Raw genomic sequence first — 56,836 nt, forward strand, 5'->3', positions numbered from 1 at the left:
GTTGTTCCACTGACGCCAGACGCCGGAAACGGTCCCGTTCGTGTTGCCGTCGCCGTCCGGAAGCGTCGCGGTACCGGTGACGACGGCGCCGTTGGCGTTCCAGTTGTAGCCCTTGACGCAGTGCGCGGCGGTGAGGATCTTCGTCGGCGCGATGACGGCGCCGCCACAGAAGAAGTCGACGTCATCGCCAGTCGCGTCCGGGGTGCCCTTGTCGTCGTAGTACCAGAGCTGGGCCATGAACGGCGCGGCCGAGATGGTGGTCGTCGAACCACCGATGATCTGTGCTTCCTTGGTGCCGCCGACGGCGCCGGCGGTCAGCGCCGACTTGCTCGTCGTGGCGCCCGGGGTGCCGTCGCCTGCGGCCGCGCCCGCGACACGCTCCTTCAGCTCGGCGGTGCTGGGCGCACTGCGGCTGAGGTCGGCGGTGGGCTGCGGCAGGGCGGTGGCGGCGCTCGCGGGCGACATCATCAGCGCGCCGGCTACCGCGGCGGCGAGGCCTGCGGCGACAACGGGAACGGCGATCCGCACACGACGTCTGTGACGGCCCTCATTGGACAGGGTTATACCCACTCAAGTCCCCCCTAGGGATTGTCAGTTCGGGCCCCGTCACGAAAACGGGCCCGAAGAGCGTGATCGTACACCTGTGCCCATACACCACAAAGGACCACCCCCGGAACAAGGGGTGGTCCTTTGGTGAACTGCTCGACGAACGTCAGTCGTTGCCGTTGCCCGGCGTCGTCTTCTGGATCTGGAGCAGGAACTCGGCGTTCGACTTCGTCTGCTTCATTTTGTCGAGAAGCAGCTCGATCGCCTGCTGCTGGTCGAGCGCGTGCAGCACGCGACGCAGCTTCCAGGTGACGGCGAGCTCGTCGCTGCCGAGCAGGATCTCTTCCTTACGGGTACCGGACGCGTCGACGTCCACCGCGGGGAAGATGCGCTTGTCGGCGAGCTTGCGGTCGAGCTTGAGCTCGGCGTTGCCGGTGCCCTTGAACTCCTCGAAGATGACCTCGTCCATGCGGGACCCGGTGTCCACCAGCGCGGTGGCGAGGATGGTCAGCGAACCGCCGTCCTCGATGTTGCGCGCGGCACCGAAGAAGCGCTTCGGCGGGTACAGCGCGGTCGAGTCGACACCACCGGACAGGATGCGGCCGGAGGCCGGGGCGGCGAGGTTGTACGCACGGCCCAGACGCGTGATCGAGTCGAGCAGGACGACGACGTCGTGACCCAGCTCCACCAGACGCTTGGCACGCTCGATGGCGAGCTCGGCGACCGTGGTGTGGTCCTCGGCCGGGCGGTCGAAGGTCGAGGAGATGACCTCGCCCTTCACCGACCGCTGCATGTCGGTGACCTCTTCCGGACGCTCGTCGACCAGGACGACCATCAGGTGGCACTCGGGGTTGTTGATGGTGATCGCGTTGGCGATCGCCTGCAGGATCATGGTCTTGCCGGTCTTCGGCGGGGCCACGATCAGACCGCGCTGGCCCTTACCGATCGGCGCGACGAGGTCGATGATGCGGGTCGTGAGGATGCCCGGGTCCGTCTCCAGACGGAGGCGGTCCTGCGGGTACAGCGGCGTCAGCTTGTTGAACTCCGGGCGGCCACGGCCTGATTCGGCGGCCATGCCGTTCGCGGAGTCCAGGCGCACCAGCGCGTTGAACTTCTCGCGCCGCTCGCCGTCCTTGGGCTGACGGACCGCACCGGTGACGTGGTCACCCTTGCGCAGGCCGTTCTTGCGGACCTGGGCGAGGGAGACGTACACGTCGTTGGGACCCGGCAGGTAGCCCGACGTCCGGATGAACGCGTAGTTGTCGAGGATGTCCAGGATGCCCGCGACGGGGATCAGGACGTCGTCGTCGGCGACCTGCGGCTGTTCCGGGCCGAACTCCTCGCGGCCACGACGGCCACGACGGTCCCGGTAACGGCCACGGCGGCCACGGCGGCCACCGTCGTCGTCGAAGTCGTCCTGCGGTCCGTTGTCCCGCGGGCCGGTGTCGCGCTGCTGCCTGTCCTGGCGGTCGGGGCGCTCCTGGCGGTCCTGACGGCCGCCGCTCTGCTGACCCTGCTGCTGGCCCTGCCCCTGGCTGCGCTGCTGGGCGCCGCCGCCCTGCTGCTCGTCGCTCTTGCCGCCCCGGCGGTCGCGGTCCCGGCCACGGTCACCGCGGTCGCCACGGTCCCGGCGGTCGCGGCGGCCCTGACGGCCGTCGCCGTCACCGGTGTCGGTCTGCGTCTGCGCGGCCTGCGTCTCGGCCTTCGGCTCGCTCTTGGCCTCGACGACAATCGTCTCGGGGCTGCCGGCCTCGGCGGTGGCGCGGCGCCTGCGGCGCTCGGCCGGGGCGTCCTCGCTGGCGGGCTGACCGGGGATCTCGATCTGCTGCTGGGCCACTGCCTTCTCGGCGGGCGCCTCGGCCTTGACCGCTACCGCGGCCGCCTTCTTCTCGGCGGCGGGCGCGGCGTCCTCACCCGTACGGGCCTTGGAGGTGGCGCGGCGCTTGGGCTTGGTCTCGGCTGCGTCCCCGGTGGAGGAGGCCGACGAGGACGCCGCCTTGGGGGCTCCGCCCCCGGCCTGCGCCTCCTTGATGACCTCGATCAACTGGCTCTTGCGCATACGCGCGGTGCCCTTGATTCCGAGGCCGGATGCGACCTGTTGCAGCTCGGCCAGCACCATGCCGTCGAGGCCGGTACCGCGGCGCCGCCGGGAGCCGGCACCGGCGGCAGGCGCGGAGGCGTCCGTGGAGGGCGCGGCAGCGGTCTCCTCGACACGTGCGCCCATCAGATCGGTGGTGTCGCTCACGAAGGGTCCTTCCCTGGAGCGGACGTCGGCCTGTCTGGCACGGCGACCGGTTGTGCTGTCCGGCTTCGGTCCTTCATGAGTGGACCGTGCCGGGGCGGTGGTCCGCCAAGCGGCGGAAGAGGTTTCTGGTGATGGCGTTTCCCAAAGCCATGACACTGATGTGGCTGTGTCAGGTGGCTTGGTCACACCGGTTCCGGAGCGTGCCCTGAATACCGCTCAGCGCCTGCACACGACGAATGGAACGCCGCATGAAACACAGATTGGTTTGGGAGGCTCCCGGAAGAATGTCTGTCCCTGACGGGGACACAAAGCACCTCGCCATGGTGGGGTCGGGTGCAGACTTGAGGTTAACACTACCGGATCCAACAAACATTCCCCCTCTCCCAATCCGGCAACCGTACGTAGTTGAATGTCTCAGTGTTGAATGTCGCAGCGTTGCCGCGACCTAGCTGTCCCCGGGCCCGGCCAGCGGCAGGACGCTCGCCCCCCGGGCGTCGAGGCCCAGCCTGTTGGCGGCCCAGCCCTCGCCCGCCAGCCGGGACACCTTGTCGGCCGTGGCCTCGTCGACCAGCGCCAGGACCGTGGGCCCGGCGCCGGAGATCACCGCGGGGATGCCGTCCGCCCGCAAGCGCTCCACCAGCGCCGCGCTCTCCGGCATGGCGGGGGCCCGGTAGTCCTGGTGCAGCCGGTCCTCGGTGGCCGGCAGCAACAGCTCGGGACGCCTGGTCAGAGCCTCGACGAGCAGGGCGGCGCGCCCCGCGTTGGTGGCCGCGTCGACGTGCGGAACGGTGCGCGGAAGCAGCCCGCGCGCGGTCTCCGTGAGCACCGCCTTCCCGGGGACGAAAACCACCGGAACGACGGAACGGGCGGGTTCCATCCTGATCGCCCGGGCGGCTCCGGCCTCCATCCAGGAGAGCGTGAACCCGCCGAGCAGACAGGCGGCGACGTTGTCGGGGTGCCCCTCGATCTCGGTGGCGAGTTCGAGCAGCGCCTCGTCGTCGAGACGGCTGTCGCCACCTATGGTGACGGCCCGCGCGGCGACGATGCCGGCGCAGATCGCGGCCGAGGAGGACCCGAGTCCGCGGCCGTGCGGAATGCGGTTGGCGCACACGATCTCGAGTCCGCGCGGCTGTCCGCCGAGCAGGTCGAAGGCGGTGCGCAGGGACCGTACAAGAAGGTGGTTCTCGTCGCGCGGGAGGGTTTCGCTGCCCTCTCCCGCGATGTCGATGTGCAGCCCGGAGTCGGCCACCCGGACGACCACGTCGTCGTACAACCCCAGCGACAGGCCCAGGGCGTCGAAGCCCGGACCGAGATTGGCGCTGGTGGCGGGGACGCGCACCCGGACGGCGGCGGCGCGGAACGCTGGACCGGCCATCGCTCGATGACTCTCCTTGAGCTGCGAGTTCGTCGAAGACACTCGATACGAAACGGAAGAACGAACTGAAGGACGAACTGAGGGTCGACACTGAGACGTACGTGGAGACCCTCAGGCCGCTGAGACGACGCGGCGCCGTGCCATACGCGGGGGCATATGCGGCGGGCGGGTTCACCCCAGCTTATCGAAGGAAGGTTCTGTGGCGACATAGGGCGCACAGGAGGCGCACGATGCGTGTCGTAAGCCCCCTGTGCACCCGTCGTAGGGAGTACGTAGGGAGTACCCGGGTTCGGGTGCTCAGTACGTGGTCTACGCGAGTCCGAGTCGCTCGGCGGCGGTCGCGGCGTCCACCGGGACGACGACCGGCTTCGGTGCGCCCTCGGTGGCCCAGCCCGGGTCCTTCAGACCGTTGCCGGTGACCGTGCAGACGATGGTCTGGCCCGGGTCGACCTTGCCCTGCTCGGCCAGCTTCAGCAGACCGGCGACGGACGCGGCGGACGCCGGCTCGACGAAAACGCCCTCCTGCGCGGCCAACAGCCGGTAGGCGCGCAGGATCTCACGGTCCGTCACCTCGTCGATGAGGCCGCCCGAGTCGTCGCGCGCGGCCAGCGCCTGCTTCCAGGAGGCCGGGTTGCCGATGCGGATCGCGGTGGCGAGCGTCGAGGGGTCCTTGACGATCTCGCCGCGCACGATCGGAGCACTGCCGGACGCCTGGAACCCCCACATGCGCGGGGTGCGCCGGGCGATGCCGTCGGCGGCGTACTCGGTGTAGCCCTTCCAGTACGCGGTGATGTTGCCCGCGTTACCGACCGGCAGAACGTGGATGTCGGGCGCGTCGCCGAGCATGTCGACGATCTCGAAGGCGGCCGTCTTCTGTCCCTCGATACGCACCGGGTTGACCGAATTCACCAGCGCCACAGGGTAGTTGTCGCTCAGGGAGCGGGCGAGGGTGAGGCAGTCGTCGAAGTTGCCCTCGACCTGGAGGATCTTGGCGCCGTGGACCAGCGCCTGCCCCATCTTGCCGAGCGCGATCTTGCCCTGCGGCACGAGAACGGCCGAAACCATCCCCGCGCGCACGGCGTACGCGGCGGCGGAGGCGGACGTATTGCCGGTGGAGGCACAGATAACAGCCTTGGCCCCCTCCTCCTTGGCCCGCGTGATGGCCATGGTCATACCGCGGTCCTTGAACGAACCGGTCGGATTGGCGCCTTCCACCTTGAGGTGGACCTCGCAGCCCGTGCGCTCGGAGAGCACCTGCGCGGGCACGAGGGGCGTGCCACCCTCACGGAGCGTCACGATCTGCGTGCTGGCGGAGACGGGCAGCCGGTCCCGGTACTCCTCGATGATTCCGCGCCATTGGTGGGTCATTGCTGGTTACTCTCCTTCAACCCGCATGATGCTGGCGACACCCCGCACGGTGTCGAGCTTGCGCAACGCCTCGACGGTTCCGCCCAGGGCGGCGTCGGACGCACGATGGGTGACGACGACAAGGGAGGCCTCGCCGTCCTTGCCCGTCTGCCGAACCGTATCGATGGAAACCCCGTGCTCGGCGAACACGGTGGCGACCTGGGCGAGAACGCCCGGTTTGTCGGCGACGTCGAGGCTGATGTGATACCGAGTGACGACATCACCCATGCCGGAGACGGGCAGTGCGGCATACGCCGACTCGCCCGGCCCGGTGGTTCCGCTGAGCCGGTTGCGGCACACTGCGACGAGGTCGCCGAGCACGGCGGACGCGGTCGGCGCACCGCCGGCACCGGGCCCGTAGAACATCAGCTGTCCGGAGGCGTCGGACTCGACGAACACCGCGTTGTACGCGCCGCGCACGGAGGCGAGCGGGTGCGTCAGCGGGATCATCGCCGGGTGCACGCGCGCGGTGACGGACCGGCCGTCGCCGGCGCGCTCGCAGATGGCGAGCAGCTTGATGGTGCAGCCCATGTTCCTGGCGGAGGCGAAGTCGGAGGCGGTGACCTCGGTCATGCCCTCGCGGTAGACGTCGTCGAGACGCACGCGCGTGTGGAACGCGATTCCGGCGAGGATGGCGGCCTTGGCGGCGGCGTCGAACCCCTCGACATCGGCGGTCGGGTCGGCTTCCGCATATCCCAGGGCGGTGGCCTCGTCGAGCGCCTCCTGATACCCGGCCCCCGTGGAATCCATCTTGTCGAGGATGAAGTTGGTGGTCCCGTTGACGATCCCGAGAACGCGATTCACCTTGTCGCCGGCGAGGGACTCGCGCAGCGGCCGGATGAGGGGGATGGCACCGGCGACGGCGGCCTCGTAGTAGAGGTCCACGTCGTGGCCCTCGGCGGCGGCGTGGAGGGCGGCGCCCTCCTGGGCGAGGAGGGCCTTGTTGGCGGAGACGACCGACGCACCGTGCTCGAAGGCGGCGGTGATGAGGGAGCGCGCGGGCTCGATGCCCCCGATGACCTCGACGACGACGTCGATGTCGCCCCGTTTGACGAGGGCGGTGGCGTCGGTGGTGACGAGGGCCGGGTCGATGCCTGCACGCACCTTGGAGGGCCGCCGCACGGCGACCCCGGCAAGCTCGACGGGAGCGCCGATGCGCGCGGCGAGATCGTCGGCGTGCGTCGTCATGATGCGCGCCACCTCTGAGCCGACAACCCCACAGCCCAGCAGCGCCACCTTCAGCGGACGCGTACGCATCATCCGACCTCGTTTCCTCATACCGTCTACGGTTTGATAAGTCTCACCCACCGGACCGAAGTTTCTAGCCATCGTCCGGATCGTGAGATGTTTATTTCGTTTTCCGGGCGGCGAAAGACAGGAGATCTTCCGCCGCCCGGCATGACCGGGTCACCCCACGTCAAGACGCAGAAGATCCTCCTCGGTCTCCCGCCGGACAATCACCCGTGCCTCACCGTCGCGCACGGCGACGACGGGCGGCCGAAGGGCGTGGTTGTAGTTGCTGGCCATGGACCGGCAGTACGCGCCGGTCGCCGGCACCGCGATCAGGTCACCCGGTGCCAGGTCGGCGGGCAGGAAGGCGTCCTTGACGACGATGTCCCCGCTCTCACAGTGCTTGCCGACCACCCTGACCAGCATGGGCGCCGCCTCGGAGGTCCGGGACACAAGAGCGACGCTGTACTCGGCGTCGTACAGCGCGGTCCGGATGTTGTCGGACATCCCACCGTCGACCGACACATAGGTACGCAGCCCGTCGAGGGGCTTGATGGTGCCGACCTCGTAGAGAGTGAAGGCGGTGGGCCCGACGATGGCGCGTCCCGGCTCGACGGAGATGCGGGGAGTACGGAGCTTGGCGCCCTCGCACTCCCGGCTGACGATCTCGTTGAGCGCCTTGGCGATCTCGTGCGGCTCGCGAGGATCGTCGGCGCTGGTGTAGGCGATACCGAGCCCGCCCCCGAGGTCGATCTCGGGCAGCTCGACCCCGTGCTCGTCACGAATGTCCTTGAGCAGCCCGACAACGCGGTGCGCGGCGACCTCGAACCCCGACATGTCGAAGATCTGCGACCCGATGTGCGAGTGAATACCGATCAGTTCGAGCCCGTCGAGCTGCAGAGCCCGCCGCACGGCCTCGGCGGCCTGCCCGCCCGCGAGCGGAATCCCGAACTTCTGGTCTTCGTGGGCGGTCGCGATGAATTCGTGCGTGTGTGCTTCCACGCCGACGGTGATACGGATCTGCACGCGCTGCCGCTTACCGAGGGACTGCGCGATATGGGCGACGCGGACGATCTCCTGGAAGGAGTCGAGCACGATCCGCCCGATACCGGCGCGGATGGCGGTCTCGATCTCCTCCGCGGACTTGTTGTTGCCGTGGTAGGCGATGCGGTCGGCGGGCATACCGGCGGAGAGGGCGGTGGCCAGCTCGCCACCCGAACACACGTCGAGGTTGAGCCCTTCGTCGTGCAGCCAGCGCACGACGGCCCGGGACAGAAACGCCTTACCGGCGTAGAAGACATCGGCGTCGGGCCCGAAGGCGGTACGCCAGGCGCGGGCGCGCTCACGGAAGTCGGCCTCGTCGATGAGGTAGGCGGGGGTGCCGAACTCCTCGGCGAGCCGGGTGACCTCGATCCCTCCGACACTGACGACTCCGTCGGGCGTACGGGTGACGGTCGACGCCCAGACCTTCCGGTCCAGGTGGTTGAGGTCGGCGGGCGGCGCGGAGGGGTGTCCCTCGGGCAGCACGTCGGCGTGACGGGGCCCGGCGGGGTGTGCGGAACGACTCATGGCTGTGCGGCTTCCTCGGTGGTGTCAGAGGTATTGAGGCATTCAGAGGTACTCGGGTGCGTCGATGCCGAGCAGGGACAGGCCGCCGGCCAGCACCGTCCCGGCGGCTTCGACGAGCGCGAGCCGGGCACGGTGGGCGGCCGAGGGTTTCTCGTCGCCGAGCGGCAGCACGGTGGGAACGAAGGCAAGCGTGGCATCGGCAAGGGTGACGAGATGCCGGGCAAGCCGGTCCGGAGCGCGGTGGGTGGCGGCGCTGAGGAGAAGGCGGGGGTGGTCGGCGAGGGGGGCGAGGAGGTTCTGGGCCGCGGCTACGTCGGCCAGATCACCGGCGTACGCGGTGAAGCCGAGGCCGGCGGCGTTGCGACCGAGGGCACGTGTGCGGGCATAGGCGTAACGCACCCGGAAGAGGGGGTTGCTCTCCCGCTGGACCAGATGCTCGGCGCCGAGCCGCGGCCGGTCGTGCGGGGCGGGGTGGAGGAGGGCCCAGCGGGTGGCGTCGATGCCGAGGGGGGCGGTATCGCCGGAGGCAGGGGTGGCGGTGGGAAGGGTGCGGAGATCGAGGACGTCGCCCTCGTGTGCGTCGCCGGTGCCGCGCCGGAGACGGACTCGGCCGCCCTGGGTGGCGACGATCCGTGCGACCGCGTCGGCGACCGCTTCGGCCCGGGGCTCGCGCTCGACGGGCAGCCGCACCGACAGAGGCTCCCGCCCGGCGAGGGCCTCACTGTGCCCGTACCGCAGACCCTGGGTGAGGATCTCCCGTACGAGGGCTGCGGGAGCGGCGCTGTCGAGGCTGATGTTGAGGAACCCGGGCCCGGTGATCTCGACGCCCCGGACACCGGGGGCGACGCTGATCCGCTCGCGCAGGACTTCGGCGACATACCGGGGGGTGCGGCCGGCGGGCCGGGCCAGCTGCAACGCGATGTTCGTCGCGTAGTCCCCGGAACCACCGGGCCCCGGCGCGGCAACGACGGCCCGTGCGGGGACGGCGACACTCAGCTCCCCGGCGTCGACAGCACGACGCACCGCGCACAGCACGTTACGGGAGAGCTCGACGGGGGTCACGGGACAAGCGTATGGGAGGAGGGGGGTGGGTAGGCGACTGGGTTTGGGGTGGGGGCGGGTATCCCGCTATGTGGACGGAGCGGGAGGACGGAACGGGAAGGGAGGAGAGGGAGCACGGCAGGTCGGGGGGCTGGGAGGACGGCGAGTGTCAGCCGCCGGCGGTCCAGCCGGCGCGCTCGGTCTCTCCGGGGGCGCCGAGGGAGCCAACGGGCCCGAGGGCGCTCTCGAAGGAGGCGTCGCCCCGCTCCCGCTCGGCCAACTTCCGTACGAGGCTTACGAGTTCGGACGGGTCGAAGGGCTTGGCGAGAAACGCGTCGACTCCGACATCGAGGCCGGCCTCGACCTCGTACTGCGTACAGGCACTGATGATCGCGAGGGGCAGGTCGCGGGTACGGGGGTCGGCGCGCAGTCGGGCGGCGGCGCCCAGTCCGTCGAGCCGGGGCATCGCGACGTCGAGGGTGACGACGTCGGGCCGCACCTGATGAACGACTTCCAGACACTCGGCACCGTCAGCCGCGGTCACGACCTCGAAACCCTCCAGTTCGAGGTTGACCCTGATCAGCTGCCGGATGACCTTGTTGTCGTCCACAACAAGCACCCGGCCGGACACGCCCGGCACAACTTGAGGGTAGGTCGAGACCGGCCACCGCGTCCGGGTTTTCCCGACTTCCACCTGTGCGAGATCGGCGCCTGCCACGGCCGCCACCACCCTCCAAAACCCGTTCCTGATCACCCCGAACGAGCTGGTAGGGTTCTACTCGTCGCCGCGCAACGCGCCAGACACGCCCCCGTAGCTCAGGGGATAGAGCAACGGCCTCCGGAGCCGTGTGCGCAGGTTCGAATCCTGCCGGGGGCACTTCCTTCTGATCAGCGAGGTTGACTCTCTGACCAGCGCAAGTGCCAGGCGTTGAGAGCCGGATCCAGTCCCACTGGGTCCGGCTCTTTGTCGTTGTCTAGCACCACTCCCGAGTGAGGGGCGAGTGAGATCTTGACGTCGCCGAGCACCAGTCATCCGCCTCGAACCCTGACTTCGAAGCGAGCCACACCGGCAGGGTCACCGCGATCCGAACGTAACGGCTGTGGCACACGCCGGCATGCGGCACACTGTGGATCTATCAGTACAGAGACTTCCCACGGGACTCGAATGCTCCTCTCGAAATGACTTACCCAATCGCAGATTTGTTTGATGACTTCCTTCAATACATCACACTTTCGGACAACGAGAAGGCGACTGCCCTTGAACAGGGACGACGTCTGTCGCAAAAGATCGAGCAACGGCCCGAGGTACGAGAGTGCCTAATTACGGGATCCATGACAAGGTCTACTGCTATCCGCAAATTCTCGGACGTTGACATCGTGGCAGTAATTGAATCCAAGAATCAACTTGCACAAGCCGACTCCGCCACTCTCGTAACTACTATCGCAAAGATTCTGCGAGAGACGGAGTCGCACGTAGAGGTATCCGAAAATGCCGTCCGCGTTGCATATACAGAGGGTGTCACGGTCGATGTATTGGCTGCAATTCACTCCGGAACCAATAGCGCAGGTGACGACGTATATCGGATCCCTACCCCCAGTCAAGAAGGGTGGCAAGCGTACGCCCCTGAAGAGCAATCTAGAATAGTTAGAGAAACCACCGAACGTCTCGGCGATGACTTCAAGAAGTTGATCCGGTTGTGCAAATGGTGGAGCAAGACCCACAGTCAACCGGTATCGTCGCACGAAATTGAGATCATCGCCTACAAGTCATTCACGGATGACATTCCAGAACTCCCGCGCGCAGTAATTGAGATGTTTAATTCCATCGAACGCTCAGTTGATATAAACTCACCGAAAGCGTCGACACTGCTGGAATCTAAGAGTATTGCCGAAGAAGCGTATTCAAGCTGGCGATCTGGCGACACCCAGAAATCTATCGAACTATGGAGGAGGCTATTCGGTGACCGGTTCCCAACTGTCATCACTTAAGGTAATCGGCATAGCGGATAGCCAGCTAGAAAAGGCGAACTACTGGTACAAGTGGAGTCGCAGACTACCTTTCGCCACCTTCGCTTTGAGTACCGCAACAATCATTATATCGAATCCCTATACATACATTCCTGCATTGTTGGCGCTCGGAGTTCAGGTCTGCTCTTGGATCTTCCGAGACAAGGCAGGGGATTTCCACAGCAACGGCGAAGAAGGAAGAACGCACGGGCTTTCGCTAGATGCACTAGGGAGCACCGAAGAACGTCTTGAGCTCAACAGATGGCTTAGCCGCGCCAGCCCCGCTCCTACTCAGCAGGCCGCAGAGCCAGCAGCAGCGGACTACTTCGCGAGCGACTCGCCTATTGGCATGCGAAGGCTGTGCGACCATCTGCAAGAGAACGCGTTCTGGAATATGCACCAATACCGGAAGACGGCGGCGCACTACGCCCGGATTCTCTGGGCATTCACCGCAATGACGGTCGTCCTCATTCTTGTGGCCTTCCCTCTGGCCTCCGGAGATCGCAGTCTCATCTTGGCCCGAGTGCTTGTAGCGGGCCTAGCATCGGGTGCGGCACTGACTCAGTTCAGCGAGGTTCGGTCCTGGAAATCGGCCGAAGCGAAAAGTGAGCGCCTTGACACTCGCCTCGATTTGCTGGCTTCATTCTCCGAGGAGGAACTGAGACGGGATAAGCTCGGAACGATTCTAGCAGTCTACGGCGACTACCGCGTAACTACCGCAAGCGCACCACCCATCCCGAAGTGGCTATACGATCAGGAAAAAGAACACCTGAATGAACTGTGGGCCCAGCGAACGGCCTCTGCGTAACAGAAGAGCGGCGGCTGACTAGAGATATCGATCCCCAACGAGCCGCCGTTCTCCGCTTGATTCACTTCAGCCTATCCACCCCATAGCGCGTTCTATCTTCGCGTTGTTCAATTCTTCATGACCGTCGATGCAACCCTCGTAGCGGCGGTGGATGACCTCCGGGGAGTTTCCCGCACGACGGGCGACCTCCGCCACAGGGACCCCGGCGTTCAGCCAGTTCGTGATGCAGGTGTGCCGAAGGTCGTAGGGTCGGAGCGCGAGCGGGGAATCCGTCCTGTCCGGTGGGAGCGCAATGGGTCTTGCTTCCTGCCACACCCTCCAGTAGCTGGACGTCCCCAGCACGCCACCACGCTCATTGGCGAAGAGCCTGCCGTCCTTGGCCGTACCGAACTCCTTGACGTGCTCACGGAGCATCGCGACCAGCAGCGGCGGTATGGGGACAGGCCGGTCGGCCTTAACCTCACGCGACTTGAGCCCTCGCTTGTCGTGGCGCTGCCCCGAATCGGTCCACATCTTGCCGGACACCGGGCGGGTTTCCCTAAGAGTGAGGGTCCCCCAGCCCGTCTCGGGCAAATAGCAGTCCTTCTCTCGCAACCCGACCGCTTCCGCCGGCCTCATTGCGGCGTAGAGCTGACAACCGAAGAACGCGACCAGTCGACGGCCACGATTGCGGTGCACAGACCCCACGTACGAGACGGCCGTGATGAGTGAAGTCCCTTGAGCCGCATTGACCAGAACCCGAGGGTCCACCACGTCACTGCCCGTAGATCCGGTCCGCTTCACGTTGGCGAGCGGGTTTTCGTCCAGGTAGCCCGACTCGATCGCGTGCTCCATGGCGGTGTTGAAGCCGCGGCGACGCCGCTTGTACGTCTCCCCTGCCGCTGGGGTGCCGTCCAACTTGAAAGAGAGCCGGTACTGGACGTCCCGGAGCGTTCTCGGGTCCGTCAGCGCGGACAGAGGAAGCGAACGGTTGGAGAGCCACGTGCAGGCGGCCACGAGGTCGGGCGGGGGCTCTTCGTCCTTGTGGGCTGGTATGACAGTCCAGCGCACAGCCAGCCGCACTTCCTCAGGTGTCGGTGCCTTGGCTCCGTCGCCCATCATGGCGATCGCCACAGTGGCCAGGCTATCGGCGATGCCTTCACGCGTCTTCGCTGCTGTGGTACGCCACCGCGCTGCCATGTACTCGCGGCAGAAGTCCCACCATGACGGATCCGGCCTGGTGTTCTCTTTCGCCGCTGCGGCCCGGAGTTCGGAATCTGGCAAACCGGTGTCCACATCGAACGCCTCGCCCTTGCGCATGGCTTGCCACAACTCCGAGCGGCGACTTTCAGCGAGCGCGACCGTGGTGAAGCTGGACGCTTTCACCTTGCCCGCGACTGTCCAACGGAGCTGATACGGCGCCCTCTTGCTCCTCACCTTGTTGACCTTCCACACCCGTACGTCGGTGGAAAGGGTGGGGGCCGGTGTCTCAGCCCCGGACGGGCGCCCGCCGTCGCGGGCGCCCGGGGTCTCGCTGGTCTTGCGATGGTTCACGCGGATTCCTCCAAGGTCTCCATCCAGCGGTCCAGTTCGGAGCGACGGATGCGCACCGAGCCGTTCGGGAGCTTGATGGCCTTGGGGCCCTTCCTGAGCTGCCGCCAGCGGTAGAACGTGGAGCGTGGTACGCCGATCTCTTCGATGACTTCAGGGATGGTCAACTTCTCGTCGCGGGGCTTGGCCACGACTCCTCCTTGGGCGAGAGAGCAAGCAGGTGGGGACCGGAGCGTCTGAGGGCCGCCACAGAAACCACGAAATACACAGAAAGCCGGGGCGGGTGCTCTGAGCTGGGAGAACAGCGGTCCGGGCGTGGTTGGGCGGGCTGCCACAGAAAGCGCGGGAAGTCCCACAGAAATAAGCGGGCCGGGGTGGGCTCGCATTTGTGTGGTTCTTCTGCAGGTTTCTGTGGCAGTCGCCTGCCTGCGGCCCCTGGCCGCGTTAGTGCAGGTCAGGGGCGGTGCGGGGTTATTTCTGTGATTCTGTGGTTTCTGTGGCGGAGGTCAGACGGCCGGTTCGCTCAACTGGGGGTGGATGAAGTAGCGCGGGGACGGTGGCCGGCCACGTCCGCCGGAGCGGTGAACGGGCTGGGCCCGGATGTACCCGTGGTCTTCCAGCAGGTTCAGCGCGGGGTCGAGATCCGCCACGGTGGGGAACTCGGAGCGCGAGAGCTTCGTCATGACTTCGCGCTTGCTGATCTCGGTCCACTCGTTGGCGCGCAACAGCTCGTAGACGATGCGGGCGCGGTTGGCGGTGTGGTCGGCGCCCATGAGGTCGAAGACGACCAGGGCGTGACCGGTGAAGTAGTCCGAGAGCTTCACCGCGTCGCGCATGGTGTCTGCGGTGATGGGCTGGGTGTGCCCGTTCTCGGTGTGCGTGGCGAGGTGGAGCAGCCCGGCGAGGCGGCAGGTCGCGCCGCCCAGCTTCGCGGCCCAGTTGCCGATGTGCCCGAGGTCCCCACCGCGTTTGCGCAGCCGCGGTTCCTGCCGCCGCTCGTAGGCGACCAGCACATCGTTCGCCTCGGGCGAGAGCTGGAGGACTGCCGGGTCTGTCCAGTCCGCGAGGGACATGGTCAGCGCGATGACACGTTCCTCGTAGGTGTCGGCCACCTCGTCGGGGATGGTGTCGGGCAGGATCTTGCGGTGCCCCACGAGGGAAGTCGGCAGCGAGTACAGGAACCGGGCCAACAGGCCCCTGTCCCCTGCTCCTTTGATGCGACCGATGTCTTCCAGGACGGACGGCTGCACCGTCAGACCCATGGTCAGCGCGGGTGCTTCGATGAACTCCTCTCGCCCCCGCCGGTCCACGCGCAGCCGGTCGCCTGCCTGGCCACGGAGGAAGACCTCCATGTTGGGGGTGCCCGAGTAGCGTCCGGCGATGATGTCGAAGATGCCGCCCTCAGCGCTCATCACGGCCAGTCTGCCGCCCTGTTCGGCCAGGAGTGAGGCAATAACCTCCGGCGTCGCGTCATCGGCCAGCAGACGGGGCTTGGCAGGCACGGTGAGAGATTCGGCGGTCTGCGCAAGGCTGATGGCCTCGGCCACGAGCTGATCGCGCTTGTCGGCGTCCGCACGGGCCGCCTTGACGGCTGCGCTCTCCGCAACCTCCTTGGCGAGCTTCGCCGTGATCTCCGCTTCGATGATGCTGCTGGCCGATGCTGCGGCCAGCAGCGCTTCCGACTTGTAGAGCGGGTTGGTCATCAGGGAGAACACAGCCGACTTCCGGTTGCCCGGAGGCAGCGCGACAACGACGAACGCGTTGGTCGGCTCACGCCAGCGGCCCCGGACGTGGACCACCGCGCGGCCCCCGGCAGCGGTCGACAGCACCGCGAGCGCGAGCGAGGCGGCCATGTCCACCGGCGTCTGCGTCTCCTCCGCGACCGCTCGGACGAAGTCCCCGAGCCAGGCCGGGAAGACCTCGGTGGGGAAGGCGGGGAGTTCGCGGCGGGCGGTGAGCGGGATCGGCTCCTCCCATGGCGCGGCGGCTGTCTGCTGTGCGTCCAGGGTCTCGAATCCGGCCCACAGTTCGGAGCTGTCCACGGGCTGCGTCCTCATGCCGCACTCGCCTCCAGTGCGCCGCCGCGGGTGAGTCCGGAGCGGATCGCGGTGCGGCACTCTCCGGCGGGCAGGCCGATCGACTGCCCGGCGCTCATGAGTTCGCCGCTGACAGCGGCCTCGGTGATGTCCCCGTTACGGATCATCCGTGCGAGGGCGTACGCGGCGAAGTACACGGCACGATTACGACCGCCCTCACGGGCGGACAGCACCTTTTCCAGCTCCCCACGCAGCGCTGCGGTGCTGTAGGCGGTGGCGTTGCGCATCCGGGCGGACAGCTCCGCAAGCGGCATTGGGGCGGGTGCGGGCTGCGGAGTGAGCAGGTCACCAAGCCACGCAGGGAGGGGGGCCGGGGGTGCGTCGTGAATGATCTCGTACGGTGCTCCGCCCACAACGCTGCCGGCCGCAACCACGTACCCGCCCCAAGCCCGGGTGTCGACCTTCCACCCCAGCGCATCCGCCGTGCTGCGTAGCCGCTTTTCGGCAGGTGCGGTGAAGTACAGGTGCTGTCCGCCCCGGCGGGTGCGCACCGTGTACGTCTCGGTCGGCAACCTCTCGCCAGCGCGCTCACACAGCGCGGCGAACACGTCCAGGCCATCGGCCATGCCCGCCCATTCAGGCGGTGCGATGTCGGTGTCGTCCTTTGGGATGTCGAGGTCTACGACCACGAGGTTGGCGGGGCCGGTGGCGATGCCGACGTTGTAGGGGGCCGCCTGCCAGCACACGCTGATGTTCTCGGCGTCGAGGGTGGCGCGCTGCTCTGGGGTGCGGTGACCGTCCGTGCACCGGCCGGTGCGGGGGCAGTTACGTTCGGGGTGTCCGGCGGGGCGCTTGTCGCCTGAGCGCAGGGGGAAGACGGGCCAGCCGCGCTCAGCGGCGGCCAAGGCGGCGCGCAGCAGCGCCGGGGCGAGGGTTGGTGTCATGCTGGAGGTCTCCTGTTTCTGTCGAAGGGACGGAGAACCGGGGCGGTCGCGGTCTTTGGCGAGAGGCGACCGCCCCAGCCTCAGCTACTGGTTCTTGGCCCAGTGGGCGTATTCCTGGCGGACGTAGCCGCGCGGTTCGGCGGCGGCCCTGGGGTATGTCGCCTGGCACGGTCCGTTGGGGTGGCCACCGTTGTTGTCGCGGTCGTAGTCGACGAACCGGCGGGCCGCTTCGGTGGCCGCCTGGTCGGCGTCGCCGGTGATTCCTGCCTGTTCGTCGTGCAGCGCGATGCGGTCCAGCAACGCGGCCTTGCGCAGCCAGTACTCACGGCCCGGGGTCTCGCCAGGCCGCTTGTCGACGGCCGTACCGGCAACCCATCCGATCTCGCGGACGGCACTCGGGGCGAACGCGTACGCCGCTTCCGGGGTGGGCCACGGGCCCTGGTCGGCGCGGTGGTCGACATTGGCGTAGAGGCGGGTGCGCCTGCCGTCCTGGGCGGGTTCGACGGTGACAGTGCCGGTCGCGAAGGTGTTGTCCAGCGTGGCGACGATGCGGTTGGTGTCGGCCGGGTCGCAGACGATGCGGATCTCGAACACGGTGGTCCTCTCGGTGGGTTAGAAGGGGGGTTCGGTGCTGTAGCAGCCGCAGGTGCGTGAGCGGGTGCCGCATGCCGGGCAGGCCCGCCGTTTGCGAAGCCAGCGGGGGCTGTGGGGTAGCCACACGAACCGCAGGGGCAGGAACGGGGCGCACTCGCAGGCGTCGTAGTCCGGCTCGTCCTCGCCGTGCACCGCGCCGATCACGTCCCCCTCGCCCCCGCAGTGCGGGCAGTCGGGGTCAGGCAGGCGGTGCAGGGCGAGGATGGGGCGCGGGCCGCGCGGGCGCCCTCCGACGGGGTAGAAGACCCACCCGGTGTGGTGGCGGACGGCGAGGCGGCGGCGGGCGAGGAGACGGCCGATCACGCGGACTTCCTTTCTGTGGTGGGGAGTTGGGGCAGTCCCGCGCTCTCCAGGGCCCGCGGGTCGAAGCCGGGGAGGGTGGCGCGGGTGACGAGTGCCTGGGCGAGGGCTTCGGCGTAGGCGGCGCCGCTGCGGGCGACTTCGATCTGTGTGGTGGCGCGCAGGGTTTCGATGCGTTCGACGTGCGCGTATTCCTCGCGCCGCTCGCTCGTGTCCCGCTCGTGGGTGAGGCGGTCGAGGCGGTCGGTGCGCCAGTAGCGGGCGGCGAGTCCGTAGGCGCCGGCGGTGGCCAGCGACCACAGCAGCAGCGGCAGCGGCAGACCATCCGCGTATCCGGCGACCCCGGCGAAGGCGAGCGCCCCGGACGCGGCGAACGCGGTCCCCACGAGCACCGAGTCACCGGTGCTGTTGCCGGCGGCCACGCCCGCGGCGGCGGCACCGAGGGACAGGGACGTCATCAGCACGGCGTTGCCGACGCTGTGTTCGGCGCCGTTGGCGTTCCAGATCCGGGCCAGTGCGAGCACGGTGGTGGTGGCGATGGCGGGCGCGGCTTTGGGTGCGGCGATGGCGAGCCAGTGCCGGTGGATGATCGGTTCGTTCACGGCGGGACTCCTCACAGGTGCTGGACGGCGTCGAGGACGGCGCCGGCGAGTTCGTTGATGGGTCCGGAAGCGCCGGTGGAGGCGAGGAAGAACCCGAACCCGGCGGCGACGAACGCGGAGCCGTAGCCGAGGGTGTTGGAGCGCAGGAGGAAGAACAGGACCAGGCCGAACAGGGCGACCAGGGAGACGGTGACGGCCATCGGTTATCCCTTCGGGGCAGGGCGTGTGGGGGCGGGGGTGGGGGTGTCGGTGCCGGCGCGGTAGATGCGGGCGAAGCGGTTGTAGAGCCAGCGGCCGACGCGGATGCGCTTGCCGTGGCCCTTGCAGCGGCGGCACGGCTTGCCGCGCTTGAGGCGGCCCTTGCGGTCGGTCTTGAGCTTGTGGCCCATGCCGCGGCACTTGCGGCAGTCGCCGTACGGGCTTCCCGCACACAGGCTGATGTAACCAAGAGTGATGACGAACAGGCAGGCGCTAGCAAGGAGAAGGAGGGTCACGGGGTGCCTTCCAGGCGGGTTTTCCGGTGTTCTCGCAGGTCGGGTGCTAGGTGCGAGGTTGCTGATCAGAGCCGGTTTGGGGTGCTAGTAGGCCTGCTAGGTCTAGCAACGGCGGCTGCTAGACCTAGCAGCCGTGCGCGTCATCCCCCGGACCGCTTACCGTCACGTTGGGTGATTGCGGTGGTGAGGTCGGCGCGGGCGATGCCGCGGCGAGTGGTGCCCTTGCCCTTGTCGGTGGTGCCCCACACGTCCTGTGCCGTGATGCCGTGCGGGCGCAGGTTCGTGGTCACCGTCTCGGCCTTCCATCCGCCGTAGATCTCCGGGCGCAGGGCGGCGAGGCGGGCGGCGACCTTCTCGTTCCACACCTTCTCCTCGTCGGCGGCGACGACCTTGAGGATGTCGGCGAGGAGGTCGAAGGCGGCCTCACCGCTCTCGGGGTTCTGGCCGATGGCGTGGCCGGTGACGTTGCCGTACTCCTCGCGCACCGTGCGAGCGCGGGCGACGACCTTTTCGGCGGCGAGGGCGTCGACGAACGCGGAGGAGACGATGCGCGGGTCGTCGCCCTCGCCGGCCATCCAGCAGATACCGAGGTCGGTGCGGGAGAACATGGTGGCCCGGTAGCCGGCCTTGTAGGCGCCGGTACCCAGCACCATGTCGTTGGCGGTGTGGCCCATCACCTTCAGGCAGAACCGCAGGACCGCGTTGGCGGAGATGCCCGGGGGCAGCGACTTCGCGTCGGGGCGCTGGGTGCCGAACATGCCGACCATGCCCAGAGCCGGGCCGCGCTTGGCGATGTCGGTGCAGATCTCCTCGATCTCCGCCCCGTGCTTGTCGTGCTCGAACGCCTTCTGGCACTCGTCCAGTCCGACCACGATCGGGTACAGACCCAGAGACTTGTCGTTCGCCAGGTCCGGGGTCACCTTCGACTCCGGAACGCGCGAGCGCGGCAGGGATTTGATGACCTTCGCCCGCCTGCGCAGTTCCTCTTTCAGCTCCCGCAGCGCGTGGAGGACGTAGAGGATGTCTTCGTCTTCCTCGCCGGCGCGGTAGCGGTGGCAGACCGGTTCGAGGGCACCGAAGTCGCCGGTGCCCTTGAAGTCGAACGCGTACAGCGCGGCGCGCGGGTCGAGGGCGGCGATGAGCAGGAACAGGCGCATCAGGAACGTCTTGCCCATGCGCGGGATGGAGCCGACCACCACCGACGCGAACATGAGGGTGACGGCGACGTCTCCCATGCGCTGGTCGTTGCCGAACACGACCGGTTTGAACAGGTCGACGCTGCCCGACTTCAGCAGCGGCCACGCGGGCTTGGTGGTCTCGTTCATGGGCTTGTCGCCCACCCACAGGATGAGGCGTCCCTCGTGCTCGGTCGGGTCGGCCGACGGCCACACACACCCGACCTTGCGGCGCAGACCCGATGCCAGCGGTTTGCGCTCCTCCATGATGTCTTCCGGGGTGACGCCCCAGGGGAGGTCGAGGTCGGCGCGGTAGCCGGGTCCGTCGCGGGTGATCTCGGAGGTGAAGCGCATGCCGTTCATGTCGCCGCCCTTTTTGATGGCGGCCGACAGCTTCGCGTTGCCGATGTTGTCCAGGGCGCGCAGCACGATCGGGCCGGTGAGCTTCTGGATCTCGGTTTTCAGGACGGCGGGCCCGATCACGGGATGGTCCTGCGGTGAGCCCCAGAATCCGCACGTCAGCACCGCGGCCGACGCCAGCACCCCCAGCCAGGCGGGGGCCATGACGTAGAGGGTCAGGGCGAACGCGGCGCCGAAGACGAGCGCGACGGTGGTCACCAGGACGCGCAGCCGTACCCGTCCGTCGCGCTGCCGGGACAGTTTCAGGTATTCGGCCGTGTTCTCCCTGCGGACTTCGTAGGCGCGCAGCGGGGCGCCCTCGGCGTCCCACACCCACCGGTTCGTGTCCCGCATCAGACGGGCCGTGCCGCGCGGTGCGTTCAGGGTGAGCTGGAAGGCGTACCAGGGGGTGCGGATGCCGTGGAAGGCGGTGGCGTAGAACGCGTTGCTCGCCGCCCGCTGCGCCGTCGACACGAACCCGGGCTTCGAGGTGAGCCACGTCGGCAGGATCGGCCGACGCTTGTAGGTGGTGATGCCCGGCGCGGGGAGGTCGGGGCGGTCGACGGGTCGGGCGACCGAGTCGGACGACCCGTCATCGTCCAAGTCGGCCGACTCGGTACCCGACTTGGTCGGGCGGGAGTCGGGCAGCGGGTCGGCGGTCGGGACGGCCGACCCGTCACGCGCGGAACGGACCTTGTCGAGGTCGACCACATCCGCACCGGACGGAGCGGCGGGGGCGGCCGACATCTCGGCTTCGAGCCGGTGGAACAGTTCGTTGTCGTCGGGCTGGTTCACTGGGGAGTCCTTCTCTCGGGAGGGAAGCGGGGTCCGGCCGTCGCTGTAGGAGGTGGGCGGACGGACCCCGCCAAGGGCGGTTACTGTGCGGGCATGGGTGGGGGATCACAGACCAGGACACGGCCGTGCCGGTGGTGCCGCGAGCCGGTCGTGCAGCCGCGAAGCCGGTGGCGCAGACGGCGCTATTGCAGCAAGGCGCACCGCAGAAGAGGCCGCATCCTGGACACAGTCGTGAGGTTCCTGGACAACCTGTAGCGGCCGGGCGGCGGGGGCGTGGCCGTCGACCGGCCGTGGCCTCACCACCAACCGGACGACTTCTTCGCCGCCTTGGCGGCGGCGGCCTCGTTCACGATCCGCTGCCGCTCCTTCTCGAACGCAGCGACTTCCGCAGCGAGCCGCATCTCGGCACGGCCCCACGCGGTCTCCAGCTTCCGTTCGGCGCGCGTAGTGCTCCGGCCACGCACGACGCGGACGCTGCCACCGACCGTGGCACGGATGATCGCGCGCCGTTCCGAGCCGGACAGCGGCCACATCTCGAACTCACGGACCGCCTTGAGCTTGCGGGTAGCCAACTGGATTTCACGGTCAACGCGGCGAGTGTTGGGCTTGCCCATGGTCAACTCCCTTTTAGAGAACGGTGGTTGGTGGTCGGCCGCGTCACGCGGCGAGGGTGCCGGAGTGGTGTCCGGCGGCGGTGAGGGTGCGCAGTGCGGCGACGGCCTGTTGCGGCATGACGCCGTTGCCCAGGGCTTTGAGCTGTGCGGAGCGGGACAGGCCGGGTACGTCGGTGACGTGGCCGGCGTCCAGGCCCATGAGCCATTCGACGAACGGCGGGTTCAGTCGTCCCAGAGCGTCAGTTGGCCGGGGAGCGGGGCGTCCGAGGACGCTTTCCCAGCGCGCGACGGCCGGGCCGTACTCGCCGAAGCCGGTTCCTGCGGGGCGGGCAGACTCGCCATCTCCGCGGCCAGGCACTTGCCGTGCGTCCCCGCCTCCTGCGACGGGGTCCGCTTGGTCTGCCGGTTCTCGTTCTCCGACGCCCTGGGGGTGGGCAGCAGGGAGACGACGTGGCGCAGGTTCATCCCGCCCTGCGCCGCGTGTCCCGGACCGGTGTCCTCCGACGTCGACGGGGTCGGCAGCAGCGAGGTGACGGCCGTCGGAAGCTGTCCCCGCTGCCCACCGCCCCGCCAGTCCCTCGCTGCCGGTGTCGGCAGGCCAGGCGTAGAAGAAGAGGCGTTTGCGCTGGTGGGCGGCGCCGAGGTCGGACGCGCGAAGAGTGCACCACCGTGCATCGAACCCGAGGGCGGCAAGGTCTCCAAGGACGGTGTCGAAGCCGAGTGAAAGGTGCCCTGCGACGTTTTCAAAGACCGCGAGTCGGGGTCGTAGAACCCGAAGGGCACGGGCGATGTGGGGCCAGAGGTGCCGGGCATCCTTGGTTCCCTTCCGTTTGCCGGCGGTGCTGAACGGCTGGCACGGGTAGCCGCCGGTGAGGATGTCGACCGGTTCGGTGTCGTGCCAGCTAAGAGCGGTGATGTCCCCGAGGTTGGGCACGTTGGGGTGGTGGTGGGCGAGGATGCGGGCGGGGCCGGGGTCGTTGTCCGCCACCCACGCCAGCTCCCCGCCGAACACCTGGCGTACGGCGTCGTCCAGACCGCCGTAACCGGTGCACACCGACCCGATCCGCAGCCCGGTCATGCCGCCACCCCCACAACCGGCGCAGCCGTGCGGGCGCCGCGTCGGCCGGACCGGCGCCCGGCGACGGTGGCGAACAGTCGCCCCAAACCGGCCCGGCGCATCCCGGCACGGCCCTGCTTCGCTGCGTACATGGCCTCATCCGCCCTGCGCAGCAGGCCGGACAGGTCATCGGCGGGGAAGTCGCAGGCGCGCGCCCAGCCGAGCGAGACGGTGGTGTGCACGTCCGGGTTCTGGCCATCGGCCGGCCGGGCGAGCACCCCGTGCAGCACCGTGAACAGATCGGCGGCGGTGCCGTGGTCGTCGATGAGGACGGCGGCGAACTCATCGCCCCCGAGCCGTCCGGCGACCCCGGAGCGGCCGACGTGGTGGGCGAGCCGGTCCGCGGTCGCCTTCAACAGGACGTCCCCGGCGGCATGCCCGAAGGTGTCGTTGATGTGCTTGAAGCGGTCGACGTCGGCGAGGACGACGACCGCGCGCGGGTCCTTGAGCAGGGCGGTGGCGCGTTGGGTGAATCCGTCGCGGGTCCGTAACCCGGTGAGCGGGTCACGCCGCGCGGTGCTCAGGCGGGCGTGCAGCCATCGCACGTGCAGGGCCCACCCCGCAGCCAGAGGCAGTACGGACGGCAGGATGGTGGTCAAGGCGGTCATGCCGCGACCCCCTCACTGCTGTCGGTGTTGACGGGGTGCAGGTGCGGGCCCTCGGCGCGCTCGGCAAGCAACAGGTCCCGCAGCACACGGGAGTTGGCCGCCGAGCAGCGCAGCGCGGTGCGGAGGGCTTCGGCGTTGACCGCGGCATCCGTCCAGCCGGCCGTAGCCGTGCGGGCTTCGGCGAGCAACTCCTCAGGGGTCCGCGCAGCCCGGCCGGTCTTGCTCTTGGCCGCCTGCGGAGCGCGCTTGCGCGGCGGCTTCGGTGCCGCCTGCTTCGGCGGCTCCGGAGCTTGCGGCGGCGCGGGCGGGATGTCTTCGCCCTGCGGGGCGAGTTCACCCAGCTTCAACAGCACCCGCTCGGGGCGGGGTGTCTTGGAGCGCCACTTGCGCCCGTGTTCCTCGCGCAGGTAGGCGCGGGCCAACTGCCGTTCCCGCTCACGTCCCAGCGCCACCGAGTAGGAGGTGACCTCCCACAGCGTCATGCGCCGCCACAGACCGAACGTCGACAGCGGGGCGAGCAGCCACCGTGAGAACCGGATCTTCTCCATCCGCCGGCCGGTGGCAGCGCCGATCCGCACCGCGTAGACGTGCGCACCGATCTCGGAAAACACCACCCACAGCAGCGGCATCGTTCCGTGCGCCACCTTCGCCCACATGCCCGATCCGGCCGCGACGTTCAGACCGCAGGTGACCAGGGTGAGCAGCCAGGGCACGAACCGCACCCACGCCAACGCCATGTCCATGCGGATCAACAGCAGGTTGGCCAGCGTGAACACGGGGATGGCCGTGTCGATGCCGACAGGCAGCATCCACGCCTCGCCGAAGCCCCACCGGGCCGCGGCGGCCGACACCGCATCGAAGGATGCGATGAGTCCCAGCGCGCCGACCCCGGCCGCGGCGAGCGCGCCGAACCCGGCAAGCCCCATCTCGGGGCGCGTGAGCGGCGGCACCGCCGGACGCTCGGCAACCGTCATCGTTTCGGGGGCGGGGGTCTGTGAGGTCACTGCCCCTCACCACCCTGCGAGGCACGGAGCTGAGCGTTCATCAGTTCCGCCTGGACATCGGCCACCTGACCGGCGGTGATCTGCTCGTAGACGGCCTGGCCCTCCAGGAACATCCGGTCGTCGAAGCTCAGCCCGTCACTCATGCCGCAGCCCCCTTCCGGAACGTGCGGCGGTCGGCGAACCGAGCCAAAGGGACGACATCGAACAGCTCCGGGTGCGCGTCGACGACCCCGGCCGCGATGCGGACCAGGTCGTCGGGAAGCTCCGGGTTCTCAGCGAGGATGTCCCGAGCCGCGTCCAGACGGGCCGCGCGCTCCATCCCGCTCTCGCCCTCAACCCCGAGCCACAACTCAACCGGGGTACCCAGGGCCAGTTCGATGAAGTCGGTTGTCGAGACGGCCTGGTGGCCGCCGATGTAGGTACGCATGGGGATTTCTCCTGAGTCGAAGGGATGTCCGGGGCGGTCGCGGTCTTTGGCGAGAGGCGACCGCCCCGGGAAAACAGGTGAACGCCGCACGAAGCGCGGCGGCGAGATGAGGTCGTGCGTTGACTCCTTCGGGAGCGTGCTCCCGTATCAGGCGTATGGAGATGAGGCCTCTCAGCCTCAAGCCCTCGGGTTAATGACCAGGACCCCGGCGCCCTCGGCCCGCTCTGTCCCGGACCCCTTGTCATGCGCTCGTACGAGCCGCTGAGGCGACTGAACGAGAGGAACATGTATTACGTGTTCCTCATCTTGCAGAGAGGTGTTCGCTCCGTCAAGCCCTTCGGTTGTTTGGAGTTCGGCGAGCCCCTCGTGCTCGATGTACCTACAGCCTGACGTCGACCGCGCCGACACTCGACTTCGCGGCTGTACGACCTGAGTCGTTCTTGGTTAGCGTGAAGTCGTACCAAGTCGTCTCAACAAGACGGAGGTTGGACGTGGCGAACGAACGACTGCGCGGCGCGATAGTGGACTTGGGCCTGACGCTCGATGATGTCGCCGAACGACTCGGGGTCGCGTCCAAGACGGTCGAACGGTGGATCAACGACCCTGAACGCAAGCCCTACCGACGCTTCCAGTTCGCGACAGCATCGCTGTTGAAGTGCGAGGTGTCGTACCTGTGGCCGGACGAACGCACCTCAGCCGAGGTCGCAGCCGCCGGCAACGCCGAGTTGGTCAGGCTCTATCCACACCGGTCAGTCGTAATGCAAACCCTCTGGACGAACCTCTACTCCAAGGCGACCCACCAGTTCGACCTGTTGGTGTACTCCGGGTTCTGGCTCACGGAAGACGCGACGTTCCACCGGATCGTGAAGGAGAAATCAGCCGACGGAGTGCCGATCCGCTTCATGCTGGGTGCGCCCACGTCGCCGGCCGTGGCCGTGCGCGGCGAGGACGAAGGGATCGGCGCGGCGATGGCAGGCAAGATCCGGAACGCCCTCATCAACTACGGCCCGCTCTTCGGTCTCCCCGGGGTGGAGTTCCGACTGCACAGCACGACCCTCTACAACTCGATCTACCGGGCCGATGACGAGATGCTGACGAACGGGCACCTCTACGGCGTCGGCGCCTACATGGCACCCGTACTGCACCTGCGACGCGTGCCCGGCGGTGAACTTTTCGACGCCTACGCTGAGAGCGTTGAGAAGGTCTGGGAATCCGCCCGCCCGATCTCTTCACCTGCCGATTGGGAAGGCGCCGTCTGATGAGCCGCATCGACTACTTCCGCGACCCGAACGCCCCCCAGGCCAACTCGGTGGTGCCATCGGTCACCGCGGTCGTCCGGGACGATGCGGGGCGTTTGCTGCTCATCCACAAGACAGACAACGATCTGTGGGCACTGCCCGGCGGTGGCCACGACATCGGCGAGCACATCGGTGATACCGCCGTCCGCGAGGTCGCGGAAGAGACCGGCATCGACGTTGAGGTAGACAGCATCGTCGGGCTCTACACCGACCCTGAGCACGTGCTCGCGTACGACGACGGCGAGGTCCGCCAACAGTTCTCCATCTGCTTCCGAGCCCACCCCATCGGCGGTTCCCTGCGTACGAGTAGCGAGTCGAAAGAGGTCCGCTGGGTTGCCCCAACGGACCTCGATGGACTGGACATTCACCCGTCGATGATGCTGCGCATTCGGCACGGTCTCGACGAATCAAGGCGAGAGCCCTACATCGGCTGACTGTCGGCAGAGACCCCCGCCAATCGACCCTCAACACGCTTCGCCGCTGCGTGGATCTCAGGGGTCGCGCGCTGAATGAACCGCCCAACGATCGTGTCCGGGCCGTACCGCTGCACGATCTCATCCAGCCGCTCCGCCGACGTGGTCTGCGTCCCGTCAGGCGTCGTCGTCATGTCGCAGTACAGCAAGGCGTCGACAAGGTCCGGACGCTCTAGCTCAAACTCCCCCTCAAGCTCCTGCCGCAGTCCGCGCTCCTCTGCTTCGAGCAGGGCACAGGAGTGGTGAGCCACGAGACGAACGACCCGCTCGTCTGCCTTCTCCTGGTCCCGGAGGAACCGCGCGCCATCCAGGGGGTGAAAGCCGGTGGTCGCGATCGCCGGCGAGTACCCGATGTCATGGAGCACCGCGGCTGCTTCCAGCAACTCGGCATCGTCGCCCATGATCGGACCCAAAGAACGAGCGCGCTTGGCAACTCCCAGCGAGTGCGTCCACCGACGCGGGAGCGGATCGGACAGCAGCGATTCGGAGAGCGAGTACGCCCACTCAGTCAGTCCCATGACGGCTAAGACTACGGCCGGACGGTGGGCGTCGGGAGAGCGCGCACGGTTCGCCCCTTGCCATGCACCGTGGCGAGCAGGCCGTTCCCCTCCATCTGAGCAAGGACACGGCGCACGGCCGTACGGGAAGCTCCGAACCTCTCGCAGAGCTTCGCTTCGGACGGGTACGTGTCGCCCACCGAAAGTGAGTCCTCTGTGATCACGTCGGTCATCCGTTCTGCGAGAGACCGACGGTCGCCCCCCCGAGCGACGTGCCACCCGCTCCCAGGAGCAGACTCAACTACGCCATCAGCTTCGAGAGCCTTGAGGGCACGACGGATGGTGTTGCGGGCGACACCATGCGAGCGCATGAGGGCAGCCTCAGACGGCAGTGTGTTGGCGATGTCACCAGATTCGATCTTCTGACGCAGTGATTCAGAGACCTGCAAGTAGATACCTCGCGGACTGGCCTGTGGCACAACTTCCCCTCCCTGACCAGCTCATACTGCCCCGATGAGCCATGCCCTACCAGCTTCCCACGTTCCTGCACCGACACGTATGCCTGGGATGGACGACGTCCCGCTCCACCCCCCTCGGCCTCTGCCGAGTCAGACCTAAGGGGTGGAGGCCGCATATCGCAAGCGCCAGGTGCCATACAATCTGATCCCCTGTCAGCCCGGGAGGCATTCCATGGACACCTCAATCTCTGCAATTGTTAGCAAGGAATCTCTCAGTGAGGGCCTTCGCCTGATCTTGCGCGACCTGGAAGAAACCGACGACGGCCTCGCCCTACCTGCCTCAGATCGGGATAGTGGGATTCGTTCGATTAAGCCACTAACGAACCATGAAATGAATGAAATTATTGACAACCTCAAAGAGGCGGACTCGAACACAGATAGCTCATTTCACTGGAAGGACCACGCCGAGTTCACCATTGTCCCTCTGAGCGCACATAGAATGCTCGAAAGATTTTTCGACGGCACAACCCTTTCGGGGCAGGGAGATAACCCGATTAGCTACAGTATCGGTGATCCATCCAGGGAGGTAATTGCCTATCTTGCTTGCTACCTAGCACAGAACAAGGAAATTCTTAGAAGCCCTCGCTGGGCAATTATGCGACATCGCGTCATGAGGGCACTTAGTGCAGGTACGGTAGTTCGGGGTGAGGCGGACAGGGATGACACGATCCTGGGCGCCGTAGAGGAAGTACTAGGCGTTACAGCCCTGCGCGTTAGTTCACCAAAACCTCGATCAGACTTTGAGACTCTGGCAAATTCCTTCCTGTTCCATGTGGCCTACAACACTGACATGGCAGCCCGAATTGGACTAGACCCGACCTTGGAGGTGCGGAGGATCCAAAGGGTACGCCGAACTGCTCGCGGCTCACTTGATGTACCGCGAAAATCCTACACGTCCGACCTGATCCACCATTATATGATGGGTGTAGCTTCGGAAATTCCTCTACTGGAATACCTTTCTTACTATCACATCGCTGAACATTATTTCGAGAAAGTTTTCAACGACGACTTGATCGAACAGGTACGGCGAGGAATCACCGACCCTTCTTTTTCTGTCCGGAGAGCAAAAGACGTACAGAGCATCATCCGCATCGTAGATAGGACGCAACGTCAAGTGAAAGAAGAAGGGGGAGTTAACGAACAGCGCGCTCTTCAGCTAGTCCTAGGTGGATTCGTAGACATAAATCGATTGATTGCCGACCTCAACGGCTATGATGGCGATTTGGTCAATTATTACAGAACTCATGATGTTCCTTTTGCTGGCGCACAGAAAGTAGATCTTGAAAGCCGCGACCACGCCACCGTGCATGCCGCCCTCGCGAAGCGAATCTATAAAGTCCGGAACGCTCTAGTGCACGCCAAAGAAGGAGAGCTCCCCAAATATGCCCCCTTCGCCCACGACGCTGAGCTTTCCCACGAGATTCCTCTGATGCGGTTTACGGCCGAGCAGATCGTAATCGCTCATGGGCGAGTCCTGTGATCGTTGGTACGGTGCAACGTAAAGCCAAGGCGGGGATGCCAGAAGCTACACCGGATACAGACAAGAGGGGCGCGGGAGGCTCCGTAGCCCTCAGACTGAGTATCTAACTTCGCGACAATGGCTGCGTACGTCCACGCACGTCCAGGGACAGTCAGCACAGGTCAGTGCCTCATTCTCTCTGGAGTGACGGCTACCAAGATTGCTTCGGGACGAAGAGGTTGGCTCGCCATGACCATGCGGCAGACTGCTCTCTGTGGCTGATCAGAAGTACGAGGACGCGTACCACGCTTGGCGGACATCGCTGCACATACTCATCTCAGATGCACCGCAACTCGCTCGATGGCAGGAGCGACGTTTCCAGTTCGCTCACCAGGTGGGCGAACTGTTGACCAAGCCCTACGCCAACTCCCCCGCCACGACCGGCCCTGTGCTCTATGGAGTCTTCCTCTCTGGATTGGGGCTCTGCTACGTGGGACAGACACAGGAAGCTGGACGGCGCCTACGAGACCTTCCCGTGGGCGAGAGCCACCATTTGGCAAACACGGTCCCTCCCGAAATGTGGGAGAGAGTGGTCGTCGTTCGCTGGCCTGACCTCTTGGCGAAGGCTCCTGTCCGTGAACAGGCAACTGCCACGGAGCTGGGATTCGACATCTGCGGGCTCGTGCTAGAGCACCAACTACAGGTGACAACCTCGCCGCCTCTCAACAGTCGCCGGCGTCGTCCCGACGGAGATTGGCGTCCACGGAACCACGCGCAGAGTCGCTCCCGCGGCGCCATCCACGCACACGCACTGCCCAACCTGTGGCAGTTGACCTGGGAGGCCTGGCATGACCTCGCAACGCTTCAAGCACCCGTGAACAGCCAGCCGCTCCTGACCACGGAGGCTGGCCGCGTGGCCTTTCCGGCAGCGCGTTGACGGCTCCCTTGGCGGAGCGCCGCCGGGCGCAGTCGACGCCAGCGTTGGTCCTTCAGATCTCTCCACCCCTCGCCATGGACTGTCTTCCGAGTGAGTGGCGCGTGAGAGGCACGCACTCTCGACCTCGCGGAGAAGTTCACGCAGGTCAGAGGCAGGATCGAAGGTCGACGAAGCATGCCCTCCGGAGCCGTGTGCGCAGGTTCGAATCCTGCCGGGGGCACTTCGCTTCAACCAGTCAGATCATGCGGTTGACCAGCGCAAGTGCCAAGCATGAAGAGCGGGAACCAGTCTCACTGGGTCCCGCTCTTTGTCGTTGGTGCGCGCTGGCCGCGATAGACCTGCGATAGATGTCTTCGTCGAGTAGCACCCATGTCTCGCCCATCCTCCACTTGGGTAGACGACAGCAGATCAAGCATCAGCATGGCTCTGATACCGCCTCATCGAGCGCATGCTGTCTTCTGCGGAGCAGCAAGCCACACTGCGATACGGACACCTGCGAGCGAGCCAAGGAGCCCACAGCTTGAACATCGTCATTTCAGGCCTGACCGCGAGCGGTAAGACCAAATTCGGCTTGGACCTGGCGCGCCAGCTCGGTTTCGACTATGTGTCCGCCTCCCAGATCCTGCTTGACCGACTCGGAGTTCCTCTAGGGGCGCGTCACGAGATCTGGGGCGACGGCTTCGAAGCCGTAACGCAATTGCGCGACCGGAGCGAGGTAGACCGGCGCCTGGATACAGAGATGACCGAGCTCATCGGCCGGCTGGACCATACAGTCTTTGACTCATGGGCCTTGCCTTGGTTCGCAGATAGGTCCGCAATCAAGATCTGGCTTGCATGCGACCAGAGAACAAGACATCTAAAGGCGCGGTCGCCTCACCCAATTTCAGAGCGACATTCATTGCAGCATTACGCGCAAATTGTCGACAGGAAAGACCAAGATTCCCGCAACAGATTCCAAAAACTCTACGGGTTCACTTATGGACCGAACCCGGAAGTATTCGACTGCATCCTAGATAGCACTGAATATTATGTAGATTCGCCCACGATCCATTCCGAGCAACGAGCAAACGAGTTTTCTTCTCTCCTCCTGCGAGAGGTAAAGCAAGCAATGAAGGAGACTCTCAGTGTGTGAGTCAAAAACTCGGGAAGGATACTAGTGGGCACCGCTTTCTCCATAGTAACGGGAGTCACCTCAAGTCTGCTATATTCCCTGACCGTCGCTACACTGGCGATTACACTTTGGAGAATCCGAGCCAGACGCTACAGAAAAATTTGGGCAGAGGCCCTAAAATTTCGAGCAGAAAGTCTCATTATTCTTTCTGCAAGAACAACGGTTGCTAATGCGCACGACGCGCCACGATGCAGCGCGAGCGAGGTCCGAGCCCTAGTGAAAACAACTGCTCTCCTGCAAAGGTTCAGGACACAGAATTACTTTCGCGTAAACACTGACGTTTCCGACGATGAACTACGCTCAAAAAATCTCATCATCTTCGGCTCCGGGAAAGCCAATGCAATAGCCGCTCGGGCTTTCCGATCCATTAACCCTCCAGGGTTACATCTGGATCCGATCGGACGGTCCATACAACTGAACGGCAGAAGTTTCGCACCAGAGTACGACCCGGATTCAGGATCACTAGTGGTCGACTATGCACTGATCATCAAGTCCGCCAATCCGTTCCGCCACTACCAATCCCAGAAACGAACCCTCCTTATGTTTGTGGGTCTACACGGGATTGGCACAGAGGGGGCCGTTCTTGCAGCTACTGATCGCTCACCCTTGCTTGATATAGCGCGCCAAGTAGACGGCGACGACTTCATGTCGGTGATTAAGGTTCACGTAAATGGTTTCCTAGTCACTGACACGCAAGTAGAAATTTCCGTCAGGTTGTGAACCCGCACGAACGAAGCTGCAGCCGGGGATAACCTTCCGGCTGCAGCTGTACTTTCATTCCTCTAGCGCCCCTTCTAGCTCTCCCAGGCTAGTTCCGCATCTATCTTCCTGTTCATGGCGTCTTCCTGACCATAAATACAGCCCTCGTATACTCGATGGATCACCTCGGGTGAGTTGCCAACCCGACGTGCAACCTCAGCCACGGGCACGCCAGCGTTCAACCACGTCGTGATGCATGTGTGGCGCAGATCGTACGGCCGGCCTCCGAGGACGGACGCCTGAAAGTCCGGTGGGAGGGCATACGCCGGGCGTCTCGCCAGACGCGCCAATAGGTACTGCTGCCCACGAGACCGTCCCGCTCGTTAGTGAAGAGCCGCCCATCCTTGGCCGTGCCGAACTCCTTCAAGTGGGCGCGGAGCATGGCCACGAGAGGCGGGGGGATCGGGACCGGCCGGTCTTCCTTGGCTTCCCTCGACTTCAGGCCGCGCTTGTCGTGGCGTTCTCCGCTGTCTGTCCATTGCTTGCCCGACACGGGGTACGTGTCGTGAAGCGTCAGAACGCCCCATCCCTTCTCTGGAAGGAAGCAATCAGCTTTCCTGAGGCCCACAGCCTCACTCGGCCGGAGCCCTGCGAAATACATGACCGCGAAGAAGCCCACCAGGCGTCGGCCCTTCTTTCGGTCCCATGTGCCGACGTAGTGCCCGCACTCTCCTTCTGATCTGGTGGGGCGTTGCCGTTTCGGGGCCCAGACACTGCCGACGTTGCTCGAACGGTCGATCGCGGGCCCGCACGTGGAACTGCCCGACGGTGGCCGCACGGTCATGGACGTACGCGCTCTCGGCCGGCACGTGCCCCCTGTGATCTGGGTGACTGACTGACACGACATCCCGCCCACCCAGGCCAGATGCGACAATGCGGCCCTGGTGCGAAGAGGGCGCTGGCGCACGGTGGGACGCAACCACCGTTGAAACGGGGGGAAACCATGGGGCTGGCCATGTGCCCGCTGTGCAGTGAAGACGAGGACATCGAGGTGGTCCGCACCCTCGAAGACGGACGACGCGTCGTCAAACACCGGTGCGGCTACGCATGGGAACACGGGGCGCCCGTCGCCCAGAAGACGATGCCGTCCCACTCCTTCAACGACCTCAAAGCCCGTTTCCCGAAACCCGAGGACGTCGAGCCCAAGGTGCTGGAACGCGCGGCCCGACTCAAGACGCAATACCTCGCCACCAGGCCGGACTTCGACCCGGGGGTGGCGGCCTACTGGGCGAAGTACCAGGAGATCTTCTCTCCCGACGGGCTGCGCACCTGCGACCCCAGGCTCCTCAAGGACTTCGCCAACTCCGATGTCGGAGCCCGCCCCGGCAACCAGGCCACCTTCAACTCCGCCTGGAACAGCATGGGCGACACCGCGGCCGGAGAGGCGACCCGCAAGACGATCGAGTACCTCCTGTACGGGCCTGACGACATGCCGATCGAGGACCGCCTCCAGCATCTGCTGACGGGCGCGACGTCGTTCGCCATGACCGGCTTCAAAGAAGCCCTCCTCACAAGGGTTCTCTGCGTGATGCAGCCCGACCGGTTCCTGACGATCCTCAAGTACACGACGGAGGCGGGCGGCAAGCGCGAGATCGCGCGGATGGTCTACGGCCTGGAGCTGCCCGCACCTGAGTCGGTGAACTGGACCCTCGGGCGGCTCATCCTCTGGAGCAACAACGTCCTGCGCACCCTGGTCGGCGAAGGCTTCGCCAACCAGCAGCACGCCGCCGCCTTCCTGTGGTGGGCCAAGGACCAACCCGGCGGCTTCCCGTAAAGAGACGCACTCTCGGACACCGCTGCGGACATCCCGCCAAGGTTCCACGAGTGCTTCGCCGCCACAAAAGGCGCCTTCAACGGTCTCCAGACCCCATTGCTCCGCCGGCTCGGCGGCGCAGACCAGGATGACCTGGTCGACTGAGTGGCCCAGTGCGAAGCGAACCTCGGTGGTCCGCATGGCCGCTGCCCGCAGATCGGAGTAGGTGGACTTTTCGCCTCCAGCACCTCGAAGAGATGAGTCCGCAGCACGGCTTTCTCGGCCAACGTGGCCTCAAGTGGGGCACGAGGCAGATGAGTTGTGCGTATGTTCAATCGGAGTGTGGTCGACGTAGGCAAGCGGGAAGAGGCTGCATGGCAACGGCACCGTCGGCTCGCTGGCACAGGCTGGCCGTGCTCGCGGCCCTGATGCTGGCCGCGTTCACGTTCAACACCGCGGAGAACCTGCCGATCGGGTTGCTCAAGCTCATCTCGGACGATGTGCAGGTGTCACTCTCGGCGGTGGGCTATCTCGTCACCGCCTACGGGCTGACCGTCGCCCTGGTCTCCCTGCCTCTCGCACAGGCCACCCGGTCCATGCCGCGCCGCCATGTGCTCACCGTGCTGCTGGCGGCGCTCGTCCTGTCCAGCCTGGTCTCGGCCCTGGGCTCCAGCTACTGGCTGCTGATGGCCGCCCGGCTGGTGACCGCACTCGCCCAGGCGCTGTTCTGGGCGGTGATGGGGCCGGTGGCGGTCGGCCTGTTCGCACCGGCTGTCAGGGGGCGAGTGATCGGGGTGCTGTCGGTGGCCGGTTCGCTGGCCCTGGTGCTGGGTGTCCCGCTCGGTACGTGGCTGGGCCAGCAGAGCGCGTGGCAGGTCCCGCTCGTCGTGCTGGCCGGGCTGGGGCTGGTCTCCCTCGTCACGATTGCCGTTCTCCTCCCGACGTCCCGCCCGGAGGAGGGGCACGCGGCCTACGGTTCGGCACCCGACAAGCGGCGGTTCCAGATCGTGCTGGCGACCACCGCCCTGTCCGCCACGGGCGCGTTCGCGGGCTATACGTACCTCGTGAAGTTCCTGGGTGACGTGAGCGGCTTCTCCGACACCTCCGTCAGCGCTCTGCTGATGGTCTCCGGCATCGCGGGTGTGGTCGGTGTGACGATCGCGGGGCCGCTCCTGGACCGCTACCCGCGCCGCACACTGGCCCTACCGGTGGCCACCCAGGCGGCCGGCATGCTGGGCCTGTACGCGTTCGGCAGCGCCCCGGCCGGAGCCGTCGCGTGCCTGGTGCTGCTGGGCGGCTCACTCGGCCCGGTGTTCATGGCCACGCAGAGCCAGATGCTGCGCTTCGCCCCCGGCCGTACCGAAATCGCCCTGGCGGCCAACTCCGGCGCCTACAACGCCGGGATCGCGGGCGGGGCACTGCTCGGCGGCCTCGTCCTGCCCGCCTGGGACGTGCGGGCCACGTTCCTGGTGGGCGGGCTGCTGACCGTCACCTCGTTCGCGGTACTGCTCACCGAGCGGATGCTGCCGCCTGCGGAGCAGGGCCGTCAGGCCGGATCCGGCCGGACGGTGGACAGCAGCCCCGCCGAGCAGGTTCGAAGCCTGTCGGGGGCACGCGCCACACAGCCAGCAAGAATCAAGCGCTGAGCTGGGCGGATGCCGACAGGGAAGAGCGGGAGTCAGTCTCACTGGCTCCCGCTCTTTCTTGCTCTCTCACTGCTGCGGAACGGCTCGAATTCCCGTCCGAAGCCTCTGAGTACAGCTCCGCGATGAACCTCGGCGTACGGGCGTCAGGCCAGGGTGATCGAGTCCTCGCTCACGATGATCTCCTCGGCGGGCAGCGCCTGGGTCGCGGGGCCCTTCTTCACGCTGCCGTCGGCCACCGAGAACTCGCTGTTGTGGCACGGACAGACGATGACGCCGTTGGCGATGCTGGACACCGCACAGCCGGCGTGGGTGCACTTGGACGAGAAGGCCTTGTAGGTGCCGGCCGTCGGCTGTGTGACCACCACGCCCTGGTCCTTGAATATCTTGCCGCCGCCCTCCGGGATGTCGGAGGTCTTGGCGAGGGCCGTGCCGCCGGAGCCGGACGAGGGGCTGCTGCTCGCGTCGCCGCCGCTCGCACCGGCGTCGGCCGGGGTGTTCGAGGAGGAGGAGGAGGAGTCGGAGGACTTGTCGTCCGACCCGCACGCGGTCAGCGCAACGGCGAGCCCCGCTGCTCCGGCCGCCGCCACGATGGTACGGCGGGCCGGTGCCCCGGTGCGCTGCAGTGATTCGCTGGTCATGCTGACGTTCCCTTCGCTGGCACGTTTCGTCGGTCTGCACATCGGGGAAAGGAGACGATCGCCCGCGATCCAGACCGTGTCGAGATCTTGACCTGTTCCAGCCCAGAGATGAGTAAAAGCGCGCTGTCGCTTTGCTATCGATGTGGGTGCGGGGCGGGAGTTCCGGAGTCAGGGGTGGCGGTGTGACGGAGAGTGATCTGGAGCTGGGCGATGGACGCCGACTGCATGTCTACGACACCGGCTCGGGTAACTCGGGCGGGCGCCTCGTCGTCTTCTGGCATCACGGGACGCCGAACATCGGGGCGCCGCCCGAGCCCCTTTTTGCGGCCGCGGCCCGGCTCGGCATCCGGTGGGTGTCGTACGACCGTCCCGGGTATGGGGGATCGACTCCTCGCCCAGGTCGGAACGTGGGGTCGGTGGCCGCCGATGTCTCGGCGATCGCCGATGCGCTGGGCATCGATCGGTTCGCGGTCATGGGGCATTCCGGTGGCGGTCCGCATGCCTTGGCATGCGGTGCGCTGCTGCCGGATCGTGTCCTCGGCGTGGTCAGCGTGGCAGGGCCGGCCCCCTTCGGCGCCGAAGGGCTTGACTGGTTCGCGGGGATGACGGACTCCGGGGTGAGGTCCCTGCGTGCGGCCGGCGAGGGGCGGGCGGCGAAGGAGAGGTACGAGGCGGGTGCCGCGTACGACCCGGCCATGTTCACCCCGGCCGATCACGCCGCACTCTCTGGTGAGTGGTCCTGGTTCGGCGACGTCGTCGGTCCGGCCGTGGAGGCCGGTTCGGGTGGGCTGATCGACGACGACCTGGCCTACGTCGCGCCCTGGGGATTCGACCCCGGGCAGGTCGTCGCGCCGGTCCTGTTCCTGCACGGCGGCCAGGACCGGGTCGTGCCCAGCTCGCACAGCCAGTGGCTCGCCGGCCGCTGCCCCGCGGCAGAACTGCGACTGCGCCCGGACGACGGGCACATCTCCGTCCTCAGCGCCGGCGGGGCCGCCATGGACTGGCTCGCGGACCGCGCCGGGCACTGATGCCGGGACGCATCGGCCAGGCACAGGGGACGAACACTCTGCCAGTCACGCATGTCTGTCCGGCTGTCCTGCGCGCCTGGAAACCGGCCGTGACCAGGGAAGATACGGCCGTGAGGGCGGCGGTGTGAGGAGTCTCGCAGCGTTGGAGTCGGACGGCTCGGCCTCTGCGGCGGCCGTGCCGCACCTATCACCCGTACCCTTCATGTGTCTACGGCGTCACATAGCGGGCGCCTAACCACTGGAGGCAACACCTCGTGCTGATTGCTCAGCGTCCGTCCCTGACCGAAGAGGTCGTCGACGAGTTCCGCTCCCGGTTCATCATCGAGCCGCTGGAGCCGGGCTTCGGTTACACCCTCGGCAACTCCCTTCGCCGCACCCTTCTCTCCTCGATTCCGGGTGCGGCTGTCACCAGCATCCGGATCGACGGTGTCCTGCACGAGTTCACGACCGTGCCGGGCGTCAAGGAAGACGTCACCGACCTCATCCTCAACATCAAGCAGCTCGTCGTGAGCAGCGAGCAGGACGAGCCCGTCGTCATGTACCTGCGCAAGCAGGGTCCCGGTCTCGTCACCGCCGCCGACATCGCGCCGCCGGCCGGTGTCGAGGTGCACAACCCCGACCTCGTCCTGGCCACGCTCAACGGCAAGGGCAAGCTGGAGATGGAGCTGACCGTCGAGCGCGGTCGCGGCTACGTCTCCGCCGTGCAGAACAAGCAGATCGGGCAGGAGATCGGTCGTATTCCGGTCGACTCCATCTACTCGCCGGTTCTCAAGGTCACGTACAAGGTCGAGGCCACGCGTGTCGAGCAGCGCACCGACTTCGACAAGCTGATCGTCGACGTCGAGACCAAGCAGGCCATGCGTCCCCGTGACGCCATGGCGTCTGCCGGTAAGACGCTGGTCGAGCTGTTCGGGCTCGCCCGTGAGCTCAACATCGACGCCGAGGGCATCGACATGGGCCCGTCCCCGGTGGACGCCGCTCTTGCCGCCGATCTGGTGACGCCGATCGAGGAGCTCGACCTCACTGTCCGGTCGTACAACTGCCTCAAGCGCGAGGGCGTCCACTCCGTGGGCGAGCTCGTGGCTCGTTCCGAGGCCGACCTGCTCGACATCCGCAACTTCGGTGCGAAGTCGATCGACGAGGTCAAGGCGAAGCTCGCCGACATGGGTCTGGGCCTCAAGGACAGCCCGCCCGGGTTCGACCCGACCGCTGCGGCCATCGGTGTGGACAACGAAGCGGACTCGGGTTTCCTGGAGACCGAGCAGTACTGAACCCCGCGCCGCGTCGCGCCCGTCATGCAGGCACTTCGCGTACGGGGAGAGGAAACGCCCACGATGGCCGTGCGGGACAGCTTGGCCCACTGCACGGTCTCGTGGCGCGGCTCCGGCTGAATCCCATCCTGAATCAGCCGTGAATGTCTCTGCCGCCGCCCCCGCCCCCGCCCTGTCGGGCCGAACGTGGTCCGACCCGTGGGGTTCGGGGGCAAGATGGCCTCATGACCAAGCTTTCCGAACTGTCGACGCGGTGCAACTCCTCGGGCTCCGTACTGTCCTTGTGGTCGCGTGATTCGGTGCTCTCGATCGGCTCGGTGGGGTCGGTGCTGTCCATCGGGTCGGTCGGCTCGGCCCTGTCGGTCGGCTCGATCGGGAGCGCTCTGTCGGTCGGCTCGATCGGTTCCGCCCTGTCGCGGGTCTCGGTCGGGTCAGTGCTGAGCACGGGGTCCCTGTTGTCCGCGCAGTCGCAGTGGTCGGTGCTGTCGTGGCGTTCCTCTCGCGGCTACCTGTCCGCGGGGGCCGTCGGGGCGGTGGCCGCTGCCCTGCTGTTGACGCGGGCGTCGCAGAAGGCGTCCTAGGTGAGTGCCTGACCGTGCACCGGCACCGGCTCAGGTCGGCATTCCGCGCTCTGCGAGGCCGCTTTCGTAGGCGATGATGACCAGTTGGACGCGATCGCGGGCGTGCAGCTTGGCCAGGAGGCTGCTCACGTGGGTTTTCACGGTGGGCAGGCTGATCACCAGGTGGGCGGAGATCTCGGCGTTCGACAAGCCGTTCGCGATCAGCACGAGTACCTCCTGCTCCCGCTTGGTGAGCCCGACGAGGCGTGGGGCCGCTCGGGTTGATTCGTCGCGGTGGGAGAAGTTGGCGATGAGGCGCCGCGTGACGGTGGGGGCCAGTACGCCCTCGCCGGTGGCGATGACCCGGATGCCGGCGACCAGGTCGGACGGCGAGACGTCCTTCAGCGTGAAGCCGCTCGCGCCCGCCTGTAGGGCCGGATAGACGTACTCGTCCATGTCGAACATCGTGAGGGCCAGCACCCGTACACCGGTCAGCGTCTCGTCGGAGCAGATCTCCCGGGTGGCCGTGATGCCGTCCATGACGGGCATCCGCAGGTCCATCAGGACGACGTCCGGCTTGAGTTCCCGGGCGAGTTGTACCGCCGTGGCGCCGTCTCCGGCCTCTCCGATCGCCTTCATGCCGGGGGTCGAGTCCGGGGGGCGAGTCGAAGAGGAGGCGGAAGCTCCCGCGCAACAGCGCCTGGTCGTCCGGCGGCTCCTCCACGCACAGGGACCGCAGTTCGACTCGTACGCCGGCCTCCTCGGCCGTCCGGACCAGCTCGGGCAGGTCCGACAGCCCGAGGACGGGCCGGAGGCGCAGTGCCGCTCCCCCGTCACGCCCTCGCCCGCCGCCCCCGCCCCGCCCGGTTCGGCCGCGGTGGGCGTACCGACTGGCGGATGACCAGCTGGGTGCCCAGGATGACGTGATCGCCGCCCGTGACGCGCCGTTCCCGGTCGAGCGCCAGGCGTACCGCGGTGCGCCCGAGGTCCTCGTATGGCACCCGGAGCGTGGTCAGTGAGGTCGAGAGGTCAGCGGCGAAGGGGACGTCGTCGAACCCCATGACGGAGATGTCGCCCGGGACGTCGAGGCCCGCCTCGCGCAGTGCCGCCAGTACCCCGGTGGCCACCATGTCGGTGCCCGCGAAGACCGCCGTGAAGTCCAGGTCCGCCTTCAGCGCGTCCCGCATCCGGTCGTAGCCCGAGGCGCGGGTGTACGTACCGGGGACGTCCAACTCCTCGGCGTACGGCACCCCGTGGGCGCGCAGCGCCTGGAGGTAGCCCGCCCGGCGCTGTTCGGCCGTGCTCATCGCGGGGTCGCCTCCGAGGTACAGGATGCGGCGGTGGCCCGCGGTGAGCAGGTGGTCGCCGGCCTGGAAGGCGCCGCCCCGGTTGTCGTACTCCACGACGGTCACCGGCAGGTCGCCGGGCAGGGGCGGCCGGCCGCACAGCACCAGCCGGGAGCCGACGGCGTCCAGCGCCCGCGCGTACTCGGCCATGCGTTCGTGGTACGCGTCGTCCAGCACCGCGCCGCCGACGAGGATGACCGCCGCCGCGTGCTGTTCCCGCATCAGCTGCACCAGGTCGTGTTCCCGGTCCTGGTCGGCGTGGGTGGTGCAGACGAGGCTCAACCGGCCCCGGGAGGACGCTTCCTGCTCGACTCCGGCGGCCACATCGGCGAACGACGGGCCGATGATCTGTTCCATGACGAGGGCGACGGGGCCTGCGACTCCGCCGGACAGCGCCTTGGCGTGGACGTTCACCACGTAGTGCAGGGACTCGACCGCCGCCATGACGCGGGCCCGGGTCGCGGCGGAGACGGGGTGGCTGCCGGCCAGCGCCCTGGAAACGGTTGCCACCGAGACGCCCGCCTGGGCCGCGACGTCCCGGATCGTGCTGGGCCGGTCGCCGTCGGCCCCGTTCCGCCTGCGCTTGCCCGGGGTGGCGCGAGGGCCCGATTTCTGGGCTTCGGTTCCGTTCTCCGTCACGATCCGACGTTACTGCATCACCGGTATGCCGATCGGCGGCGATGCGGTAACTCCCTCCCATCCATGTGAAAACGTTTACATATTCAACCACTCAGGCCGCGTGTCCTACCGCTGCCGCAGCACGACCGTCGTGCCCGGCTTCACGCACACGTCCGCGTCACCGCCCACCCTGCCCCCGGTGACCAGGTTCCGTGACGCGCCGAAACCCTTCGTCGTGAAGGTGTACGTGCGGTTCGCGGTGGTGTTCATGGCGATGAGGTACGGGCCGTACCGGCACCGGTAGAAGGAGGCGCGGCCCGCGTACGGGGTCTCGTGGCCGAGCGGGGAGTCCGCCACGTCCGAGGGGGCCTTGGCCAGGGGCAGCACCTGACCGGCGTACGCCTGGTGCAGGGTGTCTCCCGGGGGCGGGAAGCCGCCGCCGGGGATCGGCAGGTCGGGGACGCCGAACTCCCAGTTCACCCAGTCGGGTTCGGTGTGGGCGCGGCCGTCGGGGACGTACTTCACGTCCTGCCGGACGGTCGCCGAGCGCTCGATGCCGGCCGGGGTGATGTGGTGCACGCGGGCCAGGCGGTTGATGCCCCAGCGGGCCCGCCAGTACAAGGACACGTAGAGGATCTCCTCGCCGTACTTCACCGCGACCACGCCGTTCTCCTCGTCGGAGAAGACGAGGTCCGGCTGCCCCGGTGTCATGGGCAGCGGGGTTCCACCGCCGCTCGCGCCGGTCACGGTGGCGTGGTCGGCGGCCATGGTGAGCAGGTTCAGGTTCATCCGGTCGCCGGAGCCCCGGTCGTACGCCTCCTTGAGAACCGGGAACAGCTGGTTGTCGGCGGTCAGTTGGCGGGCGTACGCGAGCAGGTCGGGGTCCTTGACCGCGGCGGCGAACTGGGTCGGGTGGCCGTCCCAGCTGAGGTCCTGGTCGTAGGTGCTCTTGCCGGGGTAGACCGGGTCGCGCCAGCCGATGACGGACTCGCAGCGCATCGTCCTGAAGCCGTCGGCGTCCAGGCCGGGATAGCGGAAGACCCCGCGGGTCCTGGCGATCCTGACGAGGTGGTCGCGCAGTCTGTCGTCCGTCACGCCGCCGAAGACGGTGACCGCCTCGTAGATCTTGGTGAGCCAGGCCTGGACCTCGCCGTAGTTGCCGGCGTAGCCGAGCTCCTTGGTGATGCCCGCCTTGGTGACCTGGTAGTACGTGGAGCCAAGAGGTTTCGTCGGCGTGCCGTCGGCGTCCTCGGGGCCGAGCCACGGGGTCAGGCCGACCGCCTGGTAGAGGTGACCGCGGGCCTTCTCCTCGCCCCAGGCGTCGGCGGAGCCCAGGACGGTCAGGCCCCGGTCGGCGAGGTAGAGGCCGATCGCGCAGATCATCGCCTGGTTGGTGTACTGGGGGATGTTCTGCCGCCAGTACTCGCGGCTGTCCAGCAGCATCTTCGTCCACGCGGCCCGGCGGACGACGGGGCGAGGGGACGCGCCGCTCGGCGCTGTGAGGGTCAGATCGTCGAACCAGGCCGTTCCCGCACCCTGGAGCCGGAGTTGGACCTCGATCTGGGTGGCGGTGGCGGGGGTCGGCAGCGTGGCGGTCACCTGCTCCCAGTCATGGGTACCGCCGGACGCGAAGTACTTGTTGTCGCCGCCGACCAGCTTCCCGGCGGCGTCGAAGAAGAGGACGTCCAGGTAGGCGCCCTGGGCTGCCGCGCCTTCGGTCCTGACCCAGGCTCCGTAGGTGTAAGTCCCCTGGTCCACCGGGATCTTGGCGACGGGGATCAGGCCGACGACTCCGGCCGAGGGGATCGCGAACCTCGCGGAGGCGGTGCCGCCCGTGCGGGAGACGGTGGTGTCGCGGGTGGCGGTGCCGGCGCCGGACCAGGTGTTCGCGCGCCAGCCGGTCGGGAGCGTTGTGCCGTACTCGAAGCCCGAGTTGGAGATCGTCCCCGGTGAGCCGATGACCGGTTCGTCGAGCAACGGCGTGAGTTCGTCGCGCAGTTGCATGAGGAACTGGCCGATCCGGCCCAGGCCCATCCACTGTTGGGGAGAGCTCGCCTCGATCAGCTTGGGGTCGTTGACGTACTTCCAGTAGATGGCGTCGAGGCTGTTCGCCAGTTGGAGCGGTACCGCCCTGTTCCGGTACGCGGTGGTGGACGGCATCAGGTAGGCGCGGGCCAGGAAGTCCAGGTACCAGATGCTCAGTTGGGGCCCGGTGCGGTTGGTCTCGGCCGTCACCTGGGCGAGTACGCGGGACTCGATCGCGTCCAGCACTTCCCGGCCGGGGCCACCGGTACGCACCTCGGGGACGGGCGGCAGCGCGCCGGTGATGTCGTCCTCGGTGAGGGTGAAGTACGGCTCGGGGTGGGTGTAGAGGCGGTAGATGCCCCGGGTCGGGCGGGTCATCGCGCGGTAGTAGGTGTCCGCGGTCTGGGCGTAGACCGGGATCCACCCCATGGACCGGACCTCCACGCTCACGGAGGTTTTGCCTGCGGTGAGTTCGGGAGGCAGTGGCAGCGTGTGGAAGTAGAAGCGGCCCGTGCTGCGCCGGTCGGCGTCGGCGATGTCCAGGGGATCGACGGCCCCCAGATGGTAGTGGCCCACCTGCTTGCCCTCGGCGAACAGGTGGAGCCGGCCCAGGTCCGTGCCGGACTCCGAGCCCCACAGCTTGACCGTCACATAGGTGGGCCCCTTGGGCCTGCATGCCATGGTCGCCGTCAGGGTGCCGCCCCAGGGGCTCGCGGTCTCCTTCGGGTTCAGCACGCGGGCGGTCTGGCCGAGTCCGCCGCCGATTCCGTCTTCGATCCCGTCTTCGGTCCCTCCGGCCGGTCCGCCTCCCTGTCCGCCGCCGATCACGTCGGAGAGGGTCGCGGTCAGTCGGTGCGCTGTCTCGGACGCGGGGTCGCCCAGGATCAGGGTGTCGAGGGCACCTGCCTGCGCTGCCTTATCTGCCGTGGGGGCGCCCTCGGCCCGGGCCGGGTCGGCCTGCCACAGCCAGCCGGACGTGGTGACGCCCGCGGTGGCACCGGCTGTGACTGCGGCTGCCTTGAGTAGGGATCTGCGCTGAAGGGATTCGGACATGCGAGTGGTTCCTTCCAGGTCAGGGGCGGGGCGGGCTGGACGGGACGGTGCGGGCGAGGTGGACGGGGTGAGGTTGGACGGGCCGGGGGTTGGACTGGACGGGGGTTGGGCTGGGCGGAGTTGGGCTGATTGACGGGGGCGAGGTCGGGCGGCCAGTCGCGAAGGCACGAAGGCCCCGCCCCCTTCCCCCTCCCCCTCCGCACACAGCCGTGAGCCGACAGCCCCCGCCCACACGCGAGCCGCGAAGCGCCCGCGACCGAAGAGCCTCAAAGACCCCCAAGAACCCGAAGAACCCGGAGCACCTGGCGACCCCCACGAACCCGGAGAACCTCAGGCACTCCTCGCCAGATCACTCTGCTGAACCCGGTGAGCAGGCGGCAGCCCCACGCCGAGCAGTTCCAGTTCGTCGACCACCGTCCGCCCCAGACGCGCGAGTTCGTTGCCCAGCGACCCGGCGATGTGCGGGGTGAGGAAGACGTTGGGCAGGTCGTAGAGGGGGGAATCAGCGGGCAGAGGCTCCGGTTCCGTGACGTCGAGCACCGCGCAGAGCCGGCCGGAGACGAGTTCCGCGGTGAGCGCGTCGTGGTCGACGAGGGCTCCCCTGGAGGTGTTGATGAGGACGCCGCCGTCGGGGATGAGGGCGAGCCGTTCGCGGTCGAGCATCCGGTACGTCGCCGGGATGTCCGGGGCGTGCAGGGTGACGATGTCGCTGGTGCGCAGCAGCATCTCCAGCGGCATGGACGTCGCGCCCAGCGCCCTGGCCTCGTCGACGTCCACGTACGGGTCGTACAACGTGGCCGTCAGGTCGAAGGGGCGCAGCAGTTCCAGTACCCGGCGGCCCACCCGTGAGGCACCGATCACGCCGACCCGCCGGCCGAGGTTGCCCACGTGGGCGTATTCGAAAGGGGCCGGGTAGACCCGCTCCCGGCGGAAGCGCTCGCGCAGCCCGAACGCGTCCTTGCCCGCGAGAAGTACGGCGGCCAGCGTGTACTCGGCCACGGGGAGCGCGTTGGCCTGTACCGCGCTGGAGACGGTGAGCCCGCGCTCCCAGAAGGCGTCGCCGAGCAGACTGCGGACGCTGCCCGCGGCGTGCAGGACGGTGTGCAGCCGGGGTGCGGCGGCCAGCACGTCCACGCCGATGTGCGGGCAGCCCCAGCCGGTGATCAGCACTTCCGCCTCGGCCAGCGCGGCGGCGGCCCCCGGGTCGGTGAAGTCCTGGACGACCAGCGTGGGATCGATCCGCGCCAGTTCCCGCAGCCGTTCCATCTGGGCGGGCGGGAAGAGCTCGGGCAGGTGCACCGGGTCCATCGCGAACAGCGCGATCGGCAGACGGGACGTGGGCATGGGGGGCATGGGACTCCTGCTTCGGTGCGGAAGCGCACGGCGAACGACGAACAGCGTGGAAGAGCGGGGCACAGCGACGAGCAGCGACGAGCAGCGACGAGCAGCGACGAGCAACAAGAGATGTAAACGTATTCCACGCTAGGACCGGCTGTCCGAGTCGGTCAATGCCCCTGCGGGGAGCGCGAGGTCGCGACTGCCACTTTCCCGAACTGATATGAAAGCGAAAAGGCCAGGTCAACGATGCTTGCCGGTAACCTGCGAGCAAGGTGCGCGAAACAGGAATCTCGCGACCTCTTGCCTTCTCGGCCACCCGCGGCCTACCGTCCAGCACGGCAAACGGTTACATCCCCCGCTCTCGCTAACCGTCGAACATCGCCCAGCGTCCCCTCCCTCCCCCTCCCCCGTGGTGATACCTAAGGAGCACGCTCATGTCCGTCAGATTCAGGCGCCCCGCACTCGCCGGAGTCGTCTGCGCTCTCGCGCTCACCGTCTCGGCCTGCGGCGGGTCCGACTCCGGGGACGACGCTTCGGGGTCCTCGGGGCCGGTGACCCTCCCGTACTGGGGCTGGGCCAACGGTCAGGAGGCGGTCGTCAAGGCGTTCAACGCGTCGCACAAGGACGTCCAGCTCAAGTACACCAAGGTCACCGACCAGTTGACGATGCAGAAGAACCTGGCCAACGCCCTCAAGGCCGGTGACGCCCCCTGTCTGGCGCAGAACACCGCCGAGTTCGTCACCACGCTGGTCTCGCAGGACGCGCTCGCCGACATCACGGAGTACGTCGGCTCCAGCGAGGACAAGTTCAACGCGGGCGCCTGGGCGGGTGCGCAGGTGCAGGGCAAGGTCTACGGCGTTCCCACCAGCTCGGCGCCGCAGTTCACGATCTACCGCACCGACATCTTCCAGAAGTACGGCCTGAAGACCCCGGCCACCTGGGACGAGTTCATCGCGGCGGGCAAGGTCCTGAAGAAGCACGACATCGAGATCACCAACTACGCCGGTGAGGACCCGAGCACCCTGGTCGTGCTGTCGATGCAGGCCGGGGCGCACTGGTACGCCATCGACGGCAACGCCTGGAAGATCGACTTCCAGGACGCCGGCAGCCTCAAGGCCGCGAAGGTGATCCAGGACATCGTCGACAACGACCTCAACTCCAAGCTGTCCTTCGCCGACTACGCGGCCGTGCAGCGCAACTACGACGAGGGCGGCACCGCGACCCGGTCCATCTCCACCTGGCAGATGGCCGGCATGGTGCAGAACTTCACCAAGTCCTTCGGCGACTGGGCGCTGTCACCGTGGCCGACGTTCACCGGCGAGGCGGCCAAGACCCCGGCCGGCACCAACCTGACCGGCAACCTGAACCTGGTCACCAAGGACTGCGCGAACAAGAAGCAGGCGGCCGAGGCGGCGCTGTGGATGTCCACGAACACGGGCGCGGTCAAGACGATGGCCAGCCCGACCACCGGCAACGGCGTGCTGCCCGCGCTGGCCGACAGTCAGTCGTACGTCGGTGAGGCGATCTCCGACAAGCTGCTCGGCTCGAACTACGAACCGGCGAAGAAGATCGTCACCGACAGCCTGGGCACCGTCACCACCGACTGGACGTTCGGACCGGACTGGACGGCGATGTACACGGAGCTGGCGAGCGGCTGGGCGAAGGTCATCAACAAGGAGCAGAAGGTCACCGACCTGCTCGCGCACATGCAGGAGTGGACGGTCGACGACCTGAAGTCCCGCGGTATCAGCGTCAAGAGCTGAAACGGCTGAGACAACTAGCGTCAAGGGCTGAGGCACCTCACGATGATTCGCTCCCAGCGCTGGAAGGGTGCCGCCTTCACGGTGCCCTTCCAGGTCGGCTTCGTCTTCCTCTATCTGATCCCGATCGGCTACGCGGTCTACCAGTCGCTGTTCCTCCAGCAGCAGTCCGGGCTGGGCCTGGGCGGCGCGACGGAGAAGTTCGTCGGGCTGGACAACTACCAGCAGGGGCTGACCGATTCGGCGTTCCTGAACTCCGTGCTCCGCGTGTTCCTCTTCGCCTGCGTGCAGATCCCGTTCATGCTCGCCGTCAGCCTGCTGCTCGCCCTGTGCCTGGACGCGCTCACCTCACAAGCAGCGAGCAGGTTCCGGATCATGCTGCTGGTCCCGTACATGATCCCGGGTGTGGTCGCCGCGCTCGTGTGGATCAACCTCTACAGCCCCGAGGTGGGGCCGCTGACCTCGCTGGGCGAACTCCTCGGCTTCGACTGGAACTTCTTCGCGCCCTCGATGGTCTGGCCGTCCATCGGCAACCTGCTGACCTGGCACGGCATCGGCTACAACATGGTGATCATCTACTCGGCGCTCCAGGGCGTCCCCCGCGAACTGTTCGAGGCCGCGCGCCTGGACGGGGCCTCGGAGGCGCGCATCGCGCTGAGCGTCAAGATCCCGTACGTACGCGGAGCCCTCGTCCTGACCGGTCTGCTCTCGGTCATCCAGATGCTGCAGATCTTCAATGAACCCGCGCTGTTCCGGAACGTGACACCGCAGACCGTCGACGACAGCTTCACCCCGATCATGATCATCTACAACCAGGCGTTCAACGCCGGCAACTACCACTACGCCGCCGCCCTGTCGGTCCTGCTCGCCCTCATCCTCGGCGTCGCCTCCTTCCTCTTCTACCGGCTGACTTCGAAGGAGGTCGACTGATGACGCTCACCGAGGACCGCGCGCAGAAGCCCCCGGCGCCCCCCGTGCGACGTCTGCCCCGCCCGGACCCCGCCGGCAGGTCGCGCGGCGGCCAGCGGTTCGTCCTGGTCGGCCTGGTGCTGGCCAGTGCGTACAGCCTGTTCCCGGTGTACTGGCTGATCATCGCCGCCACCAAGGACCGTACGGGCCTCTACCAGTCCAACGGCCTGTGGTTCTCCGGCTGGCACCTGTGGGACAACCTGCAGCAGCTGTTCACGTACGAGGACGGCATCTTCCTGCGCTGGACGGCCAACTCGTTCCTGTACGCCGGTGTCGGCTCCCTCGGCGGCACGCTGATCGCGCTCGCGACGGGCTACGGCCTGGCCCGCTTCGAATTCCCCGGGCGCGGGGTGGTGTTCGCGTGCGTCGTGGGGTCGTTCCTGATTCCGATCGCGCTGCTCACGCTCCCGCTGTATCTCCTGTTCTCGGAGATCGGGCTGGTCGACACCCCCTGGGCGATGCTGATCCCCTGCCTGATCAACCCGTTCAGCGTGTACCTGGCCAAGGTGTACACCGAGGCGACGATCCCCTTCGAACTCCTTGAGGCGGCCCGGCTCGACGGGGCCGGGGAGCTGCGGATCTTCTTCAGCATCGTGCTGCGGATGATGACGACCGGCGGCGCCACCGTGTTCCTGCTGGCCTTCGTCAACACCTGGAACGCGTTCTTCCTGCCGCTGACCGTGCTGCGCGGCGAGGAGAACTGGACCCTCAACCTGGGCCTGTACAACTGGTCGGGCAAACGCCTGGAGTCCGGCGTCGACCTCACCAGCCTGGTACTGACCGGGGCCCTTCTGTCCATCGTGCCGATGGCGATCATGATGGTCGCGATGCGCCGCTACTGGCGGTCCGGAGTGACGCTGGGGGCCCTCAAGTGACCTTGTTCCAGGGCATGTTGACGTGTCGTGTGCCAAGGCGCGTCGACCGTGCCGTCCCGGTCTACGCGCCCTGGTCCGCTACTTGTCGGTCAGGGGCAGGCCGGGCGGGTTGATCTCCGACGTGGTCACCGCCTCGTCGGACAGGCCCCAGCGCTTCAGCACCTTTGCGTACGTGCCGTTCTCGATGATCTCGTCGAGCGCGCCGGCGAGCGCCTTGACCAGACCGCTGTCCTTCTTGGTGGTGGCCGCGATGAGGCCCTGGAGGGTGGCGCCGGCGCCGGAGTACGTGCCGACGACCTCCGTCTTCCCGGTGCTGGCCGCGTGGTAGGCGGCGTTCGGGTTGGGGCCGAGGTAGAGGTCGATCCGGCCGGACTGGAGGGCGAGATAGGTGTCGCTGTCGCTCTGGTAGTACTTGATGTCCACCGGCTTCCGGCCGGCCGTCTCGTTCTCCTTGCTCCACTCGACGAGCAGCTTCTCCTGGTTGGTGCCGCTGCCCACGGCGACCGTCCTGCCCGCCACGTCCGCGGGCCCGGTGATCTTCAGACCGCTGCCCTTCTTCGCCTCGAAGCCCAGGTTGTCCTCGCGGTAGGTGGCGAAGTCGTACTTCTCCTTGCGCTCCTCGGTGACGGTGATGTTGCTGATGCCGACGTCGTACTTGGCGCTGTCGAGGCCGACGAAGATGTTCTCCCAGGAGACGGAGTTGAAGTGCGGCTCGAGGCCCAGCACTTCGGCGACGAGATGGGCGAGGTCGGGCTCGACGCCGATGACCGTCTTGTTGTCGGTGGCGAAGAAGCCCAACGGCGCCGATCCGGTGGAGGAGTTGACGATCTCCAGGGTGCCTCTCTCGCGGATCCTCTCCGGCACCTCGGCCGCGATGGAGTCGACCTTGCCGGTGGTAATCCGGTTCTGGTCGGGGCTCAGATTGATCGTCGTACCGCTGCCGGCGCCCTTCGTGGCCGCGACCTCGGTGGTACCGCCGTCCGAGGGGTTGGCGCAGCCGGCGAGGACCAGCGCGGCGGCCAGTCCCAGGGCGGCTGCGGTGGATCGACGGGCAACGTTGAAGCTGAGGCTGACGGACACGGTCGTACTCCTTGCGTGGGATGTCGAACAGTCAAGTAGGGGCGGTTCAGAGGACCTTGGAGAGGAATGCGCGGGTCCGGTCGTGTTGCGGGGCGTCCAGTACGGCAGCGGGCGGGCCCTGTTCGACGATGACTCCGCCGTCCATGAACACCACGGTGTCGGCGACCTCGCGGGCGAAGCCGATCTCGTGAGTGACGACGATCATGGTGGTGCCGGTACCGGCCAAGTCCTTGATGACGTCCAGGACTTCGCCGACCAGCTCCGGGTCGAGCGCCGAGGTCGGCTCGTCGAAGAGGAGCACCTTGGGTTCGAGGGCGAGTGCGCGGGCGATGGCGACGCGCTGCTGTTGGCCGCCGGACAACTGCCGTGGGTAGGCGGCCTTCTTGTCGGTGAGACCGACCCGGTCGAGGAGCCGCTCGGCGGTGGCGACGGCCTCCTTGCGCGGGCGGCGCAGCGCGGAGACGGGCGCTTCGACGAGGTTCTCCAGCACGGTGAGATGCGGGAAGAGATTGAAGTTCTGGAAGACGAACCCGATGTGGGTACGTTGCTTCAGTACGTCCCTCTCCCGCAGCTCGTGCAGCTTGTCGCCGGAGCGCCGGTAGCCGATCAGCTCGCCGTCGATGCTGATCCAGCCGCGGTTGACCTTCTCCAGGTGGTTGATGGTGCGCAGCAGCGTGGACTTCCCCGAGCCCGACGGGCCGAGGATCACGGTGACCTCGCCGGCCCGGACCTGGAGATCGACGCCGCGCAGCACCTCCAGCGGACCGAAGCTCTTGTGGACGCCACGGACGTCCACCATCACGTCCACCGTCACGTCCACCGTCACGTCACTCATCGGGTACCTCCCAGGGGCTGGTGGCTCCGCTGCGCCGCCGCGGCACTCAGGTCGCGTACGAGGCGCCGGACGCGCTGGAGCGGGGTGGGCGGCGGGGTCCGGTTGGCCCCACGGGCGAAGTGGCGCTCCACGTAGTACTGGGCGACCGACAGCAGGGAGGTGAGTACGACGTACCAGGCGGTGGCGACCAGCAGCAGCGGGATCACCCGGCCGTTGCGGCCGTAGACGACCTGGACCTGGTAGAAGAGCTCGCCGATCGCCATCACGTAGACCACCGAGGTGCCCTTGAGCAGGCCGACGATCTCGTTGCCCGCCGTGGGCAGGATGGCGCGCATGGCCTGCGGGAGCACGATCCGCCGTATCTGCCGCAGCCGGGGAATGCCCAGCGCGGCGGCGGCCTCCAGCTGCCCGTGGTCGACGGCGATGACCCCGCCCCGGACGATCTCGGCGGCGTACGCGGCCTGATGCAGCGTCAGTCCGATGATTGCGGCGCCGATGGTGCCGATCAGGGTGTTGCTGTCGACGGACCAGAACACCGGGCCGAAGGGGATGCCGACTCCCAACTCCTGGTACAGGGCACCCAAGTTGAACCAGAACACCAGCTGGACGATCATCGGGATCGACCGGAAGATCCAGATGTAGGTCCAGGCGACGGTCTGCAGCACGGGGCTCCGCGAAAGCCGCATGAAGGCCAGCACCGTACCGAGAAGGAAGCCCAACACCGTTGCGTAGGCGGTGAGTTGGAGGGTCACGCCGACCGCCTGGACGATCGTCTCGGACAGCACGTAGTCGCCGAAGACGCCCCACTCCCAGACGGGGTTGGTGGCCAGGCCGTGCGCGAACTGGGCGACCAGCACGGCCACGGCGGCGGCCGCCACCCAGCGGGCGTAGTGACGGACGGGGATGACTTTCAGGGAGGCGGGGTCCTCCGGACGGGGCGGTGGCGGTGGCGGTGAGGTCTCGGTGCTCCCGGGTGGTGCTGTGGAGTCGGTGGCGATGCCCATAGTGGGTTCCTGTCCGGATCGAGGGGTGGGGGGAAGGGTGAGGGGTGGTTGGGCTTGGTGATGTGCTACCGGCGGGTGGGGGCTTGTCGCGCAGTTCCCCGCGCCCCTGAAGTCGGGCGCTGCGCGCGGCCGACTTCAGCCAGGACCGTTCAGGGGCGTGGGGTGAGGTGCTTCTCGAAAGGCAGCTTGCCGATGGTTTCCGGGTCGGCAGTCGTGTCGAAGAGGGGTGTGTAGTCGGTGGCCAGGTAGAGGGCGCGGGCTTCCGGCTGGTGGGGGCCGGTGGTGAGGTAGACGCGCCGGTAGCCCTGGGCGCCCGCCTCGCGCTCCAGTTCGTCGACGACCCGGCGGGCCAGACCGCGCCGCCGGTGCGCGGAGTGGGTCCAGATCCGTTTCAGTTCCGCCGTGCTCGCGTCGTACCGGCGGAACGCGCCGCCCGCGACCGGCTCGCCGCGTTCGAGGAGCAGGAGCAGCACGCCTCCGTACGACGGCGTGAACTCCTCGTCGGGGTAGCGGGCGAGTTCGGCGTGGGCGTCCTTGCCGTAGCGGGTGGAGTACTCGTCGCCGAGTTCACGCAGCAGGGGCTTCACGCGAGGGTCGGACACAGGGACTTGACTGACCGTCAATTCGGTTACGGGCAACGAGGGTTGCACGAAGAAGAGCGCCTTTCTCGGGTTCCCCTACACGCAGGCAGGACTGAACAGCCCTGCGTACGGCCGCGGTTGACCGCACGCCGAGGGCATGGAGGGAGAGGGAGCAAGAAAAGAAGGAGGAGCCGGGGAAGCGAGAGAAGCCGGGAGGGAAGGGCCGGTCAGACGGCCCTCTACCGAGTCAGGCGCGACACGCGGCGGAGCACACTCGACAGAGGTCGATGTGGCCGCGCGAGACCAAGCGCTGCTGCTGGGCATCCATGCGAACAATTGAGCAGTACAGCTCACTCATCCGTCAAGCCACCGCCCGGATGCCGGACAGGTCGAACAGCGGCTCACAGCGCACAGCTCACGGGGACGGCAGAGGCTGTTCGGTCCAGATGATCTTGCCGTCGGCCGTGTAGCGGGTGCCCCAGCGTTCGGTGAGCTGGGCGACGAGGAAGAGGCCCCGGCCACCCTCGTCCTCGGTGCGGGCGCGGCGCAGTCGTGGTGAGGTGCTGCTGCCGTCCGAGACCTCGCAGATCAGGGCGCGGTCGCGGAGCAGCCGGAGCTGGACCGGGCCGGTGGCGTGGCGGATGGCGTTGGTGACCAGTTCGCTGGCCACGAGCTCGGTGGTGAAGGCCAGTTCGTCAAGACGCCAGGCGGCGAGCTGGTCGATGACCAGCATGCGGGCCCGGGAGACGAACGCCGGGTCGTTGGGCACCTGCCACTGGGCGACCTGTCCGGGCCCCAACGCGTGCGTACGGGCGACCAGCAGAGCCACGTCGTCACTGGGCCGGGCGGGGAGCAGCGCGTCGAGGACCGCCTCGCAGGTGTCCTCCGGTGCCCGGCCGACGCAGGCCAGGACGGCACGGAGCTTGTCCATGCCGACGTCGATGTCCCGGAGCCGGTCCTCGATCAACCCGTCGGTGTAGAGCACCAGTTGGCTGCCCTCGGCGAGTTCCAGCTCGACGGTCTCGAAGGGCATCCCACCGAGCCCGAGCGGCGGCCCCGGCGGCAGGTCGACGAAGTCCACGGTGCCGTCGGGTCCGACGATCGCCGGAACCGGGTGCCCGGCGCGGGTGAGGGCGCAGCGCCGGGACACCGGGTCGTAGACGGCGTACAGACAGGTGGCGCCGATGATCCCCGCGTCCTGGTGGGTGTTCTCCACGGCCCAGCCCTCGCCCCGGTCGAGCCGTCCGACCAGGTCGTCGAGGTGGGTGAGGAGTTCCTCGGGCGCCAGGTCCAGCGCGCAGAAGTTGTGCACGGCAGTACGCAGCCGCCCCATGGTGGCCGCGGCATGCAGCCCGTGTCCCACGACGTCCCCCACCACCAGTGCCACGCGCGCGCCGGACAGCGGGATGACGTCGAACCAGTCGCCGCCGACCCCGGCCTGCGCGGGCAGATAGCGGTAGGCGACCTCGACGGCGTTCTGCTCGGACCGCCCGCGCGGGAGCAGACTGCGCTGGAGGGCGAGCGCGGTGTTGCGTTCGCGGGTGTAGCGGCGGGCGTTGTCGACGCAGATCGCCGCACGTCCGGCCAGCTCCTGGGCGAGGGACAGGTCGTCGTCCTCGAACGGGGCGGGCCGCTCGGAACGGTAGAAGCAGACCACGCCGAGGATCACGCCCCGGGCCCGCAGCGGCACGGTGATGAGCGAGTGGATCCCGGTCCTGAGGATGCGCTCGCCTCGCACGGGATCCTGGGCGATCCAGCCGCCGTCCACGGTCAGCGTGGGTTCGAGAACGGGCTGTCTGCCCTCCAGCGCGCGGGCCTGCGGCGTGGAGGAGACGTACTGGACCGCGTCACCGACCTCGTACAGCCACGACTCCTCGTGTACGGCGCTCAGCGCGACCCGGCGCAGCGGGGTGTCCGCGCCGAGCGGCCCCGGCTCCTCTCCCCTGAGCACGGAGTCGGGCAGGTCGACGGCCGTGAAGTCGGCGAACCGGGGAACGGCGACCTCCGTCAGTTCCTCGGCGGTGCGGGTGACGTCCAGGGTGGTGCCGATCCGGACCCCGGCGTCGTGCAGCAGCTCCAGCCGTCTGCGGGCCAGCACGGCGAGCCGCCCGACGCCGGGCTCGCCGACGAGGAGCAGCCAGGCGTCGGTGTCGGTGCCGGTGTCGGTGGACTCCGGGGCAGGCGGTGGGGCCGGTTCGGGGACGGCGCGCAGGATGACAGGGGGCAGGACGGCGGTGGGCGTCCGGGTCGGCTGCGGTGCCGGCGGCGGCACGGTCGGGACACCCACCGGCGGGGTGCTGACGGGACCGGCGTGGCGCAGGCGCGGGCCGCCGAGGACCCGGGCCTCGACGACCACACCCGACTCGCCCGCCGCTCCGCTGACCTGGCGGCGCAGCAGGGTGGCGGTCCGCCCGCCGGAGAGGACGACCTCGTCGAGGGTGCGGTGCGGGGCGGCGATCAGTTCCTCGGCCTTCTCACGCAGCACGGCCAGGTCGATCGGGCCGAGCGCGCTGCCGTCGTGGGTGGCGCTGCGGCCGGTGGGCGCGGGCAGGGGCTGGAGCCGGTCCTGGGGCTGCGGCGGCCAGCCGCCGACGTCACGTTGCCCTCCGTCGGCGTCGTGGCCGGCCCGCCGGTACGCCGTGAGCAGCGCCTGCTCCCGTTCCGTGGCCTGCTCCAGCAGCCGCGCCTCGATGTCACGTACGGCTTCGCGGACCAGCCGCATCATCGCGGGGTCGCCGTCGTCGCGCAGACAGGTGAGGTCGAGGACGGCTTCGATACGGCCGCTGAGGGGGTTGCGGATGGGCGCGCCCGCACAGGAGAACGGCTGCAGACAGTCGGCGAAGTGCTCACGGCCGGCGACGAAGACGAGGCCGCGCCCGGCCAGCGCGGTGCCGACGCCGTTGGTGCCGACGGCGCTTTCGGAGATGTCGAATCCGGGGGCGAAGTTCACGTCGTTGAGGCGGGCGCGCAGCCGCCTGTTCCCGCCGTACCGCTCGATCATGCGGGCCTGTCCGTCACAGAGCGCCACGGTCATGTTCACGTCGGCGAGCGAGGCGGTCAGCCGCTTCAGCACGGGGTGGGCCGCACGCAGGACTCGCTGGTCCAGCGCGAGGTCCGGTGCGTACGGGACCAGCAGCCGGTCCGGTTCGACCCCTGCGTACCGGCACCGCTTCCACGAGTCGAGCACCGAGTCCCGTACGTCCGAGTCGACCCGCGCACCGGCCAGGAACCGCTCGTGAGCATCGACGAGGCCGCCGATGTCGTCCCAGGCGACCGACAACGGGATCACTTCCCTGACCTGGAGGGAGCCCACCGCGTGCCGCTGTTCGGCTTGGCGCCAGGGGTCCTCCAAGCGATTCCACTCTAGACCCTCTGTGATGCTGATCACAGAGGGTCGATGGCTCGTGGCCTTCTCACGCCCGGGGCCGGAAGTACGCCCCTGTCGACTGCTCCCCGCTGACAGTCGCCACGCACCGCATGACCCGGAGTCCGTCGGCGTACTCGGACTGCGAGGGCGGGATCACGTCGATGGTCCAGCGGTCGGGGCCGATCTTGAGTGCGTCGCCGCGTCTGGACTCGGCCAGCACCTCGCTCGAACAGAGTCTGCGCACGTCGGGGTGGTTGACCAGTTCCTTCTGGTTGTTGGTCATCCCGTCGGACGGGAGCGGGGCGATCGCGAAGGTCTCCCACGGGTGCTCCACCACGCAGTCGGCGCGGTTCACGGCGACGATGCCGACGGTGACGACCATGCCGCCCCAGCACTCGGCGGTCGTGGTGCAGCGGCCGTCCACCCCGGCGACGACGGTCGCCGGACAGTCCTCGGTCGTCGTGGGTACACCGAAGCCCGCGTTCTGGGCCTGGACGGTCCCGCCCGTCCCGGAGGCGGAGGCGGAGGCGGAGGCGAAGGCGCTGGGTCCGGCGTTGGGCGCCGCGGTCGTCGCGGGCGGCAGGTACTGGTACGCCACCGTCCCGCCCGTACCGACGAAGGCCACCGCCACGATCCCGACCGTCACCCGCACGCGCCCCTTCCGCCGACGGGCGGCCGGCGGCACGGCGGTGGTGGGCAGGGCGACGGGCGGAGACCCGGTGAAGGTGACGGGGTGCGGCGCGAAGTACCGGCCGCTCGTCGCGGGCACCGCGGCCCCCGCCCCGCCCCCGGCGCCCGGATCAGCCAGGTCTACGGCGGCCAGCGCGTCCCGCAACGCCGCCGCGCTCGGCAGCCGGTCGGCCGGGTCCGGGGCCATGGCGTGGCGGAGGACCTCGGTGAAGCGTGGGCTCACGCCGGGCAGGTCCGGCAGCGGCCAGGTGTGCCGCACGATGACCTCCGCTATGCCGAGGCTGCCCTCCTCCGGGAAGTGCGGGGGCCTGCCGTGCACGAGGGCGTAGATCGTGGCGGCCAGGGAGTAGACGTCCCCGG

General features: G+C 67.6%; 53 protein-coding genes, 1 tRNA gene and 2 pseudogenes (2 of these 56 only partly in view). 16 read left to right on the forward strand and 40 right to left on the reverse strand.

Annotated features, from left to right (window positions below; all coding sequences use genetic code 11):
• The 8 genes from ACH4TV_RS08415 to ACH4TV_RS08450 all read right to left on the reverse strand — a co-directional run.
• Positions 1-528: the start of a trypsin-like serine protease gene (locus ACH4TV_RS08415; protein ID WP_398395602.1), read on the reverse strand. 1,230 nt of this gene lie to the left of the window's left edge; 528 of the gene's 1,758 nt are visible here — the first part of the coding sequence; its start codon is at positions 526-528; its stop codon lies off the left edge, out of view.
• 184 nt (positions 529-712) lie between these two features.
• Positions 713-2,791: a transcription termination factor Rho gene (rho, locus tag ACH4TV_RS08420; RefSeq protein WP_398395604.1), complete on the reverse strand. Its 2,079-nt coding sequence runs from the start codon at positions 2,789-2,791 to the stop codon at positions 713-715.
• A 445-nt stretch (positions 2,792-3,236) separates the two neighbouring features.
• Positions 3,237-4,166, reverse strand: coding sequence for a homoserine kinase (gene thrB / locus ACH4TV_RS08425; RefSeq protein WP_398395606.1), 930 nt, complete (start codon positions 4,164-4,166; stop codon positions 3,237-3,239).
• Positions 4,167-4,475: 309 nt separating this feature from the next.
• Positions 4,476-5,534: a threonine synthase gene (gene thrC, locus ACH4TV_RS08430; RefSeq protein WP_398395608.1), complete on the reverse strand. Its 1,059-nt coding sequence runs from the start codon at positions 5,532-5,534 to the stop codon at positions 4,476-4,478.
• 6 nt (positions 5,535-5,540) lie between these two features.
• Entirely contained in the window at positions 5,541-6,833 is a 1,293-nt protein-coding gene (locus ACH4TV_RS08435; protein WP_398395610.1) for a homoserine dehydrogenase, read from the reverse strand.
• 147 nt (positions 6,834-6,980) lie between these two features.
• A complete protein-coding gene (gene lysA / locus ACH4TV_RS08440) occupies positions 6,981-8,372 on the reverse strand; it encodes a diaminopimelate decarboxylase (protein ID WP_398395612.1) in 1,392 nt (463 codons plus the stop codon).
• Positions 8,373-8,414: 42 nt separating this feature from the next.
• The gene (gene nrtL, locus ACH4TV_RS08445; RefSeq protein ID WP_398395614.1) at positions 8,415-9,434 is read right to left on the reverse strand and encodes an ArgS-related anticodon-binding protein NrtL; all 1,020 of its coding nucleotides are present in this window, start codon (positions 9,432-9,434) and stop codon (positions 8,415-8,417) included.
• 148 nt (positions 9,435-9,582) lie between these two features.
• Positions 9,583-10,053, reverse strand: a complete 471-nt coding sequence (locus tag ACH4TV_RS08450; RefSeq protein ID WP_398395616.1) for a response regulator — start codon at positions 10,051-10,053, stop codon at positions 9,583-9,585.
• A 165-nt stretch (positions 10,054-10,218) separates the two neighbouring features.
• Between ACH4TV_RS08450 and ACH4TV_RS08455 the strand changes: the two genes are divergently transcribed.
• The 3 genes from ACH4TV_RS08455 (at position 10,219) to ACH4TV_RS08465 (ending at position 12,228) form a co-directional block, all read left to right on the forward strand.
• Positions 10,219-10,290, forward strand: a tRNA-Arg gene (locus tag ACH4TV_RS08455).
• Between the two features lie 302 nt (positions 10,291-10,592).
• Positions 10,593-11,402, forward strand: a complete 810-nt coding sequence (locus ACH4TV_RS08460; RefSeq protein ID WP_398395618.1) for a hypothetical protein — start codon at positions 10,593-10,595, stop codon at positions 11,400-11,402.
• Positions 11,374-12,228: a hypothetical protein gene (locus ACH4TV_RS08465; protein ID WP_398395620.1), complete on the forward strand. Its 855-nt coding sequence runs from the start codon at positions 11,374-11,376 to the stop codon at positions 12,226-12,228. The genes ACH4TV_RS08460 and ACH4TV_RS08465 overlap by 29 nt, the downstream gene beginning before the upstream one ends.
• Before the next feature lie 66 nt (positions 12,229-12,294).
• Here the strand turns inward: ACH4TV_RS08465 and ACH4TV_RS08470 are convergent, their stop codons facing one another.
• The 13 genes from ACH4TV_RS08470 to ACH4TV_RS08530 form a co-directional block, all read right to left on the reverse strand.
• The gene (locus ACH4TV_RS08470; RefSeq protein WP_398395622.1) at positions 12,295-13,761 is read right to left on the reverse strand and encodes a tyrosine-type recombinase/integrase; all 1,467 of its coding nucleotides are present in this window, start codon (positions 13,759-13,761) and stop codon (positions 12,295-12,297) included.
• Positions 13,758-13,949, reverse strand: coding sequence for an AlpA family transcriptional regulator (locus ACH4TV_RS08475; protein ID WP_019889482.1), 192 nt, complete (start codon positions 13,947-13,949; stop codon positions 13,758-13,760). Before ACH4TV_RS08475 ends, ACH4TV_RS08470 begins: the two co-directional genes overlap by 4 nt.
• A 315-nt stretch (positions 13,950-14,264) precedes the next feature.
• Entirely contained in the window at positions 14,265-15,815 is a 1,551-nt protein-coding gene (locus ACH4TV_RS08480; protein WP_398395624.1) for a YfjI family protein, read from the reverse strand.
• Complete coding sequence (locus ACH4TV_RS08485) at positions 15,812-16,738, reverse strand: bifunctional DNA primase/polymerase (protein ID WP_398395626.1); 927 nt, start codon at positions 16,736-16,738, stop codon at positions 15,812-15,814. The genes ACH4TV_RS08480 and ACH4TV_RS08485 overlap by 4 nt, the downstream gene beginning before the upstream one ends.
• An 84-nt stretch (positions 16,739-16,822) precedes the next feature.
• The gene (locus ACH4TV_RS08490; RefSeq protein ID WP_398395628.1) at positions 16,823-17,332 is read right to left on the reverse strand and encodes a hypothetical protein; all 510 of its coding nucleotides are present in this window, start codon (positions 17,330-17,332) and stop codon (positions 16,823-16,825) included.
• Positions 17,333-17,350: 18 nt separating this feature from the next.
• A complete protein-coding gene (locus tag ACH4TV_RS08495) occupies positions 17,351-17,695 on the reverse strand; it encodes a hypothetical protein (RefSeq protein ID WP_398395630.1) in 345 nt (114 codons plus the stop codon).
• Positions 17,692-18,294: a hypothetical protein gene (locus tag ACH4TV_RS08500; RefSeq protein ID WP_398395632.1), complete on the reverse strand. Its 603-nt coding sequence runs from the start codon at positions 18,292-18,294 to the stop codon at positions 17,692-17,694. Before ACH4TV_RS08500 ends, ACH4TV_RS08495 begins: the two co-directional genes overlap by 4 nt.
• 11 nt (positions 18,295-18,305) lie before the next feature.
• Positions 18,306-18,494 (reverse strand): hypothetical protein, encoded by a 189-nt coding sequence (locus tag ACH4TV_RS08505; RefSeq protein WP_398395634.1) that lies wholly within the window; start codon positions 18,492-18,494, stop codon positions 18,306-18,308.
• Positions 18,495-18,497: 3 nt separating this feature from the next.
• Positions 18,498-18,683 carry a hypothetical protein gene (locus ACH4TV_RS08510; RefSeq protein ID WP_398395636.1) on the reverse strand — a complete coding sequence of 62 codons (186 nt, stop codon included), beginning with the start codon at positions 18,681-18,683 and terminating at the stop codon, positions 18,498-18,500.
• A 245-nt stretch (positions 18,684-18,928) separates the two neighbouring features.
• A complete protein-coding gene (locus tag ACH4TV_RS08515; protein ID WP_398395638.1) occupies positions 18,929-21,157 on the reverse strand; it encodes a cell division protein FtsK in 2,229 nt (742 codons plus the stop codon).
• A gap of 296 nt (positions 21,158-21,453) precedes the next feature.
• Entirely contained in the window at positions 21,454-21,771 is a 318-nt protein-coding gene (locus ACH4TV_RS08520) for a hypothetical protein (protein WP_398395640.1), read from the reverse strand.
• 43 nt (positions 21,772-21,814) lie between these two features.
• The gene (locus ACH4TV_RS08525) at positions 21,815-21,970 is read right to left on the reverse strand and encodes a hypothetical protein (protein ID WP_398396612.1); all 156 of its coding nucleotides are present in this window, start codon (positions 21,968-21,970) and stop codon (positions 21,815-21,817) included.
• Between the two features lie 23 nt (positions 21,971-21,993).
• Positions 21,994-22,236, reverse strand: a complete 243-nt coding sequence (locus ACH4TV_RS08530; protein ID WP_398396614.1) for a hypothetical protein — start codon at positions 22,234-22,236, stop codon at positions 21,994-21,996.
• A 28-nt stretch (positions 22,237-22,264) separates the two neighbouring features.
• On the opposite strand from ACH4TV_RS08530, the gene ACH4TV_RS08535 reads away from it, so the two are divergent.
• Positions 22,265-22,495, forward strand: coding sequence for a hypothetical protein (locus ACH4TV_RS08535; protein WP_398396616.1), 231 nt, complete (start codon positions 22,265-22,267; stop codon positions 22,493-22,495).
• Here the strand turns inward: ACH4TV_RS08535 and ACH4TV_RS08540 are convergent.
• The 5 genes and pseudogenes from ACH4TV_RS08540 to ACH4TV_RS08560 form a co-directional block, all read right to left on the reverse strand.
• A pseudogene (locus ACH4TV_RS08540) lies at positions 22,424-22,849 on the reverse strand (DNA cytosine methyltransferase); the annotation flags it as partial. The gene ACH4TV_RS08535 and the pseudogene ACH4TV_RS08540 overlap by 72 nt on opposite strands.
• Positions 22,846-23,496 carry a GGDEF domain-containing protein gene (locus tag ACH4TV_RS08545; protein ID WP_398395642.1) on the reverse strand — a complete coding sequence of 217 codons (651 nt, stop codon included), beginning with the start codon at positions 23,494-23,496 and terminating at the stop codon, positions 22,846-22,848. The pseudogene ACH4TV_RS08540 and the gene ACH4TV_RS08545, both read right to left, overlap by 4 nt.
• Complete coding sequence (locus tag ACH4TV_RS08550) at positions 23,493-24,470, reverse strand: DUF2637 domain-containing protein (RefSeq protein WP_398396547.1); 978 nt, start codon at positions 24,468-24,470, stop codon at positions 23,493-23,495. Before ACH4TV_RS08550 ends, ACH4TV_RS08545 begins: the two co-directional genes overlap by 4 nt.
• Positions 24,471-24,496: 26 nt before the next feature.
• Positions 24,497-24,643 carry a hypothetical protein gene (locus ACH4TV_RS08555; protein WP_398395644.1) on the reverse strand — a complete coding sequence of 49 codons (147 nt, stop codon included), beginning with the start codon at positions 24,641-24,643 and terminating at the stop codon, positions 24,497-24,499.
• Positions 24,640-24,927 (reverse strand): hypothetical protein, encoded by a 288-nt coding sequence (locus tag ACH4TV_RS08560; RefSeq protein ID WP_398395645.1) that lies wholly within the window; start codon positions 24,925-24,927, stop codon positions 24,640-24,642. The genes ACH4TV_RS08555 and ACH4TV_RS08560 overlap by 4 nt, the downstream gene beginning before the upstream one ends.
• 491 nt (positions 24,928-25,418) lie before the next feature.
• On the opposite strand from ACH4TV_RS08560, the gene ACH4TV_RS08565 reads away from it, so the two are divergent.
• Positions 25,419-26,186 carry a helix-turn-helix domain-containing protein gene (locus tag ACH4TV_RS08565; RefSeq protein WP_398396549.1) on the forward strand — a complete coding sequence of 256 codons (768 nt, stop codon included), beginning with the start codon at positions 25,419-25,421 and terminating at the stop codon, positions 26,184-26,186.
• Positions 26,186-26,659, forward strand: coding sequence for an NUDIX domain-containing protein (locus ACH4TV_RS08570; RefSeq protein ID WP_398395647.1), 474 nt, complete (start codon positions 26,186-26,188; stop codon positions 26,657-26,659). The genes ACH4TV_RS08565 and ACH4TV_RS08570 overlap by 1 nt, the downstream gene beginning before the upstream one ends.
• Here ACH4TV_RS08570 and ACH4TV_RS08575 read toward each other — a convergent pair.
• Positions 26,647-27,216, reverse strand: coding sequence for an HD domain-containing protein (locus ACH4TV_RS08575; RefSeq protein ID WP_398395649.1), 570 nt, complete (start codon positions 27,214-27,216; stop codon positions 26,647-26,649). The two genes, ACH4TV_RS08570 and ACH4TV_RS08575, sit on opposite strands and share 13 nt — an antisense overlap.
• Positions 27,217-27,227: 11 nt before the next feature.
• The gene (locus tag ACH4TV_RS08580) at positions 27,228-27,674 is read right to left on the reverse strand and encodes a GntR family transcriptional regulator (RefSeq protein WP_398395651.1); all 447 of its coding nucleotides are present in this window, start codon (positions 27,672-27,674) and stop codon (positions 27,228-27,230) included.
• A 211-nt stretch (positions 27,675-27,885) separates the two neighbouring features.
• On the opposite strand from ACH4TV_RS08580, the gene ACH4TV_RS08585 reads away from it, so the two are divergent.
• Complete coding sequence (locus ACH4TV_RS08585) at positions 27,886-29,193, forward strand: hypothetical protein (protein WP_398395653.1); 1,308 nt, start codon at positions 27,886-27,888, stop codon at positions 29,191-29,193.
• Between the two features lie 1,436 nt (positions 29,194-30,629).
• The gene (locus tag ACH4TV_RS08590) at positions 30,630-31,241 is read left to right on the forward strand and encodes a cytidylate kinase family protein (protein WP_398395655.1); all 612 of its coding nucleotides are present in this window, start codon (positions 30,630-30,632) and stop codon (positions 31,239-31,241) included.
• A gap of 833 nt (positions 31,242-32,074) precedes the next feature.
• Here ACH4TV_RS08590 and ACH4TV_RS08595 read toward each other — a convergent pair.
• A pseudogene (locus tag ACH4TV_RS08595) lies at positions 32,075-32,697 on the reverse strand (tyrosine-type recombinase/integrase); the annotation flags it as partial.
• A gap of 285 nt (positions 32,698-32,982) precedes the next feature.
• On the opposite strand from ACH4TV_RS08595, the gene ACH4TV_RS08600 reads away from it, so the two are divergent.
• Positions 32,983-33,813, forward strand: coding sequence for a hypothetical protein (locus tag ACH4TV_RS08600; protein WP_398395656.1), 831 nt, complete (start codon positions 32,983-32,985; stop codon positions 33,811-33,813).
• Positions 33,814-34,166: 353 nt separating this feature from the next.
• Complete coding sequence (locus ACH4TV_RS08605) at positions 34,167-35,438, forward strand: MFS transporter (RefSeq protein ID WP_398395658.1); 1,272 nt, start codon at positions 34,167-34,169, stop codon at positions 35,436-35,438.
• Between the two features lie 143 nt (positions 35,439-35,581).
• Here ACH4TV_RS08605 and ACH4TV_RS08610 read toward each other — a convergent pair whose 3' ends face one another.
• Positions 35,582-36,076, reverse strand: coding sequence for a Rieske (2Fe-2S) protein (locus ACH4TV_RS08610; protein WP_398395660.1), 495 nt, complete (start codon positions 36,074-36,076; stop codon positions 35,582-35,584).
• A 182-nt stretch (positions 36,077-36,258) separates the two neighbouring features.
• On the opposite strand from ACH4TV_RS08610, the gene ACH4TV_RS08615 reads away from it, so the two are divergent.
• From ACH4TV_RS08615 to ACH4TV_RS08625, 3 genes are all read left to right on the forward strand, one after another.
• Complete coding sequence (locus tag ACH4TV_RS08615) at positions 36,259-37,104, forward strand: alpha/beta fold hydrolase (RefSeq protein WP_398395662.1); 846 nt, start codon at positions 36,259-36,261, stop codon at positions 37,102-37,104.
• Positions 37,105-37,358: 254 nt separating this feature from the next.
• Positions 37,359-38,375 (forward strand): DNA-directed RNA polymerase subunit alpha, encoded by a 1,017-nt coding sequence (locus ACH4TV_RS08620; RefSeq protein ID WP_398395664.1) that lies wholly within the window; start codon positions 37,359-37,361, stop codon positions 38,373-38,375.
• A gap of 224 nt (positions 38,376-38,599) precedes the next feature.
• Entirely contained in the window at positions 38,600-38,956 is a 357-nt protein-coding gene (locus tag ACH4TV_RS08625; RefSeq protein ID WP_398395666.1) for a hypothetical protein, read from the forward strand.
• A 30-nt stretch (positions 38,957-38,986) separates the two neighbouring features.
• Here ACH4TV_RS08625 and ACH4TV_RS08630 read toward each other — a convergent pair whose 3' ends face one another.
• The 4 genes from ACH4TV_RS08630 to ACH4TV_RS08645 form a co-directional block, all read right to left on the reverse strand.
• Positions 38,987-39,574, reverse strand: coding sequence for a response regulator (locus tag ACH4TV_RS08630; protein ID WP_398395668.1), 588 nt, complete (start codon positions 39,572-39,574; stop codon positions 38,987-38,989).
• 194 nt (positions 39,575-39,768) lie between these two features.
• Positions 39,769-40,920 carry a LacI family DNA-binding transcriptional regulator gene (locus ACH4TV_RS08635; RefSeq protein ID WP_398395670.1) on the reverse strand — a complete coding sequence of 384 codons (1,152 nt, stop codon included), beginning with the start codon at positions 40,918-40,920 and terminating at the stop codon, positions 39,769-39,771.
• Between the two features lie 105 nt (positions 40,921-41,025).
• A complete protein-coding gene (locus ACH4TV_RS08640) occupies positions 41,026-43,977 on the reverse strand; it encodes a Tat pathway signal protein (RefSeq protein WP_398395672.1) in 2,952 nt (983 codons plus the stop codon).
• A 330-nt stretch (positions 43,978-44,307) separates the two neighbouring features.
• Positions 44,308-45,321 (reverse strand): hydroxyacid dehydrogenase, encoded by a 1,014-nt coding sequence (locus ACH4TV_RS08645; RefSeq protein WP_398395674.1) that lies wholly within the window; start codon positions 45,319-45,321, stop codon positions 44,308-44,310.
• Between the two features lie 428 nt (positions 45,322-45,749).
• Here ACH4TV_RS08645 and ACH4TV_RS08650 point away from each other — a divergent pair, with 428 nt between their 5' ends.
• Genes ACH4TV_RS08650 through ACH4TV_RS08660 form a run of 3 tightly spaced genes read left to right on the forward strand, consistent with a single transcriptional unit; the run spans position 45,750 to position 48,919 of the window.
• Positions 45,750-47,078 carry an ABC transporter substrate-binding protein gene (locus tag ACH4TV_RS08650; RefSeq protein ID WP_398395676.1) on the forward strand — a complete coding sequence of 443 codons (1,329 nt, stop codon included), beginning with the start codon at positions 45,750-45,752 and terminating at the stop codon, positions 47,076-47,078.
• A gap of 42 nt (positions 47,079-47,120) precedes the next feature.
• Positions 47,121-48,005, forward strand: coding sequence for a carbohydrate ABC transporter permease (locus ACH4TV_RS08655; protein ID WP_398395678.1), 885 nt, complete (start codon positions 47,121-47,123; stop codon positions 48,003-48,005).
• A complete protein-coding gene (locus ACH4TV_RS08660) occupies positions 48,005-48,919 on the forward strand; it encodes a carbohydrate ABC transporter permease (protein ID WP_398395679.1) in 915 nt (304 codons plus the stop codon). The genes ACH4TV_RS08655 and ACH4TV_RS08660 overlap by 1 nt, the downstream gene beginning before the upstream one ends.
• 78 nt (positions 48,920-48,997) lie before the next feature.
• On the opposite strand, the gene ACH4TV_RS08665 is transcribed toward ACH4TV_RS08660, so the two are convergent.
• The 6 genes from ACH4TV_RS08665 to ACH4TV_RS08690 all read right to left on the reverse strand — a co-directional run.
• Positions 48,998-49,999, reverse strand: coding sequence for an ABC transporter substrate-binding protein (locus tag ACH4TV_RS08665; RefSeq protein ID WP_398395681.1), 1,002 nt, complete (start codon positions 49,997-49,999; stop codon positions 48,998-49,000).
• Positions 50,000-50,045: 46 nt separating this feature from the next.
• The gene (locus ACH4TV_RS08670; protein WP_398395683.1) at positions 50,046-50,834 is read right to left on the reverse strand and encodes an amino acid ABC transporter ATP-binding protein; all 789 of its coding nucleotides are present in this window, start codon (positions 50,832-50,834) and stop codon (positions 50,046-50,048) included.
• Complete coding sequence (locus ACH4TV_RS08675) at positions 50,831-51,838, reverse strand: amino acid ABC transporter permease (protein WP_398395685.1); 1,008 nt, start codon at positions 51,836-51,838, stop codon at positions 50,831-50,833. Before ACH4TV_RS08675 ends, ACH4TV_RS08670 begins: the two co-directional genes overlap by 4 nt.
• 149 nt (positions 51,839-51,987) lie before the next feature.
• Positions 51,988-52,476: a GNAT family N-acetyltransferase gene (locus tag ACH4TV_RS08680; RefSeq protein WP_398395687.1), complete on the reverse strand. Its 489-nt coding sequence runs from the start codon at positions 52,474-52,476 to the stop codon at positions 51,988-51,990.
• Positions 52,477-52,834: 358 nt separating this feature from the next.
• Positions 52,835-55,708, reverse strand: a complete 2,874-nt coding sequence (locus tag ACH4TV_RS08685; RefSeq protein ID WP_398396551.1) for a SpoIIE family protein phosphatase — start codon at positions 55,706-55,708, stop codon at positions 52,835-52,837.
• A gap of 124 nt (positions 55,709-55,832) precedes the next feature.
• A protein-coding gene (locus tag ACH4TV_RS08690; protein WP_398395689.1) for a serine/threonine-protein kinase crosses the window boundary here: on the reverse strand, positions 55,833-56,836 show its 3' portion. Its footprint extends 571 nt past the window's final position; only the last 1,004 of its 1,575 coding nucleotides appear in the window; its start codon lies off the right edge, out of view; its stop codon occupies positions 55,833-55,835.

The organism is Streptomyces sp. NPDC020898, assembly GCF_044333925.1.
Lineage (GTDB): Bacteria > Actinomycetota > Actinomycetes > Streptomycetales > Streptomycetaceae > Streptomyces.

Bases quoted from the DNA above. Each gene is read 5' to 3' on its own strand.
- thrB (WP_398395606.1), bottom strand. From the start codon at position 4,166: ATGGCCGGTCCAGCGTTCCGCGCCGCCGCCGTCCGGGTGCGCGTCCCC.
- thrC (WP_398395608.1), bottom strand. From the start codon at position 5,534: ATGACCCACCAATGGCGCGGAATCATCGAGGAGTACCGGGACCGGCTG.
- ACH4TV_RS08435 (WP_398395610.1), bottom strand. From the start codon at position 6,833: ATGATGCGTACGCGTCCGCTGAAGGTGGCGCTGCTGGGCTGTGGGGTT.
- lysA (WP_398395612.1), bottom strand. From the start codon at position 8,372: ATGAGTCGTTCCGCACACCCCGCCGGGCCCCGTCACGCCGACGTGCTG.
- ACH4TV_RS08460 (WP_398395618.1), top strand. From the start codon at position 10,593: ATGACTTACCCAATCGCAGATTTGTTTGATGACTTCCTTCAATACATC.
- ACH4TV_RS08480 (WP_398395624.1), bottom strand. From the start codon at position 15,815: ATGAGGACGCAGCCCGTGGACAGCTCCGAACTGTGGGCCGGATTCGAG.
- ACH4TV_RS08485 (WP_398395626.1), bottom strand. From the start codon at position 16,738: ATGACACCAACCCTCGCCCCGGCGCTGCTGCGCGCCGCCTTGGCCGCC.
- ACH4TV_RS08505 (WP_398395634.1), bottom strand. From the start codon at position 18,494: ATGGCCGTCACCGTCTCCCTGGTCGCCCTGTTCGGCCTGGTCCTGTTC.
- ACH4TV_RS08510 (WP_398395636.1), bottom strand. From the start codon at position 18,683: ATGGGCCACAAGCTCAAGACCGACCGCAAGGGCCGCCTCAAGCGCGGC.
- ACH4TV_RS08520 (WP_398395640.1), bottom strand. From the start codon at position 21,771: ATGGGCAAGCCCAACACTCGCCGCGTTGACCGTGAAATCCAGTTGGCT.
- ACH4TV_RS08525 (WP_398396612.1), bottom strand. From the start codon at position 21,970: ATGGGCCTGGACGCCGGCCACGTCACCGACGTACCCGGCCTGTCCCGC.
- ACH4TV_RS08530 (WP_398396614.1), bottom strand. From the start codon at position 22,236: ATGAACCTGCGCCACGTCGTCTCCCTGCTGCCCACCCCCAGGGCGTCG.
- ACH4TV_RS08545 (WP_398395642.1), bottom strand. From the start codon at position 23,496: ATGACCGCCTTGACCACCATCCTGCCGTCCGTACTGCCTCTGGCTGCG.
- ACH4TV_RS08550 (WP_398396547.1), bottom strand. From the start codon at position 24,470: ATGACGGTTGCCGAGCGTCCGGCGGTGCCGCCGCTCACGCGCCCCGAG.
- ACH4TV_RS08555 (WP_398395644.1), bottom strand. From the start codon at position 24,643: ATGAGTGACGGGCTGAGCTTCGACGACCGGATGTTCCTGGAGGGCCAG.
- ACH4TV_RS08560 (WP_398395645.1), bottom strand. From the start codon at position 24,927: ATGCGTACCTACATCGGCGGCCACCAGGCCGTCTCGACAACCGACTTC.
- ACH4TV_RS08570 (WP_398395647.1), top strand. From the start codon at position 26,186: ATGAGCCGCATCGACTACTTCCGCGACCCGAACGCCCCCCAGGCCAAC.
- ACH4TV_RS08575 (WP_398395649.1), bottom strand. From the start codon at position 27,216: ATGGGACTGACTGAGTGGGCGTACTCGCTCTCCGAATCGCTGCTGTCC.
- ACH4TV_RS08585 (WP_398395653.1), top strand. From the start codon at position 27,886: ATGGACACCTCAATCTCTGCAATTGTTAGCAAGGAATCTCTCAGTGAG.
- ACH4TV_RS08600 (WP_398395656.1), top strand. From the start codon at position 32,983: ATGGGGCTGGCCATGTGCCCGCTGTGCAGTGAAGACGAGGACATCGAG.
- ACH4TV_RS08605 (WP_398395658.1), top strand. From the start codon at position 34,167: ATGGCAACGGCACCGTCGGCTCGCTGGCACAGGCTGGCCGTGCTCGCG.
- ACH4TV_RS08610 (WP_398395660.1), bottom strand. From the start codon at position 36,076: ATGACCAGCGAATCACTGCAGCGCACCGGGGCACCGGCCCGCCGTACC.
- ACH4TV_RS08625 (WP_398395666.1), top strand. From the start codon at position 38,600: ATGACCAAGCTTTCCGAACTGTCGACGCGGTGCAACTCCTCGGGCTCC.
- ACH4TV_RS08630 (WP_398395668.1), bottom strand. From the start codon at position 39,574: ATGAAGGCGATCGGAGAGGCCGGAGACGGCGCCACGGCGGTACAACTC.
- ACH4TV_RS08640 (WP_398395672.1), bottom strand. From the start codon at position 43,977: ATGTCCGAATCCCTTCAGCGCAGATCCCTACTCAAGGCAGCCGCAGTC.
- ACH4TV_RS08645 (WP_398395674.1), bottom strand. From the start codon at position 45,321: ATGCCCACGTCCCGTCTGCCGATCGCGCTGTTCGCGATGGACCCGGTG.
- ACH4TV_RS08650 (WP_398395676.1), top strand. From the start codon at position 45,750: ATGTCCGTCAGATTCAGGCGCCCCGCACTCGCCGGAGTCGTCTGCGCT.
- ACH4TV_RS08655 (WP_398395678.1), top strand. From the start codon at position 47,121: ATGATTCGCTCCCAGCGCTGGAAGGGTGCCGCCTTCACGGTGCCCTTC.
- ACH4TV_RS08660 (WP_398395679.1), top strand. From the start codon at position 48,005: ATGACGCTCACCGAGGACCGCGCGCAGAAGCCCCCGGCGCCCCCCGTG.
- ACH4TV_RS08670 (WP_398395683.1), bottom strand. From the start codon at position 50,834: ATGAGTGACGTGACGGTGGACGTGACGGTGGACGTGATGGTGGACGTC.
- ACH4TV_RS08675 (WP_398395685.1), bottom strand. From the start codon at position 51,838: ATGGGCATCGCCACCGACTCCACAGCACCACCCGGGAGCACCGAGACC.